Annotated in this window: 51 protein-coding genes and 6 pseudogenes; 29 read left to right on the forward strand and 28 right to left on the reverse strand. The window is 71.2% G+C overall.

The window, feature by feature from the left end; translation table 11 throughout:
- Positions 1 to 56 precede the first annotated feature (56 nt).
- A pseudogene (locus ACWC0C_RS42470) lies at positions 57 to 872 on the forward strand (IS5 family transposase).
- A gap of 25 nt (positions 873 to 897) precedes the next feature.
- Here the strand turns inward: ACWC0C_RS42470 and ACWC0C_RS42475 are convergent.
- The 4 genes from ACWC0C_RS42475 to ACWC0C_RS42490 all read right to left on the reverse strand — a co-directional run bounded on the left by ACWC0C_RS42475 (position 898) and on the right by ACWC0C_RS42490 (position 3,813).
- Positions 898 to 1,398, reverse strand: a complete 501-nt coding sequence (locus ACWC0C_RS42475) for a hypothetical protein (protein WP_450870082.1) — start codon at positions 1,396 to 1,398, stop codon at positions 898 to 900.
- A 157-nt stretch (positions 1,399 to 1,555) separates the two neighbouring features.
- On the reverse strand, positions 1,556 to 1,969 hold the full coding sequence (locus ACWC0C_RS42480) for a hypothetical protein (RefSeq protein WP_450870084.1): 414 nt from the start codon (positions 1,967 to 1,969) through the stop codon (positions 1,556 to 1,558).
- A gap of 114 nt (positions 1,970 to 2,083) precedes the next feature.
- Positions 2,084 to 2,242 (reverse strand): hypothetical protein, encoded by a 159-nt coding sequence (locus ACWC0C_RS42485; protein WP_450870085.1) that lies wholly within the window; start codon positions 2,240 to 2,242, stop codon positions 2,084 to 2,086.
- A 92-nt stretch (positions 2,243 to 2,334) separates the two neighbouring features.
- Positions 2,335 to 3,813 carry an MFS transporter gene (locus ACWC0C_RS42490; protein WP_450870086.1) on the reverse strand — a complete coding sequence of 493 codons (1,479 nt, stop codon included), beginning with the start codon at positions 3,811 to 3,813 and terminating at the stop codon, positions 2,335 to 2,337.
- A 110-nt stretch (positions 3,814 to 3,923) separates the two neighbouring features.
- Between ACWC0C_RS42490 and ACWC0C_RS42495 the strand changes: the two genes are divergently transcribed.
- Positions 3,924 to 4,895 (forward strand): Lrp/AsnC family transcriptional regulator, encoded by a 972-nt coding sequence (locus tag ACWC0C_RS42495; protein WP_450870088.1) that lies wholly within the window; start codon positions 3,924 to 3,926, stop codon positions 4,893 to 4,895.
- 10 nt (positions 4,896 to 4,905) lie between these two features.
- Here ACWC0C_RS42495 and ACWC0C_RS42500 read toward each other — a convergent pair.
- A pseudogene (locus ACWC0C_RS42500) lies at positions 4,906 to 5,094 on the reverse strand (transposase); the annotation flags it as partial.
- 421 nt (positions 5,095 to 5,515) lie between these two features.
- Positions 5,516 to 5,815: a hypothetical protein gene (locus ACWC0C_RS42505; protein ID WP_449202107.1), complete on the reverse strand. Its 300-nt coding sequence runs from the start codon at positions 5,813 to 5,815 to the stop codon at positions 5,516 to 5,518.
- Between the two features lie 1,518 nt (positions 5,816 to 7,333).
- Here ACWC0C_RS42505 and ACWC0C_RS42510 point away from each other — a divergent pair.
- Both ACWC0C_RS42510 and ACWC0C_RS42515 read left to right on the forward strand, forming a co-directional pair.
- Positions 7,334 to 7,567 (forward strand): hypothetical protein, encoded by a 234-nt coding sequence (locus ACWC0C_RS42510; protein ID WP_450870090.1) that lies wholly within the window; start codon positions 7,334 to 7,336, stop codon positions 7,565 to 7,567.
- Between the two features lie 134 nt (positions 7,568 to 7,701).
- Positions 7,702 to 7,905: a hypothetical protein gene (locus ACWC0C_RS42515; RefSeq protein ID WP_450870091.1), complete on the forward strand. Its 204-nt coding sequence runs from the start codon at positions 7,702 to 7,704 to the stop codon at positions 7,903 to 7,905.
- A gap of 15 nt (positions 7,906 to 7,920) precedes the next feature.
- Here ACWC0C_RS42515 and ACWC0C_RS42520 read toward each other — a convergent pair whose 3' ends face one another.
- Positions 7,921 to 8,577, reverse strand: a complete 657-nt coding sequence (locus ACWC0C_RS42520; RefSeq protein ID WP_450870092.1) for an HD domain-containing protein — start codon at positions 8,575 to 8,577, stop codon at positions 7,921 to 7,923.
- A gap of 69 nt (positions 8,578 to 8,646) precedes the next feature.
- Positions 8,647 to 8,745: pseudogene (locus tag ACWC0C_RS42525) on the reverse strand (restriction endonuclease); the annotation flags it as partial.
- A 274-nt stretch (positions 8,746 to 9,019) separates the two neighbouring features.
- On the opposite strand from ACWC0C_RS42525, the gene ACWC0C_RS42530 reads away from it, so the two are divergent.
- Together ACWC0C_RS42530 and ACWC0C_RS42535 are read left to right on the forward strand one after the other, a co-directional pair.
- Positions 9,020 to 12,076: an AfsR/SARP family transcriptional regulator gene (locus ACWC0C_RS42530; protein ID WP_450870093.1), complete on the forward strand. Its 3,057-nt coding sequence runs from the start codon at positions 9,020 to 9,022 to the stop codon at positions 12,074 to 12,076.
- Between the two features lie 44 nt (positions 12,077 to 12,120).
- Entirely contained in the window at positions 12,121 to 12,246 is a 126-nt protein-coding gene (locus ACWC0C_RS42535; protein WP_450870095.1) for a hypothetical protein, read from the forward strand.
- 88 nt (positions 12,247 to 12,334) lie between these two features.
- Here the strand turns inward: ACWC0C_RS42535 and ACWC0C_RS42540 are convergent, their stop codons facing one another.
- The 13 genes from ACWC0C_RS42540 to ACWC0C_RS42600 form a co-directional block, all read right to left on the reverse strand.
- Positions 12,335 to 12,535, reverse strand: a complete 201-nt coding sequence (locus ACWC0C_RS42540) for a hypothetical protein (RefSeq protein WP_450870097.1) — start codon at positions 12,533 to 12,535, stop codon at positions 12,335 to 12,337.
- An 80-nt stretch (positions 12,536 to 12,615) separates the two neighbouring features.
- Positions 12,616 to 12,798 (reverse strand): hypothetical protein, encoded by a 183-nt coding sequence (locus ACWC0C_RS42545; RefSeq protein ID WP_450870098.1) that lies wholly within the window; start codon positions 12,796 to 12,798, stop codon positions 12,616 to 12,618.
- A gap of 121 nt (positions 12,799 to 12,919) precedes the next feature.
- A complete protein-coding gene (locus ACWC0C_RS42550) occupies positions 12,920 to 14,320 on the reverse strand; it encodes a helix-turn-helix domain-containing protein (protein ID WP_449201248.1) in 1,401 nt (466 codons plus the stop codon).
- Positions 14,321 to 14,453: 133 nt separating this feature from the next.
- On the reverse strand, positions 14,454 to 15,143 hold the full coding sequence (locus ACWC0C_RS42555; protein ID WP_450870100.1) for a PIG-L deacetylase family protein: 690 nt from the start codon (positions 15,141 to 15,143) through the stop codon (positions 14,454 to 14,456).
- Positions 15,140 to 16,057, reverse strand: a complete 918-nt coding sequence (locus tag ACWC0C_RS42560) for an NAD-dependent epimerase/dehydratase family protein (RefSeq protein ID WP_450870101.1) — start codon at positions 16,055 to 16,057, stop codon at positions 15,140 to 15,142. The genes ACWC0C_RS42555 and ACWC0C_RS42560 overlap by 4 nt, the downstream gene beginning before the upstream one ends.
- 77 nt (positions 16,058 to 16,134) lie before the next feature.
- Positions 16,135 to 17,484 carry a UDP binding domain-containing protein gene (locus ACWC0C_RS42565; protein WP_450870102.1) on the reverse strand — a complete coding sequence of 450 codons (1,350 nt, stop codon included), beginning with the start codon at positions 17,482 to 17,484 and terminating at the stop codon, positions 16,135 to 16,137.
- A gap of 96 nt (positions 17,485 to 17,580) precedes the next feature.
- Positions 17,581 to 18,840, reverse strand: coding sequence for an ATP phosphoribosyltransferase regulatory subunit (locus tag ACWC0C_RS42570; RefSeq protein WP_450870104.1), 1,260 nt, complete (start codon positions 18,838 to 18,840; stop codon positions 17,581 to 17,583).
- 23 nt (positions 18,841 to 18,863) lie between these two features.
- Positions 18,864 to 19,736 carry a hypothetical protein gene (locus ACWC0C_RS42575; RefSeq protein WP_450870105.1) on the reverse strand — a complete coding sequence of 291 codons (873 nt, stop codon included), beginning with the start codon at positions 19,734 to 19,736 and terminating at the stop codon, positions 18,864 to 18,866.
- Positions 19,729 to 20,484 carry an ABC transporter permease gene (locus tag ACWC0C_RS42580; protein WP_449201254.1) on the reverse strand — a complete coding sequence of 252 codons (756 nt, stop codon included), beginning with the start codon at positions 20,482 to 20,484 and terminating at the stop codon, positions 19,729 to 19,731. The genes ACWC0C_RS42575 and ACWC0C_RS42580 overlap by 8 nt, the downstream gene beginning before the upstream one ends.
- On the reverse strand, positions 20,484 to 21,422 hold the full coding sequence (locus ACWC0C_RS42585; protein WP_450870107.1) for an ABC transporter ATP-binding protein: 939 nt from the start codon (positions 21,420 to 21,422) through the stop codon (positions 20,484 to 20,486). The genes ACWC0C_RS42580 and ACWC0C_RS42585 overlap by 1 nt, the downstream gene beginning before the upstream one ends.
- A gap of 3 nt (positions 21,423 to 21,425) precedes the next feature.
- Positions 21,426 to 22,553 (reverse strand): hypothetical protein, encoded by a 1,128-nt coding sequence (locus tag ACWC0C_RS42590; RefSeq protein WP_450870109.1) that lies wholly within the window; start codon positions 22,551 to 22,553, stop codon positions 21,426 to 21,428.
- A complete protein-coding gene (locus tag ACWC0C_RS42595) occupies positions 22,550 to 23,695 on the reverse strand; it encodes a hypothetical protein (protein WP_450870110.1) in 1,146 nt (381 codons plus the stop codon). The genes ACWC0C_RS42590 and ACWC0C_RS42595 overlap by 4 nt, the downstream gene beginning before the upstream one ends.
- A complete protein-coding gene (locus tag ACWC0C_RS42600) occupies positions 23,692 to 24,921 on the reverse strand; it encodes a M16 family metallopeptidase (RefSeq protein ID WP_450870112.1) in 1,230 nt (409 codons plus the stop codon). The genes ACWC0C_RS42595 and ACWC0C_RS42600 overlap by 4 nt, the downstream gene beginning before the upstream one ends.
- A gap of 515 nt (positions 24,922 to 25,436) precedes the next feature.
- On the opposite strand from ACWC0C_RS42600, the gene ACWC0C_RS42605 reads away from it, so the two are divergent.
- The 11 genes from ACWC0C_RS42605 (at position 25,437) to ACWC0C_RS42655 (ending at position 37,687) form a co-directional block, all read left to right on the forward strand.
- Complete coding sequence (locus tag ACWC0C_RS42605; protein ID WP_450870113.1) at positions 25,437 to 26,417, forward strand: hypothetical protein; 981 nt, start codon at positions 25,437 to 25,439, stop codon at positions 26,415 to 26,417.
- Positions 26,414 to 28,105, forward strand: a complete 1,692-nt coding sequence (locus tag ACWC0C_RS42610; protein ID WP_450870114.1) for a class I adenylate-forming enzyme family protein — start codon at positions 26,414 to 26,416, stop codon at positions 28,103 to 28,105. Before ACWC0C_RS42605 ends, ACWC0C_RS42610 begins: the two co-directional genes overlap by 4 nt.
- Positions 28,102 to 29,043, forward strand: coding sequence for a sugar phosphate isomerase/epimerase family protein (locus ACWC0C_RS42615; protein ID WP_450870116.1), 942 nt, complete (start codon positions 28,102 to 28,104; stop codon positions 29,041 to 29,043). The genes ACWC0C_RS42610 and ACWC0C_RS42615 overlap by 4 nt, the downstream gene beginning before the upstream one ends.
- Positions 29,044 to 29,052: 9 nt before the next feature.
- Positions 29,053 to 30,480, forward strand: coding sequence for a pentapeptide repeat-containing protein (locus ACWC0C_RS42620; protein ID WP_450870117.1), 1,428 nt, complete (start codon positions 29,053 to 29,055; stop codon positions 30,478 to 30,480).
- Entirely contained in the window at positions 30,477 to 31,679 is a 1,203-nt protein-coding gene (locus ACWC0C_RS42625; RefSeq protein WP_449201263.1) for a DapH/DapD/GlmU-related protein, read from the forward strand. Before ACWC0C_RS42620 ends, ACWC0C_RS42625 begins: the two co-directional genes overlap by 4 nt.
- Positions 31,676 to 32,485 carry a class I SAM-dependent methyltransferase gene (locus ACWC0C_RS42630; protein WP_450870118.1) on the forward strand — a complete coding sequence of 270 codons (810 nt, stop codon included), beginning with the start codon at positions 31,676 to 31,678 and terminating at the stop codon, positions 32,483 to 32,485. The genes ACWC0C_RS42625 and ACWC0C_RS42630 overlap by 4 nt, the downstream gene beginning before the upstream one ends.
- The gene (locus tag ACWC0C_RS42635; RefSeq protein ID WP_450870119.1) at positions 32,482 to 33,693 is read left to right on the forward strand and encodes a pyridoxal phosphate-dependent aminotransferase; all 1,212 of its coding nucleotides are present in this window, start codon (positions 32,482 to 32,484) and stop codon (positions 33,691 to 33,693) included. Before ACWC0C_RS42630 ends, ACWC0C_RS42635 begins: the two co-directional genes overlap by 4 nt.
- Positions 33,690 to 34,802, forward strand: coding sequence for a DegT/DnrJ/EryC1/StrS family aminotransferase (locus tag ACWC0C_RS42640; RefSeq protein WP_450870121.1), 1,113 nt, complete (start codon positions 33,690 to 33,692; stop codon positions 34,800 to 34,802). Before ACWC0C_RS42635 ends, ACWC0C_RS42640 begins: the two co-directional genes overlap by 4 nt.
- A gap of 16 nt (positions 34,803 to 34,818) precedes the next feature.
- Complete coding sequence (locus ACWC0C_RS42645; RefSeq protein WP_450870122.1) at positions 34,819 to 35,589, forward strand: YggS family pyridoxal phosphate-dependent enzyme; 771 nt, start codon at positions 34,819 to 34,821, stop codon at positions 35,587 to 35,589.
- A 63-nt stretch (positions 35,590 to 35,652) separates the two neighbouring features.
- Positions 35,653 to 36,954: a histidine--tRNA ligase gene (hisS, locus tag ACWC0C_RS42650; RefSeq protein ID WP_449201268.1), complete on the forward strand. Its 1,302-nt coding sequence runs from the start codon at positions 35,653 to 35,655 to the stop codon at positions 36,952 to 36,954.
- Positions 36,955 to 37,363: 409 nt separating this feature from the next.
- Entirely contained in the window at positions 37,364 to 37,687 is a 324-nt protein-coding gene (locus ACWC0C_RS42655) for a hypothetical protein (protein ID WP_450870124.1), read from the forward strand.
- Positions 37,688 to 38,155: 468 nt separating this feature from the next.
- On the opposite strand, the gene ACWC0C_RS42660 is transcribed toward ACWC0C_RS42655, so the two are convergent.
- Both ACWC0C_RS42660 and ACWC0C_RS42665 read right to left on the reverse strand, forming a co-directional pair.
- Complete coding sequence (locus ACWC0C_RS42660) at positions 38,156 to 38,581, reverse strand: peptidoglycan-binding domain-containing protein (RefSeq protein WP_450870126.1); 426 nt, start codon at positions 38,579 to 38,581, stop codon at positions 38,156 to 38,158.
- Positions 38,582 to 39,151: 570 nt separating this feature from the next.
- Positions 39,152 to 39,979 carry a helix-turn-helix domain-containing protein gene (locus ACWC0C_RS42665; RefSeq protein WP_450870145.1) on the reverse strand — a complete coding sequence of 276 codons (828 nt, stop codon included), beginning with the start codon at positions 39,977 to 39,979 and terminating at the stop codon, positions 39,152 to 39,154.
- 111 nt (positions 39,980 to 40,090) lie between these two features.
- Between ACWC0C_RS42665 and ACWC0C_RS42670 the strand changes: the two genes are divergently transcribed.
- Together ACWC0C_RS42670 and ACWC0C_RS42675 are read left to right on the forward strand one after the other, a co-directional pair.
- Positions 40,091 to 40,804, forward strand: a complete 714-nt coding sequence (locus ACWC0C_RS42670; protein ID WP_450870128.1) for an SDR family oxidoreductase — start codon at positions 40,091 to 40,093, stop codon at positions 40,802 to 40,804.
- 260 nt (positions 40,805 to 41,064) lie between these two features.
- A pseudogene (locus ACWC0C_RS42675) lies at positions 41,065 to 41,763 on the forward strand (transposase); the annotation flags it as partial.
- 101 nt (positions 41,764 to 41,864) lie between these two features.
- Here the strand turns inward: ACWC0C_RS42675 and ACWC0C_RS42680 are convergent.
- Positions 41,865 to 42,509, reverse strand: a complete 645-nt coding sequence (locus ACWC0C_RS42680) for a type III effector protein (RefSeq protein ID WP_450870129.1) — start codon at positions 42,507 to 42,509, stop codon at positions 41,865 to 41,867.
- Positions 42,510 to 42,636: 127 nt separating this feature from the next.
- Here ACWC0C_RS42680 and ACWC0C_RS42685 point away from each other — a divergent pair, with 127 nt between their 5' ends.
- From ACWC0C_RS42685 to ACWC0C_RS42700, 4 genes and pseudogenes are all read left to right on the forward strand, one after another.
- On the forward strand, positions 42,637 to 43,068 hold the full coding sequence (locus tag ACWC0C_RS42685) for an Hsp20/alpha crystallin family protein (protein ID WP_389170305.1): 432 nt from the start codon (positions 42,637 to 42,639) through the stop codon (positions 43,066 to 43,068).
- Positions 43,069 to 43,170: 102 nt separating this feature from the next.
- On the forward strand, positions 43,171 to 43,566 hold the full coding sequence (locus tag ACWC0C_RS42690; RefSeq protein ID WP_450870130.1) for a DUF2267 domain-containing protein: 396 nt from the start codon (positions 43,171 to 43,173) through the stop codon (positions 43,564 to 43,566).
- Positions 43,567 to 43,632: 66 nt separating this feature from the next.
- Positions 43,633 to 44,070: a DUF2267 domain-containing protein gene (locus ACWC0C_RS42695; RefSeq protein WP_449201276.1), complete on the forward strand. Its 438-nt coding sequence runs from the start codon at positions 43,633 to 43,635 to the stop codon at positions 44,068 to 44,070.
- Between the two features lie 161 nt (positions 44,071 to 44,231).
- A pseudogene (locus ACWC0C_RS42700) lies at positions 44,232 to 44,342 on the forward strand (MerR family transcriptional regulator); the annotation flags it as partial.
- A gap of 264 nt (positions 44,343 to 44,606) precedes the next feature.
- Here the strand turns inward: ACWC0C_RS42700 and ACWC0C_RS42705 are convergent.
- Positions 44,607 to 45,629, reverse strand: coding sequence for a hypothetical protein (locus ACWC0C_RS42705; RefSeq protein ID WP_450870132.1), 1,023 nt, complete (start codon positions 45,627 to 45,629; stop codon positions 44,607 to 44,609).
- 363 nt (positions 45,630 to 45,992) lie between these two features.
- Here ACWC0C_RS42705 and ACWC0C_RS42710 point away from each other — a divergent pair, with 363 nt between their 5' ends.
- The gene (locus ACWC0C_RS42710; RefSeq protein ID WP_450870133.1) at positions 45,993 to 46,307 is read left to right on the forward strand and encodes a hypothetical protein; all 315 of its coding nucleotides are present in this window, start codon (positions 45,993 to 45,995) and stop codon (positions 46,305 to 46,307) included.
- A 125-nt stretch (positions 46,308 to 46,432) separates the two neighbouring features.
- Positions 46,433 to 48,076: a hypothetical protein gene (locus tag ACWC0C_RS42715; RefSeq protein WP_450870135.1), complete on the forward strand. Its 1,644-nt coding sequence runs from the start codon at positions 46,433 to 46,435 to the stop codon at positions 48,074 to 48,076.
- Between the two features lie 39 nt (positions 48,077 to 48,115).
- On the opposite strand, the gene ACWC0C_RS42720 is transcribed toward ACWC0C_RS42715, so the two are convergent.
- Entirely contained in the window at positions 48,116 to 48,247 is a 132-nt protein-coding gene (locus ACWC0C_RS42720; protein ID WP_450870136.1) for a hypothetical protein, read from the reverse strand.
- A 10-nt stretch (positions 48,248 to 48,257) separates the two neighbouring features.
- Here ACWC0C_RS42720 and ACWC0C_RS42725 point away from each other — a divergent pair, with 10 nt between their 5' ends.
- Entirely contained in the window at positions 48,258 to 48,713 is a 456-nt protein-coding gene (locus ACWC0C_RS42725) for a DUF3592 domain-containing protein (RefSeq protein WP_450870146.1), read from the forward strand.
- A gap of 35 nt (positions 48,714 to 48,748) precedes the next feature.
- Here the strand turns inward: ACWC0C_RS42725 and ACWC0C_RS42730 are convergent.
- Positions 48,749 to 48,970: pseudogene (locus ACWC0C_RS42730) on the reverse strand (transposase); the annotation flags it as partial.
- Between the two features lie 221 nt (positions 48,971 to 49,191).
- On the opposite strand from ACWC0C_RS42730, the gene ACWC0C_RS42735 reads away from it, so the two are divergent.
- Complete coding sequence (locus tag ACWC0C_RS42735; RefSeq protein WP_450870138.1) at positions 49,192 to 49,701, forward strand: F0F1 ATP synthase subunit B; 510 nt, start codon at positions 49,192 to 49,194, stop codon at positions 49,699 to 49,701.
- A gap of 422 nt (positions 49,702 to 50,123) precedes the next feature.
- On the opposite strand, the gene ACWC0C_RS42740 is transcribed toward ACWC0C_RS42735, so the two are convergent.
- Positions 50,124 to 51,071, reverse strand: coding sequence for a LysR family transcriptional regulator (locus ACWC0C_RS42740; RefSeq protein ID WP_450870139.1), 948 nt, complete (start codon positions 51,069 to 51,071; stop codon positions 50,124 to 50,126).
- Positions 51,072 to 51,134: 63 nt separating this feature from the next.
- On the opposite strand from ACWC0C_RS42740, the gene ACWC0C_RS42745 reads away from it, so the two are divergent.
- Positions 51,135 to 52,094, forward strand: coding sequence for a DMT family transporter (locus tag ACWC0C_RS42745; protein WP_450870141.1), 960 nt, complete (start codon positions 51,135 to 51,137; stop codon positions 52,092 to 52,094).
- Positions 52,095 to 52,236: 142 nt separating this feature from the next.
- Positions 52,237 to 53,610 (forward strand): MATE family efflux transporter, encoded by a 1,374-nt coding sequence (locus tag ACWC0C_RS42750; protein ID WP_450870143.1) that lies wholly within the window; start codon positions 52,237 to 52,239, stop codon positions 53,608 to 53,610.
- Positions 53,611 to 53,804 lie beyond the last annotated feature (194 nt).

Raw genomic sequence — 53,804 nt, forward strand, 5'->3', positions numbered from 1 at the left:
TCCGAGTAGTCCTTCATCGCCATCGGCGGTCTTCTCGCTTCCTCCGGACCAAGCAGATCCAGTATCAGCGTGTCCACCACTCAGGGGGAGGCCCCGACCGTTTGTGGGAGTTGTTCCAGCGGGTTGCGCCGCCGGCTCCGACCCGCCCGCAGGGTGGTGGTCGGCGTCGAAGCCATGGAGATCGCGAAGTTTTGGCCGCCATCGTGTTCGTGGCCACGTCAGGCTGCACGTGGAACCAGCTCCCTCCCGGGTTCGGCCCGTCTGGGGTGACCGCGTTCAGGCGGTTCACCGAGTGGTCCCAGGCTCGTGTGTGGGCCAAGCTCCATCGCCTGGTGCTCGACGAACCGGGTACTCAGGGCGAGTTGGACTGGTCGCGGTGCGCGATCGACTCCGTCAGTGTCCGCGCGGTCAAAGGGGGACACTGACGGGACCGAATCCGACCGACCGCGGTAAGAGCGGATCGAAAATCCACCTCATCGTCGACCGGAACGGGCTACCCCGCTCAATCGGCATCTCCGCTGCCAACCTGCACGAAAGCCAGGCCCTCGAGCCCCTCGTCCGCGGGATACCGCCCATCCGCTCCCGATGCGGACCCCGCAGACGACGCCCGACCAAACTCCACGGCGACAAGGGATACGACTACTCTCACCTGCGGCGATGGTTACGCGCGGGGCATCATCCCTCGCATCGCCCGACGCGGAGTCGAGAGCTCCCAACATCTGGGCCGACACCGGTGGGTCGTCGAACGCTCCCTCGCCTGGCTCAGCGGATGCCGACGGCTGCACCGCCCCTACGAACGCAAGGCCAGCCACTTCCTGGCCTTCACCGCCCTCGCAGCCACACTCATCTGCTACCGCAGACTGCCCAAATGAAATGGCCTGCAAGGAACAGTTCGTTTCAACGTGGTATCCGGTAGTAGTCGTCTGCGGGCAGGATCAGGCGGTAAATGATGCCGTGTTGGTGTCGGATCGCGGTGACCGTGGCGTGAGGCGGCTCGTACACCCGCCGGTACAGGCCGGGATTCTCCTCTGGGCCGGGCAGGGTGTGGCGGGAGTTGTCCCAGTCGAGGATGTGCCCTGCGCGGACCCTGTCTCCGGGCGGGCCGGGGATCAGGTCGGTGCCGGTGCCATCATGCTCGTGGGTGAAGGGGATCGGGGACAGGGGCTGGTCGCCCGCAGTAAGAATCGCGTCGATGGTGTCCGAGACGGGCAGTGGGCTCGTGTAGTAGGCGGTCAGCCGCATCCAGCAGCGCACCTTGCAGGTGGGCCATCGTGGACTGAACAGGTCCCAGTCGAGCGTTCCCGGCACGCAGTGGTCGTCGATGGCCAGGAGACGCAGCGTGAGCGGTGTCTCCTCCTCGTACCTGTCGGCGATGGTGCGGAGCCGGACCTCGGACACATGGCGGCCCTGCCGCGCTGCTTCGCCGGAGGCGAGGCGATGTGCCTTCCTCGGCTGGTCGAGACGATAAGAGACAGTGCTCTCTCGAAAAGGACGTAGGCGAGCAGCAGTAGCTTGCCGACGCCACGCAGGAGGACGATCCTCGCTGGCCGACGCGTCAAGGCAGCGGGGCTTTCGGCTGTGTGCTGGCGGGCGTCAGCATCGCTTGCAGCAGGGACGCGACAGCTGTCAGCAGGACGTGGACCGTGAGTCGGAGAGCGTTCCCAGTCGTGCTGATGTCCAGATGCTTCAGCATGAGCGCGAACCAGGTGAAGACGCCGGCGACGACCGCGAGGTGGTTTCCGCGGACCCTGACCAGCCTGAGGCCCGCCCACAAGCCGAGCGGGTAGAGGACGATGACCGCTGCGTCGACGGCCCAGTAGTAGGGGACCCCGGCGAGCGGGTTGCGGTCGCTGTCCGCCGTGGTCAGGTGATCGAGCAGCGCACCCAGAGCATCGAGGAGCTTCCAGGAGCCGAACGTGACGACCGCGACCACAATGGTGGTTTTCGCGGCGCGTATCAGGTAGGCCATGCCGTCGATCGTCCTCTGCTCGTGGAGTGGTCTGGTATCCGTACGCCTACTCAAAGCCCCGGTGGGGAAGGGCCACGTCGGTTCTCCCCCAGCGGGCCGAGGCGTATGGGCTGCTTAGCGGAGGGCGGCTTCGAACGCCTTCGCGTAGATGGCCGTTTCGGAAATCTTTGGATGGAACGACTTCATCGAGGCGGGTTTGGTGTCTGCTTTGGCGTGCCCGGTCAGGACGATGCCGTGGATCGTCTCCGGGTCACCGCTGCGCGAGACGGCCATGGAGGCCTTCGCACCGGTCGTGGAGTCACTGCGGGGCGTGTGACGGGCGCTCAGGTGACTGGTCGGGTGGCGCTGCGCCACCCGACCAGTTGTCATCCCCGGACAGCGGGCTCCGGCTCGGGAGCCGCCGCGGGCTCGGGTGCCGGCCCGGAACCGCGGACGAAGAGCAGCGCCAGCAGGCCCGCGACCACCCCTAGCGCCGCCGCGACGCAATAGACTTCGACCAGGGCGTGCGCGGCCGCGGCGCGGAATACCCGCAGGTGGGGCGCGTTGCCGTCGCTCATCGCGGTGGCGGCCGTGTGCGCGTCGGCCGTACGGCCGCGCAGCTTCGCCTCGGCGCCGCTGCGGAACACCACGCCCAGGACGGCCGCTCCCAGCGCGTAGCCGAGCTGGCGGAAGGTGTTGAGCGCGCCGGCCGCCATGCCCGCCTGCCGCGCGGACACCGCGCCGAGCGCGGCAGCGCTCAGGGACATCCCGGTGATGCCCACGCCCACGCCGGTGACGATCAGGCCGGGAATGAGCGCCGTGGAGGTGGAGTGTGCGCCGAGGACGGACTGCAGAGCGCAGCCCAATCCGATGAGCAGCAGCCCGATGCCGATCGTCAGCCGGGGCGTGACGTCATGCAGCAGCCGGCCGGCCAGCGTGGAGGCCACGAACGCCGTTGCGGCCAGGGGGGCCAGTGCCAGACCGGCCCGCACCGGGCTCAGCCCGAGCACTCCCTGGAGCCATACCGAGGTGTAGACGAGGCAGGAGAAGGCGGCGGACATGGCGACGGCGCCGAGCATGACGCTGACGAACGACACATTGCGGAACAGCTTCAGATCGATCAGCGCGTTCGTACGTCCCCGCTCGGTGGCGACGAACGCGACAAGGGCCGCCGCAGCCAGGGCGAACAGGCCGAGCGCCGGGGAGGACGTCCAGCCGTCGGCGTCGGCCCGGTTCAGGCCGAACGTGAGCGCGCCCGCACACACGCCGAAGGTGGCTGTGCCCATGACATCGAGGCGCTTGGACCCCGGGCGCTCGGGCTCGCCGACCACCAGCAGGGTCAGCGCGATGCCCACGGCGCTGACCGGCAGGTTCACAAAGAAGATCGCCCGCCAGTCGAGGTACTCGGTCAGCAGCCCGCCGAGCATCGGGCCGACCGCCGCGGCGGCACCGCCGACCGCGGCCCAGATGCCGATCGCCAGGCCCCGGGCGCGGCCCTCGTACGCCGTTGCGATCAGCGCCAGCGTCGTCACGAACATCGCCGCGCCGCCCACCCCCTGCACGCCGCGCGCGACGATGAGAAAGCCCGCGTCGGGCGCAAGGCCGCAGGCGAGCGAGGCGAGCGCGAACAAGGCCAGCCCGGCCACGTACAGCTTCCGGTGCCCGACGCGGTCGGCGAGTGATCCCGCGCCGATCAGAAGCATGGCCAGGGCCAGGGCGTAGATGTTGAGCGCCCACTGCATGCCGGCGAACGACGCCTTCAGGCTGTGCGCCATGTCGGGCAGCGCGACCGTCACGATCGTGACGTCGACCAGCAGCATGAACGATCCAAGGCAGACCGCCACCAGCGGCCACCACTTACGCATGGAGGGGTTCCCCCTTCTTCGGTAACCCCCGCACCGTCGCTCTCGATGCCGGATACTGGCCAGCAATAGGGGCGCTATTAATAGAATCCGCCACTGAATGAGGTGCAGAGATGGAATCCGTCGCCATGGACGAGGTTGACCGAGGCCTCCTGCACGCCTTTCAGCTCGACGGACGGGCCCCCTTCAGCAAGATCGCCGAAGTGCTCGGCGTGTCCGAGCGCACCATCGCCCGCCGCTACCAGAGGCTGCGCACGAGCGGTGTGCTGCGCGTCGTCGGCACGGTCGACGGGGCCCGGCTCGGCTACCACTCGTGGACGATCCGGTTGAAGTGCACCCCCGACGCCGCCGGCTCCGTCGCCGCGGCCCTCGCCCGCCGGGCCGACACCTTCTGGGTACATCTGCTGTCCGGAGGCACCGAGATCTCCTGCACCACCCAGACACCGACACCCGAGGAACGCGACGCCCTGCTCCTGCAGAAGCTGCCGCGCACCCATCGCGTCGTCTCCGTCACAGCCCATTCCATGCTGCACGTGTTCGCCAAACCGATCGGCTGGGCCGCCCTCAACAGCCTCTCGCCCGAACAGGCCGAGAGACTACGACCCCCCACCCCCGCGCCGGCCGACGACGAGCCGCCCATCCTCACCGAGTCCGACGAGGCCCTGCTCGACGTCCTCTCCCGGGACGGCCGGGCCACGTACGCGGAGCTGTCGGCCGTCACCCGCTGGTCGGAGTCGACGGTGAAGCGCCGCATGGACCAGCTGCGCCACTCAGGGGTGCTCTCGTACATGATCGACATCCCGCCGGAGGTGCTCGGCTACCGTGCCGAGGCCCGGCTGTGGATGTCCGTAGCGCCGTCCGACCTCGTCTCGGTCGCGAACACCCTCGCCCAGCACCCCGAAGTGTCGTTCGCGGCCGTCACCACCGGAAGTACCAATCTCATGGCCGCGGTCATCTGCCGGGACACCCGCGACCTCTACCGCTACCTGACCGAACGCATCCCGGTCCTGGACGCCATCCGCCATCTCGAAACCGCCCCGGTCATCCGCACCGTGAAACGAGCCGGAGCGGTGCTACCAATCTGACACTTCGTCAGCCGACTGTGCCGGTGTACTCGCGCTGGACGCCGACGATCTCTGTGCCCTTCTTCAGATCGCCCGTCTCCTCGACCACCAGGACGGCGTCCTCGTCGCCGAGGTGCTCGACCACGAAGTCGCGTATGTCGTCGTGGACTTTGTCGGCGTCCCAAGACGCACGGCTGAGCAGGTGCTGTATACCGGCTGGGTGAATCGCGTCGCGAACCGGCCTTTGGGGGGCGGGACGCCCCTGCTCGGCCGCTCGGTGGGCACCCTGCCTCGCGCAGGGAACAAAGGCAGGTGCAGAACTCGCCCGGCGCAGCATCCGTGTTTGCGATCGCCGAGTACCTGGGGCGCGGACCGGCCCCTTGCCTGTCCGGTCCGTCGCAGCCTATGTGGGTGTGCAGGCTCATTCGCCGAGCCTGCACACCAAGGCCAGCGCGGAGGAGGAACCGCGCTGCCACAGCCAGGGACACCAAGCAATCCCGCGAATCCCCGGCCTGTGCACCTCACCCGCGCCTGTCCCAGAACGCAAGCGGGGCAGCTGTTACCGACCCCGCAGGCAGGTCAGTTCCTGATGTCGGGCACATCGCACCGAGTCAGGCGGACGGAGCGGCCTGAGTCACGGGCTACACCGCGGTGGTGGGCGCCAGGACCGGCTGGATCGCCCCCGTGCCAACGGCGGAATTGCCCACTCCGCTGACGGTCGGGTTGACCTGCGTCACGGGGTGCACAGCGGTGTTGGGCGCCATGCCCGACTGGATCGCTCCCGTGCTAGCCGTGGGGTTGGCCACGCCGCTGACGGACGGGCCGCCATGGCTGACGGACGTGCCGTCGTGGCCGTGTGCCGAGGCCGAACCAGCGGCGGCCAGCGCGGCGACGGAAGCGCCACAGACGGCGACGGCGAGCCGGGAAATCGCGAGAGACACGCATACTCCTGATCTAGTTATCCAGGGCAAATTGCTTTTTACATATCTCTCAACGGGCTACCAAAGTCTGAGGTTACTAACGTTACGTCATATGGCTTCCTCCTGCGGCGCGGGTTGACTCGCTGCCAGGAGTGCCGATGCGGACACCTTCCACGCTGCGCGAGGTGACCCGTCCCGTACAGAGCCAGCGCGAGGGTGCCGGCCGCGCCATGGGGCCGCCTGCCTGTGCGAGCGCGGTGATGACGGTGGGGCCGTATCCAACGTACTGACATTCTCGCGTCCATCGACACTATTTGCAGCTTATGTTCTTTGTGCTGATGGCACTTCAACCGCCGGTTCAGTTTCGGCATTCAGGGTCGTCCGGTGGCGGCAGGATGGGCGTTCATGACCGCCGCGCCACCCGGGTGCAGCGGTCCCGCAACGCGTCGAGGGTCTACCCGGAAAGCCACATCCGGAGTGCACTGGGGCGCGCAGTCGACGAGCGCCGCCCGTACCTTGTCCTCCAGGAAGCGTGCCTCTTCGATGTCGGCGACGACCGAGTCGAGGCAGGCCAGGCCGTCCTCCGTGTCCGCGCCCGTGAGCGGGCGGACGTCGGCATTCGTGGACAGCCGTGCGGCACACAGGTCGACGACCGTCCTCGTCCACTGCGCTCCGCCCGCGATTCGCTAGAAGCTCGGCAGGCAATTGGAGAATCACGCGTTCAACAGCTTCAGTTGAGCCTGTGGTTCAGTGTCGGCGGCGGGTTTGCGGGCCGCGTGGAGCAGATCCCGCGCCCGCGTCTCGTCCTTGCGGATGTCCACCGCCCACTGCGTGGGCCAGCGTCTGCCCTGACTGCGGTCCGGGAAGCAGTAGGCCACCACCCCGCCACGGGCCGCGAAAGGTCCTTCCTTCGCCTGGATCTCAGTGTCACAGTGGGGCTGCGGGCGGGGAGGCATGAATGAACGCAGGGGGCCATGGGGGCGGAGGCCACGGGGGCGGGCACGGTGGGCATACCGGCGGCCACCACGGGGGGCACCACGGGCACGAGGACGGGGGCGAACGCCCCGACGCCCCCCTCCCGCCTGAAAGCGGGCACAGCAACCTACCCGCGGAGCCAGGCGGTTGCCTTAGCTGTCTCTCAGTCGCGTTTTGGGGAACCGGATTCTTGTCCGGCTGCCTCGGCGCCCTCTATATCTTCCGCAACAACGTGTGGCTCACAGTCCCCGCCGTATTCTTCTGGTGGGTCTTAATGATCGTCCTGCTCGTAGGCGCGCTGAACCTCAAGGAACGTCGCTAATGCTCTGACCGGGAAGGTTCGCCGGGTTGCGGCAGGTGGTGCAGGCTTCGCGGAAATCCTGGATCGTTCGGTGTCTACAGGGGAGCTCCTATGGGCGTGGTCAACGAGGCGGCCGATGTGGTGGGGTCTAAGACGTGTCTCTTTGATGGGCTTAGCAGTTGATCGGATGTGTCTGTCCGGTTTGGCGATCAGCGATGCGATGTGGGACCGGATCGAGCCGTTGATGCCGGCCGATCCGGTTGTTGCGCTGGTCGGTCGACGTCACGTGGCAGCGGATCTTCGCCGCCCTTCTGGCCGCAGTCAAGAAGGCCGCGCAGTGGCAGGACACCCTCCGGGAAAACCGGCCCCGGCCCACCAGGCTGGATCTCTACAAGCCTTATCTGAAGCGGCGGTTCGCTGCGGGATGCACGAGTGTCACCTGCCTGCACCGCGAACTGCTTGCCGAGAAAGCCCGTTGGAGGCGCAGGCGGCGCTGAGCAAGTCGCCGGCTGGCTCACCCGTCACCCCGCAACCTTGCGCGAGCAAGAACGAGTCGCGCTGAAGGCCGTCCTCGCCCGTTGCCCCGAACTGGATGCCGCTGCCGCACACGTTCGCGGCTTCGGCGAGATCGATGCTGTCGACGCGGCAACTGCCCGGCCTCACCGACTTCGCACTCCACCTGCTCAGGGACCTCGACGCTGTGACCGCCGGTCTCACCCTGCACTGGATCTCCGGCGGCACCGAACGCGCCGTGAACCGCATCAAGAAGATCAAAAGGCAGCTCTATGGACGAGCCGGATTCGAACTACTCCGCAAGATGGTTCTGCTCCAGTGACCGACGTGGCACCCGTCACCTCCGGGGCGTGCTGCGTCTCGACCAGCCGCGTGTCTCGCCCTCGTCGATGAGGCGTCGTCCAGCCTTCCACAGGGAGGCGGATGCCTCCCCGATCACTGCCTTGCGGGCCCGGACATCGTCAGCGGTGACGCCCGGAGTACGCCACGTACCGCCGCGCGCCATCCAGTTGAGAAGCAGTGGCTGCAGCCGGTCCATCGCCTTGGCGAATTTGGCTTCGGGAGTGCTACGTTCCTCGAATTCGTCCCACAGAAGCCGCATGCGCTGAGCCTGATCCGCCGGAAGCAGGCTGAAGAGCTCGTCGGCAGCGGCAACTTCCCGTTCGTGCTGATCGCTCCCCGCGGCACTGTCGTACAGGGGGGTGTCGCCGGCGTAGATCTCCACCAGATCGTGCAGGAGGACGAGCTGAACGGTGTGACCCACGTCGATAGGCTGGTCGGAGTGTTCAGCGAGGATCACAACCATCATCGCCAGGTGCCACGAGTGCTCCGCGTCGTTCTCCCGGCGGTCCGTCGCAGCGAGGGGAGACTGACGGAGGATGGTCTTGAGCTGATCGATCTCGACGAGAAAGGTGAGTTGGGCATGCAGTCGATCACCGAGTTCGTCGGGGAAGGGCGTCTTCTCGGCAAGTAGGCCACGGCGCTCATCACTCATGGGCTCATCGTGGCATGCACTGTCCGGCTCGCAGAGCGACCGCTCCCCAAGATCTATGCCAGAGCCCGCAGGGACGGCGCGCAGCAGCTCCCACAGAGGGCGTGAGCCGGATGCCCAGACTCCGAGGGTGTGGCGGTCAACCACATGGAGGCGCTGCTGCTTGGCGAAGTTCAGGCCGAGGATCGCAACTTCGTAGCCAGTGGCTCCACCGCGTCCTGCATAGGTGAGCCGTAAATTCGCGCGCAGCAGCTCGGTGGCACGGGTGCCCGGGGCTCCGCGGGACCGCGTATCGGCCCTCGTTCCCGGGCTCTCGGCACTCGGTGCGGTGGCCTCGACAAAAGGTCAAAAAGTTGGATCCCCGGCCCGGCAGATGGCGTCTTAAGGGTATCCGCGAGCGATCATGTCTGCTCGCCTTGCCGGCCGTTGCGAGGGGAGACACCGGGTGGCTGAAGCATTCCATTTCGAAATACTCGGCGCGGTTCGCGCGTACCGGGGGGACGTCGAGCTGCGCGTGGGACCACCGCAGCAGCAGGCGTTGTTGTCGCTTCTGTTGCTGCGCGCCAACCAGCCCGTGTCCATGGCCCAGATCGTCGGCGCGCTCTGGGCGGACGCGCCGCCGACCCGGGCGGTGACCACCATCCGCACCTACGTCTGGCGGCTGCGCAAGCTGCTGGAGACGGAGGGCACCGCGCCGACCGTCCTGGAACTGGCCGGTGACGGCTACCGGCTGGCCGTGCCGGACGGAGCACTGGATCTGAACCGTGCCGAGGAACTGGCCGCCGGGGCCACCCGCGCCGCGGCCGGCAACCAAGTGCCGGAAGCCGCACGGATGCTGGCGCGAGCCCTGGACCTCTGGCAGGGGGAGCCGCTGGCCGGGGTGCCCGGGCCGTTCGCCGAGCGGCAGCGCGTCCGGCTGGAGGAGTTGCGGCTGACGCTGTGCGAAGAGCGCTTCGAGCTCGCCCTGGCCTTGGGCCATCATCGCTCGGCCGTCCCGGACCTGGTCGAGCTGACCGACGCCCACCCGCTGCGGGAACGTCCTTACGGCCTGCTGATGCGCGCGCTCTACGGGGCGGGCCGTCAGGCCGACGCGCTCGCGGTGTTCAGCCGGGTGCGGGACCTGCTGATCGAGGAGCAGGGCATCGAGCCCGGTCCGGAACTGGCCGCGGTGCACCGGCGGATCCTGGTCGGCGACCCCGCGCTGGCCGGACCCGACGGGGCCCGGCCGAAGTCGACGCAGCCCCGGCCTCAACCGCGGCCGCCGGAGCAGGGCACCGAGGGCTACTGCGTGCCGCCGCACGACGACGACGGCGACAGCGGCGAGGCCGGCCGGCCGGCGGCATCGGCCCCGGCGGCCGTGCCCTCCGCGTGGCAGCCGGTGCCCGCCCAGCTCCCCTACGACGCACCGGACTTCGTCGGCCGGGCCGATCAGGTGGGCGCCTGGCTCGCGCTGCTCACCGAACCGGTGCGCCGTACGCCGGTCGTGCTGGCCGCCGCCGGGATGGGGGGCGTCGGCAAGACCTGCCTCACCCTGCACATCGCCCACCGGGCCCGGGCCCACTACCCCGACGGACAGCTCCACGCCGACCTGCGGGGCAGCGGAGCCGACCCGGCGAAACCGGGCTTCGTCCTGGCCGGGTTCCTGGCCGCGCTGGGTGTGCCGGAGGACGAGGTGCCCGACAGCGTCGAAGACCGCTGCCGGCTGTTCCGGTCGCTGGTCGACGGGCGGCGGGTGCTGATCGTCCTGGACAACGCCCGGGACGCCGCCCAGGTCCGCGAGCTGATCCCGGGATCGTCCAGCTGCGCCGTGATCCTCACCAGCAGATCGCCCATGTTCGACCTTCCGTTGACGGCCCAGCTCCTGCTGGAGCCGTTCCGCTCCGACGAGGCGCTGGACCTGCTCGGCTCGATCATCGGCCGGGAGCGGCTGGCGGCGCAGCGGGAGGACGCACTGAAACTGGTCGAGGCCTGCGGCCAGCTGCCGCTCGCGGTGCGCATCGTGGCCACCCGGCTGGCGGCGCGACCCGCCTGGACGGCGGCGACGCTGACCGCGCGCCTGGCGGACGAGCAGCGGCGTATCGCCGAGCTGAGGATCGGCGCGCTGGCCATCGACGCGGTCTTCGAACTGGGCTACCAGCAGCTCACCGTCGCCCAGGCGCGGGCGTTCCGGCTGGTTGCCTTGGCCGGTGCGGCGGACATCGGGGTGCCGGCGGCGGCTGCCGCGATGGGTGTCGACGAGGCCACCGCCGAGGTCCTGCTGGAGTCGCTGACCGACGCGGCGATGCTGAAGTCCGCCAAGCCCGGTCGTTACGCGTACCACGATCTGGTACGGGTCTTCGCCCGGCAGCGTGCGGAGTCCCACGACGCCGGGGAGGCGGCGGCGGCCCTCGGCAGGCTGCTGGACTTCCTGCTGGCGACGGCCGCCAGCGCGTTCCCGCACGCGATTCCCGGAGATGCGGTGGCGGACGCGTTCGGCCCGCTGAGATCGGCCGGGCTGGAGTTCCACGACGTGCACGCCGCGCGTGCCTGGGTGGTGGCCGAGATCGACGGCCTGGTCGCGGCGGCGTTGAGCGCCGTCACGCTGCGTCTGCCGGATGCGGCGCAGGACCGGCTCGGCAGTGCGGTGGACCTGCTGCTCGCGGTCAGCCCGTTCGCCCACGCCGTGTGGTACGAGCGGATGACCCCGGTGGCGCTGGCGCTGACCGAGACCGCGGAACTCGCCGGCTGCCAGAGGATCATCGGGCGGGCACGGATGCTCTGCGGGGGCATCGCGCTGCGCGCGGACCGGATCGAGGACGCGGGGCGGCACGCCGGGCTGGCCGTCGAGGCGGCCCGTGCCGCGGGAGACGTGTACGCGCTGCGCCAGGCCCTCAACGACCTCGGTCTCGTGGCGCAGTTCCTGCGCCGCTTCGAGGAAGCGGCGGCCTGCTTCGACGAGGCGATCGTTCTGGCGCACGACCTGGGCCACCACTCCGGTGCGGCCGTGACGACCGTCAACGCGGCGCTGGCCCGGGTACGCAGCGGGCGGCCCGAGGAGGCCATTCCGTCCTCCGAGTCCGCGTTGTCGCTGATGCGGGAACTGGGTGACAACGTCGGGACGGCCTATGCCCTTTATGTGCTGGCCCTGGCGCTGCACGACCTGGGCCGCTACGAGGAGGCGGTGGCCCGCTACGGCGAGGCTCTGACGGTGTGCCGGGCGGCGGGGCTGCGGCAGCGGGAGGCACAGGTGCTCTACCGATTGGCGGAGACCTTGCGCAGCACCGGGCGGCGGCAGGAGGCCGTGGAGCACGCGGCCGCGGCGGTCGCCCGCTGCGAGGAGGCGTGCTCCGAACGGGACCGGGCGCAGGCCCTGGTCGTCATGGGGCGGGCGCTGGCCGATCTGGGGGAGACGGGCCGGGCCAGGGAGCATCTGGAGCGGGCTCGCGGTGTCTTCACCCGCTTGGGGCTGCCCGACGCGGCCGACGTGTCGAAGCTGCTGGCCGGGCTGGCCGGGCCGGGCTGACGGGGCGGTACGGGAACGGGGGCGGGGCCCGTACGGCGGCGGCTGTGTCGGTCGCCGTGGCGGCCGGACCCCGCACGGCCGACGAACTGCGCGCCGCCGGGGCGGACGGCGTTCTCGACGACCTGTCCGCCTTCCCCAACTGGCTGACCGCCTACCGCCCGACGGCGTGACCCGCTAACGGGGGGCCGGGCGGCGTACGGGAACGGCCGCCCGGGCGGGGGGGCCCGCGCCGCCGGACGGCCGTTCGTCAGCTGTGGATCACATCTTCGCGCCCGGCGGGTCGTAGCTCGATCCGGTGTTGTTGACCTCGGGCCGCCCGTCGGCCTGGACGACGCTGTGCCCGCCCGCCGGTGTGCGGGTGTGCGCCGGGCCGGCGGGGGCGGATCCGACGGCGCCCAGGGCGGTCGCGACGAGCAGCGTCAGGCCGAGTGCCGTACAGGCGCGGCGCAGCTGAGACATGGGAGGTCCTCCTTGAGGTCACCACCGGTGGTCTGCCGGTGGTTGATTGAGGGGTGGTGCGCTGCTGCGGACGGGTCGGGTCAGCAGCAGAGGGGGATGTCGCTGGTGGGCGAGGTGCTTTCGATCGCGGTCAGCGCGTCGCGGAACTCCGGTGCCGGCGCCGTGGCGAGCGAGGCGGGGAGCACCGCCAGCAGCAGGGCCAGGACCACCGTCCGGGCGGCTCGGCGGTGGGCACCGGTGGGGCGGCTGGAGGCGTACGGCATGCGAAGCATCTGCTTTCGTCGGGGGAACCGATGAACGGTGCCGGGACGGGGCGGCCGCCCCGTCCTGCGCGGTCTCCTCCGACGTTAGGCGCCGGCGATCAACACGGATTCAGCAACCGATCTACGACCGGGTCGATCGCTGGTGATCGGCGGGGCCCGCGGCGGGTGTTCGCGCGCCGGACGCCCCCGTGACGGCCGCTGGGCCCGTGGCCGGGAGCAGGCTGCTGCGCTGGCCGAGGCAGCGCAGGCTCTGCCGGTACGCCCCCAGGGCACGGTCGGTGTGTCCGGAGCGCTCCAGCAGGTCCCCGAGGTCGTTCCAGGCGGCGGCCGCCTGCCGGTCCGCCTCGGAGGCCTCCAGCAGCAGCGCGGCCCGCTCGCAGCCGGCTTCGGCCGCCGCCGTGTCTCCGAGCTGCAGTTGGGCGCCCGCCAGGACCAGGAGGGTGCGCGCGGTCTCCAGCCGGTGTCCGCCGCCCAGCAGTTCCAGTGCCCGCCGGGCGTGCCGCTCGGCCTGGCCGGCGTCGGACTCCAGCAGGCATGCGCGGGCCAGCGCGGTCTCGCAGTACGCCATGTCGACGGTGCTGCCGTGGTCTGCCAGGCTCTCGGCGCTGCGCGTCAGCTGCGCCTTGGCCTCCGCGATGTCGCCGTCCTGCGACTGCATCAGCACGGACGCGTAGGCGTTGCGCAGCCGGGACAGCGCCCGGGCGTCGTCGCCTTCGGAGTAGATGGCCAGGGCGCGTTCCAGCAGCAGCAGGGCGTCGGCGGAGGCGCCGCCCCGGTGCGCCACCACCCCGGCGTTCCAGTACGCGGCGCCCAGGGCCTTGCGGTCGCTGATGCCCTCCGCTTCCTCGATGGCGGTCCGGGCCAGAGCGGCCGCGCGGTGCAGGTCGCCGCGCTCGCAGTGCAGGCCGACGAGCGTGGCCAGCAGTTCGACGCCCAGCACGGTCGGGGTGAGCTGGAGCTCGCGGGCCTCCTCCAGGGTGGCGGTGGCCAGGTCGATCGCGTGGGCCAGATCGCCCATCTCCCGGTAGCAGCGGCACAGTGCCACCGCCACCGCGAGCCGCGGGACCAGGGACTGCCCGTAGTCGGCGTGGTCCAGCAGCTTCTGGTAGCGGTCGGTGGCCTCCTCCAGCCTGCCGTCGTGCTCCAGGGCCTGGGCCACGCCGTACTCGGCGGACAGCCGGATGGCGTCCTTCCCCGCCGCGGCGGCCTCGTCGCGGACCGCGGCATAGGTGTCCAGGGCCGTCTTCGAGTCGCCGTTGCGCAGGCTGATCTCCGCGTAGCGCAGATCGGTCTGGAGGGTGTCGTGCCGTTCGGTCGCGAGTAGTTCCAGCAGTTCCCCGGGGGCGCAGCCGAGCCGGGCGGCGATCTGTTTCAGGACCTGCGGGGAGGGGGTCCGCTTGCCCGCCTCCAGCAACGAGATGTAGCTCGGGGAGAGTTTCTCGCCGGCCAGGTCCATCTGCGACAGGCCGGCGGCGCGGCGCAGCTGGCGGATCCGTGAACCCAGAGCCTGCGATTCCGCCATGATGGCTTCCCCTTATTGTGACTGACGGCTGGACATAACGAGTGAATATACTCGGTCAAGGCCAGATGGTGCCAGGCCTGTGTGTCTGCCGACGAGTGGGGACGAGAAAGCGCCGTTACGGGGGCCCGGCGGTTCAGCCGGCGGGGAGCAGCCCCCCGAGACCGTGGGCGCGCTCCACGACGAAGCCCTCCGCACGGCCGGTTCCGCTCAGACTTCCGTGGAAGCGGTCCGCGGCCTCCACCGCCGCGAGGTCGACGGGGCGGAAGCCGGGCCGGGCGGTACCGAAGGGCTCCAGGGCGCTCCGCTTGGCCGCGGCGTACGCGGTGATGTCGACGAACACCTGCGGGGCGAAGCGGGAGAACGCCGGGGTGCGCATCTCGCCCGGCCGCATCCCGTAGAGGTCGACGCGGCATGTGCGGGTGGCGGCGGCGGCCGCCCGGGCGGTGAGGCGGTGATCCGCGTGGCCGTCGCCGCTCCAGTGGGTGAGCACCGCCCGGGGGGCGACTTCGGCGATCAGCCGGTCCACCGCGGCCACCAGGGGGATCTCCCCGATGTCGGCGACCTGCCGGTGCTCGCCGCCGGTCGGCCAGCGCAGCTCGTAGCCGAGGGTCGCGGCCGCCTGCTCGGTGTGGCGGGTGCGCCGCTCGGCCCCGGCACCGGACTCCGGCAGCGAGAGGACGGCGGTGACCACCCGGACCCCGTGCGCGCGCAGGTGGGCGATGGTGCCGCCGGCGGCGATCTCCGCGTCGTCGGGGTGGGCGACCACCACCAGCACGGAGGCCGGCCGGTGCCCGGCGCCCGGTGCGGTCCCGTTTGCGCTCACACCTGCCACCCGTAGAAGGCCACGGTCTTGTCGATCTGCTCGGCGGGCAGCCGGGCGTACCACTCCAGGGTCTCGGCCAGGGAGGTGGTGTAGTCGCTCAGCCGGAGGTCGCCGAGGACCTCGCGCAGCTCGGTCATGTCGGCGGTGAGGACGGTGCGGGGCACCTCGCCGGGGCGCATCGGCAGGTGCTGGATGCCGGCGGCGTTGCCGAAGTGCTCGTTGACCGCGGTGGCCACCTCGTTGACGCTGACGCTGATGCCGCTGCCGCAGTCCGGGATCACGTCGGTGCGCTCGGCGCGGGTGAAGCGGATGGTCATGTCGGCGAGGTCGTGGGAGAAGACCATGTCCACGATCTGCTCGCCGTCGCCGTACACCTGGATGGGCAGGCCCCGCATCGCCTGGGCGGCGAAGGCGGGGACGATCTTGCGGATGGGGAGCAGTGACTGGCCGGGGCCGTAGGCGTTGTAGTAGCGCAGGGAGCAGATGCGGCTGGGGCCGGAGTCGTTGGCCATCTGGGCGAAGGACTCCGCCGCCGCCTTGGTGATGGTGTAGGTGTTCAGCCAGACGTTGGGCTTGCCGGGGTAGAAGACCCGGGGCACTCCGCAGGTGCCGGCCGCTTCGAAGACCTTGACCGTGCCGCCTATGTTGACGTCGATGGCTTCTTGCGGGGTCTCCTGGAGTTCGGAGGTGCCGAGTACGCCGGCCAGGTGGTAGACCTCCTCGGCGCCCTGGAAGGTCTTCATCAGCAGGTCGCTGTCGCGCACGTCGCCCTGCACGAAGCGGGCGTCGGGGCGCAGGGCCTTGGTGCCGATGGGCACCAGGTCCAGGACCGTGACGTCGTGGCCCTCCTCGATCAGGCGGCAGGCGATGGTGCTGCCGAGAAATCCGCTTCCGCCTGTGACGACGGCTTTCATGGGGTCTCCTTGGGTGGTGTACGAAGCGAGGGACGGGGGCCGGACGGGCGGATGGGTGGGCGGGTGCCGCCCGGGGCTCAGGGCCGGGGTGCGGCGGAGGGCCGCGCGGCGGGGGTGCCCCATTCCGCGTAGGGGACGGCGGTGCCGCGCAGCGCGGCGCCGTAGCCGCCGAGGTTGTCCACCAGGGCCGGCGGGTCCTGCAGGGCGGAGAGGCGGTCGGGCAGGTCGGCGTAGAGGTCGTGCGGGGTGGCGGCGATCAGGGTGCCGAGGCCGCCCAGGTCGTCCGGCCAGCGCAGCGGCCGGGCGCCGGTGAGGGCGGTGATCTCCTCGGGGGTGAAGTAGGGGTCGTGCAGCAGCACGTCGGCGCCGCGGGCGAGCAGGTGCTCGGCGACTCGCCTGGCGGGCGAGCCCTCGACGATCCTGGCGTTGGGCGCGTAGCTGAGGCCGAGGATGCCGATGGGGCCGTCGGTGATCCGGAGGATCGATTCCGCGACCCGGGCCGGGTGGTCGTCGTCCCAGGCCATCGCGGCGGCGACCAGGGGCAGCGGGGCGTCCTGGCCCGGGTCGCCGGTGCCGTCGACGGCGAACCGGGGGCTGAGCGGGATGCAGTAGCCGCCGATGCCGATGGAGGGGTGGAAGGTGGGGACGTTCCACTTCGTGCCGGCCAGCCGCAGCACTTCGGGCACGTCCAGGCCCGGGTAGGCCTCGGCGAGCTGGTTGGTGAGCACCAGGTCCAGGTAGCGGTAGAGGTTCTCCACGGGCTTGGTCAGCCCGGCGTGCCGCCAGTCCGGCGCGGGGTGGACGACCTCGCTGACCGCCCCGTACAGCTCCCGGGCCAGCGGCAGGGATTCCGGCCGGGCGGTGCCCACGACCCGGGGCAGGGTCCGCAGGTTCATGTCGGGCGAGAGCATCCAGTCCCGGCGTGGCGCGGTCACCAGGTGCAGTGACGCGTCGACGGTGGGGACGGCGCCGAGCGCGGCGGGCACCAGGTCGTCGAGCCAGCGCAGGCTGACCGTGCTCTCCAGGGCGATGAGGGTTTCGCCGTCGGCGCGGGCCCGGCCGATGGCGGTCAGCACCGTGGTCAGCGGCCCGGTCACCGGCCGACCGTCGCGGTCGGTGTTGACGCAGACCAGGTGCACCCGGGCGGCGACCGCCGCGGTGTCGTCGGGGGACGCGGCGCGCAGCCGTCCGCCGGAGCGGGCGGCGGCGAGGGGGATGACGTCCTCGAAGCCCGGCAGCGGGACCGCTCCGGCGTTGATCTCGCGCACCCGGTGCCCGTCGGTGTCGAGGACCGTGCAGGGGAATCCCGCCTCGGCCAGCGCGCACGCGGCGGACAGACCGATGAAGCCCGCCCCCCACACCGTGACGGGCTCCGTCCGGTCCTGCAGCGCCGCCAGCAGCGGGCGGGGGGACGTCGAGGGCTCCATCGGCCTACTCCCTTGGTCGAATCTAATTGACGGGATGATATTGACACCTTTACAAGGCAGTCAATATTGGAGTCATAAACACAGTCACAAATATGGTCAGCGGTATGCGTGGGCAGTCTGTGCTTCGGCCAGGTCGAGGTTCCTCGTGAGCCCGGTGGTGGCCGCGTTCTGCAAGGTGAGCCGCCCCGTGGCGGCCTCCTTCTCCCCCACCAGCGCGAACCAGTGGCTGGGCCGGGCCGGGACACGGCGGAGCTGGCGGCCCAGCCTCCGGGGCCGCCAGTGCTCCAGCACGTCGTACCCGGCCCCGCGCAGCCGCCGGGCGGCGTCCATGAAGGTGCGCAGGTCGGCGGAGGGCATACGCATCAGGTGCACGCACTCCGCCTCGGGCACCGGTCCCAGCTCGGCCAGCAGGCTGACCGAGGCACTGGTGCTCCAGCAGCTGCTCAGCCCGATGTCCAGGGTGCGCACCATGTGGTGGTAGCCACCGCCGTCCCCCAGCGTCCGGCCGTCGCCGGTACGGGCCAGGAAGCACAACCCCGCCTGGTACTCCGGCGCGTGCTCCCAGTCCAGGCCGAACTCCACCCGGACCCCCAGCTCGTGGGCGATCGTCAGGACGGTCCGCAGGTGGGCCGCCCGCTCCACGGCCACCGGCTCTGCCGCCGCCACCCGCTGCGGGGCCTGGTCCGGCGGCAGCCCGCGGCAGAGCGCGGAGAGGCGGTCCAGGCGCCAAAGGAAGCGTTCGCGGGACGGCGGGGCCGGCTCCGCGTCCCGCGGCTCCCCGGTGCCACGGCGCCGGTGGTGCAGTGCGGTGCGGGCGTCGGCCGGGCTCAGGCCCTCGTCGGCGGCGATCGCGTCGAGCACCCCGTAGTCGCAGTACTCCAGCCGGCCCCCGGCGGCGGGGCCCAGGATCTGGAAGATCTCGGCCCACAGCCGCAACAGGGTCAGGTCGGCGGCGAGTTCGTCGGACTCGTTGCAGATGACCGCCACCGCCTGGCTCCAGCCCCGGTGCCGCTTGCGCCGGTAGCGCGCGATGGGCACGCAGGCCGCGCCGAGGGCGCTGGCGCCGCCGGTCAGCCGCCCCGACCCGGCCAGTGCCCGCAACACGGCCACCAGGGAGTCCGCGGTCAGAGCGAGCCGCCGGCCGGAGAGGTCCTCGAAGGCGAAGATGCGTCCGGTGGCCGCGGAACCGAACTGCTCGAAGGTCTCCGCGTACCCGACCGGGGCCACCGTGACGGGCGCGAAGCCGAAACTGCGCGTCACCGAACGGAACGTCGCCTCGGCCCATACCCCCTGGGCGGCCTCCTCGCCCACCAGGTCGCTGAACCCGCGGGGCAGGGCCTCGAACGCGTAACTCATGTGTACCTCCCCTGGGAGCGCGCTCAGCGCAGCGACAGTGATCCGGTGCGGACGGTGTGCCGCAGCGCCCTGGTCAGCAGCAGCCAGGCCAGCAGGCCCCAGCCGGTCGCGACGGCGGCCTCACCGCCCACCGCGCCCAGGTCGAGCGGACCGCCCGCGGCCAGCGTCCGGGCCGCCGACAGGCCGTGGGTGAGCGGCAGGATCCGGGCCAGCAGACCGGCGGCCCCGGACCCGGGCACCGCCGTGGTGACCCCGGCGAGCAGCATCAGCACGATGGTGGTGCCGGCGGTCAGATACATCCGGCAGCCCGGCCTGCGGACGCTGATGCTGGTCATGCACAGGGCCAGGCAGTAGCAGGACACCGTGCTGAGGCAGAGCACGGCGAGGATCACCGGCAACGCCGCCCAGCGCAGCGGCACCGCCAGCAGCGGGGAGACCACGCACAGCGCAATGGTCGACGTCAGCAGGCCGTCCGCCATCCAGTGCAGGCCCCGCGAGGCCAGCACCAGGACGGTGCTGCCCCGGCTGAGCAGCAGGAACTGCAGGGTGCCGGAGACCCGTTCGCCGACGGTGGAGGAGACCACGCCCAGCGCGCCCAGCGGCCCGAGGACCGCGGCGTTGCCGAACGCGAGGTAGGCCTCGGCGGAGGGGGAGCCCACGAGCCGGCCCAGGCCGGCGAAGAACAGCACCTGGCAGATCAGGCGCACGGTCCAGCCGAAGAGCCAGGTCCGCAGCGTGAACATCGCGCGGTAGTCCTGGTAGCTCGCCAGCGCGCCGTAGGCGACCTGACGTCCGGCGGCGCGCAGCCGGGCGGACGGCGCCGGGCGCCGGGCGGGGAGCGGATCCGGGGCGAGGCCGCCGGGAGCGGGGCCGGTTCCGGGAGCGAGGTCAGTCATGGAGAACCACCCGTCCACTGCGTACGAGGGACAGCACCCGGCGTACGGCCCACAGCCCGGCGGCGGCCTGGAGGGCGACCAGGGCGCACAGCACGGCCAGCCGGGCGCAAAGATCGGGCACCGGGCCGGCGGCGGCGTCCCGCAGCAGTTGCGCTCCCCAGGAGAGGAAGAAGCCGCGGGCGATCCAGCGCAGCGGCTCGGGGAGCGTCGCGACCGGCAGGATCAGCCCGCCCAGCAGGTAGAAGGGGTAGGTCAGGGCGTTCTGCAGGCTGCGGGCGGCGCGGACCAGGATCATCAGACCGCTCATCAGCAGCGCGGTGGCCGCCACCCCGGCCGTCACCAGCGCCGCGACCACCAGGGTGAGCCCTGGCCGGTCCACCCGGATCGGCAGCCCGAAAACCCAGCGGCCGACGAGGAACATCTCCCCGAGCACGGGCAGTGCGAGCGAGGTGGTCAGCAGGGTCCGCAGGGCCAGCGCCAGCAGGTAGCGGGAAGGCGTCAGCAGAGAGAGGCTCAGGGTGCCCTGGGCCCGGTCGTCGTCCACCGCCTGCGAGGCCACGAACACCGCGTGGGACCAGGCTCCCATCAGGAAGGCGGTCAGGGCCGTGGTGGTGGCCAGCCCGCCCTGGTGGTGGCCTTTCAGGAAGTGGAAGAAGACCAGCGAGTAGCACGGGATCACCACCAGGGTGGCGAAGAGCTGGGGCGAACGGATCAGCATCTGCGCCTGGGCGCGCACGAAGTGGAGCATCAGAGCGCGAACTCCCGGTCGGTGATGACCGTGCGGTACAACTCGGTGAGCCCCGGCGGCGCCACCGCGATCTCGGTGGCCCCCGCCTCCAGCAGGACGGCCAGCGCCGCGGACTGGGCCTGCGCGCCGTCGAGCCGGGCGGTGAGGCCGCCCTGCTCGGTGACCTCGACGGTGCCGGGCAGTTCCGCGATCCGGGCGGCGACCTCCGCGCGAACGCCCTCGGCACGGATGGTGCGCGGTGCGCCGATCCGGGCCAGCAGCTCGCCGGCTGCGCCGATGTGCAGGATGCGGCCGTGGTCGATGAGGGCGATGCGGGTGCAGACGTCCTGGGCCTCGTGCATGTCGTGCGTGGTCAGGACGACCGTGCAGCCCGCGTCCTTCAGTTCGTGGACGAGCCGGCGGAAGCCGGCCGCGGCGTGCGGGTCCATGCCGTTGGTCGGCTCGTCCATGATCAGCAGCGGGGGGCGGCTCAGCAGGGCCCGGGCGAGGTGGACGCGCTGGACCATGCCGCGCGAGAAGAGCTCGACGCGGTCGTCGGCGCGGGCGCCGAGCCCGAAGCGCTCCAGCATCTCGTCGGTCCGCTGCCGGGCGGTCTTGCCGCCGATTCCCTGCAGGGCGCCCCAGTACAGCAGGTTCTGACGTGCCGTCAGGCGGCCGTACAGGCCCCGGTCGCCGCCCAGGACCAGGCCGATCAGGCGGCGGACCTCCTTGGACTGGCGCACGACGTCGTGGCCGCCGATCCGGGCGGTGCCGGAGGTGGGCAGCAGCAGCGTGGTCAGGATGCGGGAGAGGGTGGTCTTGCCCGCGCCGTTCGGGCCGAGCAGACCGAGCACCTCCCCCTCCCCGATGCTGAAGGTCACCCCGTCCAGCGCGGTGACCTCGGCGCCGCGGCGGGGGGTGAACACCCGGCCGAGCTCTTGTACGTCGACGATCGCCACGGCTCAGCTCCCGCTTCCGGCGGGGACGGGGGCCGGGGCCGTGCCCGGGGCCGGGCGCTCGGGCCACGGGGCGAGCGCGGACAGCGCGGACAGCGCGGCCTCGTGGTCGGCGGGGTCGACGAGTTCACCGGTCACCAGCAGGAGGTCGGCCACCGGGGTGCGGCGCAGCAGCACCCCGCCGACGTCGTGGTCCTCCACCGCGTCACCGGCTCCGCGCCGCAGCGGTTCGGTGAGTTGGAAGCCGTAGCGGCGCGGTGCGCCGGCGAGGGGCCCGAGGGCGGCCCGGCGGGCGCGTTCGAGGCGGGCGGGCTCACGCAGGCCGGCCGGCAGCTCCGCCGGGACGACGGGGGCCAGCAGCGGGTGGCCGGTGGCCTTGAGGCAGAGTTCCTCCAGCTCCGGCGCCAGCGCGTAGTCGGTGGCGACCCGGGCCAGCGCGGCCGGGTCGGGGGCCGCGGGTGAGGTGAGGACGCAGACCAGGTCCAGTACGTCCTTCAGGGTGAAGTCGCGCTGGAAGCGTTCCTCCGCCACCGCCAGCACATCGGCGTGCACCTGCTCGGCGGGCAGCTCGGGTCGCGGCGGTACGCCCCGCTCGGGCAGTCCGCCGTAGGCGAAGGTGGTCACCTCCACCCCGCGGTCGAGGTCGAGCATCGGGTCCTCGCCGAGCCACCACACCGAGACCAGCAGGTCCCGCCGGCCGCCCTCGTCCAGCTGCGTCATCAGGACCTCGACCGCCTCTTGGCGGTCGAGCACCTCGGCCAGCACCCGCCACAGCGTCCTCTCGTCGGGGACGACGACGTCGAGGTCGCCGACCGACCGCAGCAGACCTTCCGGGTAGTAGCGGTTCAGGGAGGGGCCCTTGACGGTGCGCGCGCCGGGTACCGCGCGGACCGCCGCGTCCAGTTCCCGGTACAACTCGCACCGGCGGGTCATCCGGGCCAGTTCGCCCCGGGATCCCTCGCCCAGGGCCACCCCCTCGCGCTCGGCCAGGGAGAGCACCAGGGTCGACACGACGGCGCCCTCCTGCCGCGCCCGCCGCAGCAGGTGGCGGGGAGCGAGGTCGCGGTCGACGTCCAGCAGCTCGTACAGCAGGTCGAGGCTGAAGGGGAAGGCGGAACGAGTCGGTGGGTTCACTGGGCCTCTTCCTGGTCCTGGGGTGCGGCCGCGCCCTTCGCGCTCGGGCGGGATGCGTGGCGGTACTGATGGGTGCGGCGCCAGCCGCGGGCCTCCAGGGCCGTGGCAACGGCTCCGCTGCGGCCCGCTTCGTCGAGGCCGTGGCAGACGTTGCCCAGCAGGGGCAGCCCGACGCCCTCCGCCAGGAGGGCACAGGCCCGCACCAGGGCCGCGATCGCGGCGGGGTGCCGGACGGGGTCGTCGATCAGGATGTCGACGAGGTCCACGAAGTCCGTTCCGCTGGGGTCGTCGTGGGCGTCGACGCAGAGCGTGGCGTGGCCGACCGGGTGGTCGCCGCCGTCGGCGTACACGACGAAGGTGCGCCGGCCGGGAGAGTCCAGCAGGGCGTCCGCGGCGGCCCGCACCTCCTGCGGCCGGGTGGTCAGGCCGCGGCCCGCGGCACCGGTGACCATGGCCCGGCACAACCAGTCGTGGACGGCGCGGTCGTGCTCGCGGGCCTCGTCCGCGACGACCCTCAGCCCGGGGGTTCGCGCGTCCTGCGGGGCATGTGCGGCCCCTGCGGGCAGCGACAGGTAGCTCAGATGGGGGGTGAGCGCAGGGTGCGGGTCGTCGGCGCCGGGCACCCGGACGATCGCCTCGGTGCACTGCGGGAAGCGGGCGAAGAGCTCTTCGAGGAAGGCCGGCGCCGCGCGCAGCAGGCGCGGGTCGGCATGCTCCACCAGGCACTGGTCGAGTCCGGTGAGCGGCTCGTGGTAGGGGCCGGCCACGTACACCAGGCCGTCGGTCCGGTGGAGGAGGCCCGCCTCGTCGGCGGCGGCCAGATAGTCGGCGCAGGCGGTCAGGGGCGCGGTGGGCACCGGAGCGGGGGCGGGCGGCGGGGCGGCAGCGGCAGGCGGCGGGGCGGCGGCGGGCGCCGGGGCGGCGGTGGGGTCGGTGGTCACGCAGGCGGTCAGGGACGCGGTGGGCGCCGGAGCGGCGGCGGGCGGCGCCGGAGCGGCGGCGGGCGGCACCGCAGCAGCAGGCGGCGGGGCGGCGGCGGGGTCGGTGGTCACGCAGGCGGTCAGGGCCGCGGTAGGCGCCGGAGCGGCGGCGGGCGGCACCGCAGCGGCAGGCGGCGGGGCGGTGGTGGGGTCGGTGGTCACGGGGCTTGGTCCGCCTCGGGACGGACCACGGCGACCAGCTCGCGCGCCACCGCGGCCGCCGCGGCGGCGACCTCGTCCTGCGCGACCCGCCCGAGGGCCTCGATCTCCTGCTCGGGCAGGGTGACCTCGGCCGCCAGCACCCGGTCGGCGGCCAGCGCGATGGCGGCCTCCTGCTGGGACTCGGCGCGCAGCACAACCTCCACCACGGCCTGCCGGACGGCTGCCGAGAAGGCCTCCTCGCCCGGCCCGTCCGAGGCGATCTCGGCGAGCAGCGCGCGGAAGGAGTCCAGGAGCCGGGGGCCGTTGGCGGGATCGACGCCGGCCAGCATCCGCCAGGCGCCGGTGTCGCTGTAGCTACGGGACCAGGACTGGAAGGAGTAGGCGAGCGCCTCGTCGTTGCGGATGCGCGCATAGAGCAGGGAGGCGGGGCTGGCTCCCATCAGATGGCCCAGCACGGTGTAGGCGTGCCGGCGCGGATCGCCGAGGCGGGGCGCCCGGCTGCCCGCTTGCAGCCAGCAGAACTCCTCGGGCCAGCGCTCCGGGAGTCCGGTGCGGACCGGGGGCGGGTCCTGCGACGGACGGGCGCCGAGCGGCGTCGCGGCCGGGAGGGTGCCGAGGGCCGCCTTGTCGAGGGCGGCGAGCAGTTCGCCGGTGGGCAGTCCACCGACGGCGCTCACCGCGACGGGTGCGCTGGACAGGGCCTGGCGGTGGGCGTCGTGCATGACGTCCACCGTGATGCGCGCGATGCTCTCGGGGTCACCGCCGACCGGGGATCCGAGCGGGTGGCCGGCGAACAGCCGGGCCAGGAAGGCGTCCTGGACCGCATCAGAGGGGTCGGAGGCCGCAGCGGCCAGTTCCTGGAGGACGACCTGGCGCTCCTTGTCCAAGTGGGCGGCGGTCAGTTCGGGACGGAGCAGGGCCGCGCCGATCCAGTCGATGGCCTGCGGCGCGTCCTCGTTGAGCACCTGGGCGTGGACCACCAGGAGTTCGGGGCTCGTGAGGGCGTTGGAGTTGCCGCCGAGCCGCTCGATGCGCTCGCTCAGCGAGGGGCCGCCGTCCAGCGGGACCGACATGACGAGGTGTTCGAGCATGTGCGTGGCACCGGCGACCCCCTCGGGGTCGTGCCGTGCACCCGATCCGAGGGCGACGCACACGGTGGTGGTGCGGCTGCCGGGGGTGTGGTCCACCAGTACGGGGACGTTCTGCGTCAGGAGCTGTTCGGTCACGGGGGAGGTCTCCGTCGCTGCGCGGTGCGGGCGGGGTGGGGCTGCGTGCGGTCCCGTCCGGGAGGCCGCCGGGAGCACCGCCGGGAACCGGACCCGCGGACACGGCCGGGAATGCGGCGGCCGGGCCGCCGCCCGAACTGGGTCCGGCGGCAGCCCGGCACTGGGCCTGCTTACTTGCCCGTGCGGACCTTGATCTTGTCGAGACGGGGACGCAGGCCGACAGCGTGGTTACGGGTCATGATGACTCCTTCATTGTGTGAGAAATCGGCAAGGCATTCGATCTCCTTGCCGGTGAAGCGATATGACCATGACCGAGACAGCTCAGTCAAGTAACTCTGTCAATAACTTTCGAAGGGGCCGTAGGCGGTGGCGCGCTGCACGATGGACATGCTGGTCGATGGCTCCGCTCCCCGCCACCACTCCCCGACTCAGGAACTTGACTAGGTTTATTGACTTGCTGTGGGGCCATGTGTCAATCTCGCGATGTCAAGCCCGCGAACGTAAAGGGGAATCCGTTGGGAAGCGAGACGGAGAGCCAGCACTCCCTGCTCCTGATCAAGCCGGACGCGGTCTCGCGCCGCCTCCAGCCGTTCATCCTCGACACGGTGCGCGACGCCGGGCTGACCGTCCTGTGCCACCACCGGATCCTGCTGGACGAGGACGACATCCGCCGGGCCTTCGCCGACATGCGGCGCAGCGAGAACCCGCTGGAGCACCTCACCCTCGACCTCTGGTACGCGCACCGGCCCATGGAGGTGATCGTCGTCCGAGGCGGCAGCGACACCATGGAGACGGCCGCCGCCGTCAAGCGCAAGGCACGCGCCGCCTACCGCCTCGGCGTGTGGGCCAACGTGGTCCACACCCCGGACCACTGGGAGGAGTTCGCGCTCCAGCTCTCCGTCTTCGGGCAGGACTGCGCGGACTGCCGGGCCCTGCTGGGTGGCACCGACTTCGGGCACTACCAGGACGTTCCGCAGGCCTACCCGCCCGGGATCCTGCTCTCCCCACGCTGGCGCGATCCCGAGGCACTGCGCGCGGTCGTCGAGCCGATGTGGCGCGACCCGGCCTCCTGCGTCTGGCGCCCCACCTACCCCCGTCTGTACGAGGCGCCGCACCGCGCGGACGGGCCGCGCGACCACGTCGTGTGCGTCACCCGCTCGCCCAACCAGCTCTCCTTCGACAACCTGGTCGCCGCCGTGATGGCCGCCCTGCCCGGCATGGACTTCCCGCAGGCCTTCGAAGTGATCTTCACCTCCCTGCACCACGCCGAGTTCCCGCTGGCCGCCGGCACGCTCGCGGAGTGCGAGGGCTATGCGGCGTCGCTCTGGGACACCGGCCTGCGCACCGTCGTCCGCGCTCTGGACGACGACTTCACCTATCCCGCCGAGGACGGGCTCGGGTTCACCCATCCCGCCGAGGACGGGCCCGGGTTCACCCATCCCGCCGAGGACGGGCCCGGGCACCGGATCGCGGCTGCCCGAAAGGTTCCGGCATGAGCACCGCCTCCGCCGTCCCCACGCTCCTGGCCGCCGCCCCCCAGCGGCTCGACGCGCTCCTCGGGCGCGCCTGCGCCCGCTTCGCGGACCGCGTCGCCCTGGACGACGGTGCGGACGTCCTGGACTACCGCGCCCTCGGCGAACAGGGCCACGCCCTCGCCACCGCACTGCCGGCGGCCGGACACCTGCGCGGGGAGCCCGTTCTCGTCGCCGTGGACAACCGGTGCGGCGACCTCGTGTGCGAACTCGGCGCCTGGTCCGCCGGGGCCGTCGTGGTCCCTGTGCACCGCGACTCCCCCGCCCTGGTGCTGCGTTCCACCGCCGAACGCGTCGGCGCCCGCCTGCTGCTAGGCGACCCGCAGCACCGCCCCGCGGCGTGGGAGTGCGCCACCGGCCCGGCCGGCCACCCCTGGATCAGCCGGATCGTCCCCGACACCAGGGCCGGCACCCCCGGCGGCGCCCTGCCGCGGGTGCCGGCCGAACTGGACGCCGACCAGGCGCTGGTGGTCTTCACCTCCGGCTCGACCGGCCGCCCCAAGGGCGTGGTCCTCTCCCACCGCGCCCTGCACACCAAGCTCCGGGCGATCGCCTCGACGCTGCCGTTCGGGGAGGGACAGAGCGCCCTGCACCTGCTGCACCTCAACTTCAGTTTCGGGCAGTGGACCTCCCTGCTCACCCTGGCCACCGGCGGCACCCTGCTGCTCACCCCGCGCTTCCGGGCCCGCGAGGTGCTGGACCGCCTCGCGGAACGGCCCGTCGACCGGACCGCCGTCGTCCCCAGCATGCTGCGGCTGATCCGCCGCGAACTGGACGGGTCCCCGGACGGAGCCGCCCTGCTGCGCCGGCTTGCCGGGGCGGGCTCCCCCGGCACCTGGATCTGCGGCGGCGAACCCCTGCCCGCCGGACTGGGCCGCGGGATCAGGACGCTGCTGCCGCACGCCGGGATCGCCGACGTCTTCGGGCTGAGCGAGAGCGCCACCTCCGACTTCATACTCACGCCCGACCGCTATGACGACGAGGCCGGCACCATCGGGCGCCCCTCCCCCGGCGTGGAGTACCGCATCGTGCCCCTGGACGGCGCCACCGGCACCGGCCCGGACGCCGCGACCGCGACCGGTGGCGACACCGACACCGACACCGGTGCAGGCATGACGGCACCGGCCCGCGGCGTGGCCGGTGAACTCTGGCTCCGCACACCCCATCTGATGACCGGATACCTCGCCGATCCCGCCGCCACCGCCGCCACCATGGCCGGATCCTGGCTGCGCACCGGCGACCTCGCCCGGCACCGGCCGCAGGACGGACTGGTGGAACTCGTCGGCCGCGCCAAGCAACTCATCGTGCGCGGCGGCGCCAAGATCTCCCCTCTGGAGGTGGAGGAGGCCTACGCCGACCACCCCGACTGCGCCGCCAGCGTGGCCGTCGGCGTCCCCGACGCCCTGCTGGGCGAACGCCTCCACCTGCTGTTCGTGCCCCGGGCGGGCCGGATGCCCGCCGAGGACGAGCTGCGAGCCCACGGGCTCGGCCGGCTGGAGGCCCACAAGGTGCCCGAGCGGGTGCACCTCGTCGAGGAACCACCGCTGGGGCGCACCGGCAAGACCGACCGGGCCGCGGCCGCGCGCATCGCCGTAGCACGCGCCTCCGCGGCGCCCCTCGCCCCCGATGCCGCCCCGCGGGGTGCGGCATGACCCTGCTGGGCGTCTCCACCGGTGTGCTGGCCGACCGCACCGATCTGACGGGGCTGCTCGCGTACGAGCCCGAAGTCGTCGAGTTCTACAACTACCCCCGGTCCATGCTCGGCGCGATCGGCCGGTTCTGCGTCCGCCACGGCATCCGGCCCGCGCTGCACACGCCCGTCCCCTACGACGAGCCGCGCCCGCTGCGACGGTTCGCCCCGACCGGTCCGGACCCGGACGAGGCGGCTGCCGCACTGCGGATGACCGCGGCCACGGTCCGCTGCGCGGCCGACCTCGGCGCGCTCCACGTGGTGGTGCACTTCCCGAGCCCGTATCCGCCCTACCCGGCCGCGGGGTTCGACAGCTGGTGCCATGACTTCCTCGACGCCGCCTGCGGGCTGGCCCGCGAGCACGGGGTCCCGGTACTGGTGGAGAACCTCTCCGCCCATCCGCTGCTGCACACCGCGACGCACTACCGCGACGCCCTCGCCGACCGCCCGGAGCTGGGGTTCTGCCTGGACCTCGGCCACGCCCACCTGCTCGGCCCGGAGCAGGGGCCGCTCGCCTACGCCCGGGCCCTGGGCCCCGCGGTGCGCAGCATGCACCTCTACAACACCACCGGCGCGCGGTACCGCGAACACGGCCACGAACCCGCCCACGCCGGGCAGTCAGCCGCCGACGGCTATCTCCCGATCGCCGAGGTACTGCCCGCGCTGCTCGCCCTCACCGGCGCCCCCGCCGTCGTCCTGGAGCACCGGCCCCCGGTACCCGGCGACCCGGGCCCCGAGGCGATCGGCCGGTGGATCCGATCGGTGATCGGCCGCCGCCGGCCGGGCCCCCCGGCGGGGGACGGCCCGCCCGTACACGCACCGGACAGCCCTCCCCCGCGCGCGCCGGACGATCCCGCCCGCCCCGCGTCCGCCGGACCTCTCTGCCCCGCCCACCCCTGAGGAACCCCGATGCCCGACACCCCTTCGCTGGAACTGCTGCGGCGCCTGGCCGCCGCCGACGACGACCTGCGCCCCGCGCTCCTCAAACACGTCTCCGAAGCCACCCAGCACCTGATCGACACCACCGGCCGCGGCATGGACCTCACCGAGGCCGACCTGACCGGTTTCGACCTGCGCCGGGCCGACCTGCGCCGCGCCACCCTCAACCGGGCTCTGCTGCACGGCACCCGCCTGCAGGAGGCGGACCTCTCCGAGGTCACCATGGTCTGCCCCGGGATGGAACGCACCAACCTCGCCGGAGCCAGCCTGCGCTCCGCCTACGTCCACGCCCTCGCCGCGCAGACCTGCGTGTTCGACGGCGCCGACCTGACCGGGCTGCGGGACGCCACCGGCACCCTCTTCCACGGGTGCAGCATGCGCGGCACCCATCTGGACGACGGCCATCTGTCCGGCTCCTCGTTCTACCAATGCGACCTGTCCGACGCCTCGATGCGCAACATGAACCTCCAGGGCGCGCTGATCAGCGAATGCCTGCTGGACTCCGCCGCCCTGGACGGCTCCTGCGTCGACCAGCTCTCGATCACCAAGTCCAGCCTGCGCGACACCTCGCTGCGTTCGGTGGCCGGCCACGGTCTGGCCCTGCAGCGGCTCACCGCCGCCGACGGCCTGGTGCTCGCCGACGCGGGGCTGCCACAGCTCCGGCTCACCGGCATCCAGGCGCACGACTGGAGCGCGGCCGGGCTCAAGGCACCCGACGCCGACTTCACCGACCTCGTCGTGACCGCCGCCGACCTCAGCGGCGCCCAGCTCACCGGCGCCCGCTGGGTGCGCTGCACCCTGCCGCAGGTCCGCCTCGGCGGAGCGTCGCTGAACAACGGCAGCATCGTGGAGAGCAGCCTGCGCGGGGCGGTCCTCACCGCCGCCCGCGGCGAGAACCTCCACATCGTGGAGAGCGACCTGTCCGACGCCGACATGAGCACCTTCCTGGGCCGCTGCCTCACCGTGCGCGACTCCAGCCTCGCCGGGGCCAACCTGCGTCACGCCAACCTCTACCGCGCGATGATCACCGGTGATCCGCCTCGCGGCATGAGCCTGCGCCGCGCCGTCCTGGACGGCGCCACCCTCGTCCAGGCCTACGTCGCCGCCGACCTGCGCGGAGCCGGCCTGGTCGGCGCGAACTGCGCTTACAGCCGTTTCAGCCAGTCCGACCTGTCCGGTGCCCGGCTCGACGGTGCCGGGATGTACCAGTCCACCTGGGTGAAGACCGTCGTCACCGGCGCCTGTCTGACGGGGGTCAAGGCACCGGTGTTCACCGACCGCTGCCCGGGCCTCGCCGAAGCCCTGGAGCGCGACGGCGGACCGGCCGCGCGCGAGTTCGGCGCCTTCGTCGACAGCCTGGGCGCCGCGTTGGCGAAGGGCCGCAAGGGTTCGACGTGACCATCGACCAGACTCCCGACGACGGATCGGCCGGCCGGCGCCGGCTGATCGAGGCCGGAGTGACGGTGGGGCCGGGCGTGCGCGCCTGGCTCGGCGCCAACGTCCTCATCGGCCGTGACGTGACCATCGGCGCCGGCACGGTCCTGGCCGCGGACACCCTCACGCTGCGCGACGGCGTCACCATCGGGGAGAACTGCGACCTGCGCGCCGGAACCCTCTTCCTGGGCGATGCCAGCGAGCTGCAGCACTCGGTCACCGTGCTCGTCGCCGACGCCTTCGAGATCGAGGGCGGCGGGCGCATCGAGTCCGGAACCCACATCACCTGCCGGTCCTTCCAGGCCGACCGGCTGCTCTACCTCGGCCAGGGCACCAGCGTCGGCTACGGCGGCACCACCGCCTCCACCTCGCACGTCGTCCTCGGCTCCCGGGTGGCGATCGGACCGCACAGCATCCTCAACGCCAACCACCCCATCATCCTGGGCGACCAGGTCGGATCCGGCTCGCACCTCACCGTCTGGACCCATGGGTTCCACTTCGGTCACCGGCTCCTGGACGGCTACCCCGCGACCTTCGCACCCGTGCGCATCGAGCGGAACGTCTGGCTCGCCTACCACGCCACGGTGCTCCCCGGGGTGACCATCGGTGCCGACACCATCGTCGCCTCCGGCAGCGTCGTCAGCCGCAGCCTGCCCGCCGGAGTGCTGGCGGGCGGCGTGCCCGCCGCCGTCAAGCGCACCCTGGACCCCCGGCCCCCGCAGGGCGCCGAGGCTCGCCTGCGCGTCGACGCCCTGCTCGACGACTGGATCGCCGAACTCCATTGGAAGGGCCTGACCGCCGAACGCACCCCCGACGGCGGGATCGACGTGGGCAACCGCCACCGCGTGCTGCTGGTCACCGAGGACACCTGCCTCGACACCGTCAACGCCCACGCGGCCGACCGGCAGGGCTTCCACCTGCTCACCGTGGACGACCGCCCCGACCTGCGCCCCTGGACGGGCCGCAGCCGCGCCCTGTTCGAACTGCGCTCCGGCCGGCTCACCGGCGGCCTCGACGAGATCGGCCACGACCTGCGGGACTTCCTGCGCCGCAACGCCCTGCCCTGCGGCGACCAACTGCCCTTCCGCAGCCTGCCCGTCGAAGGATTCGCCCGGCTGGCCGCGCTCACCCCCAAGCCCACGACCACCGGGAACGGCCGATGACCAGCACACCCCGACCCGCGCGGCACACGGCCCTGACCTGGCCCGCCGGCGGCCCCCGCAACCTGGACCTGCGCTACGCCGACCGCCCCGTGGACAAGGACCACCCGCACTACTTCCCCTTCGTCGTCGACCACGCCGCGCCCTGGCTGAGCGACGGCCCCGGCGGAGCGGTGTGCGAAGTGGGCTGCGCGGCCGGAGCCTTCGCCCACTACCTCCTCGGACGGCACCCCGGAATCGACCTGACCTGCGTGGACATCCAGCCCGCACTGGTCGAGCAGGCCCGGCTCCGGGTGCCCGGCGCCCGCTTCCTGACCGGCGACGTGCTGCGGCCCGACACCCTGCCCGCCGGGCCGTTCACCACCGTCTTCATGGTCGCCCTGCACAGCCACTTCGACGACCCCCAGCAGTGGATCGACGCGCTGATGCGCCTGACCGCGCTCGGCGGGCGCGCCTACGTCTTCGGCCTGTTCAATCCCGAGCCGGTGGACGTCGTCGTCCGGCTGCGCCACCCGGACGGTGACCCCGAGTGGCTGCCCGGATGGAACCAGTTCTCCGTGCGGACCGTCGGCCGACTGCTGGAGGGGGCCGGACTGCACCATGCCTTCCACCGCTACCTGCCCACCGCGGCCCGCGCACGACGGCCGGAGGATCCGCTGCGCTCGCACACCGTGCCCGACCCCGAGGCCGACGCCGCCGCGGACCCGGCGCTGGTCTACCTGAACGGCAGCCAGATGCTCCACCGTTTCGCGCTGCTGGAGATCCATCGGCCGAAAACCGCGGCGGCCGGCAGCGGTGACCGACCGTGACCGGCCACCGGCACCACCCGTCCGGCGGCGGCCGCGGGCCCGGCACGCCCCCCGGCCGCACGCGCCGCGGCCGCCTCGCCGCGCACGGGCACAACGTCTTCGCCGAGATGTCGGCCCTGGCCGCAGAGCACGACGCCGTCAATCTCGGCCAGGGCTTCCCCGACACCGCGGGCCCCGACGCCGTCGTCGAATCCGCCGTGCGGGCCCTGCGCGCCGGCCACCACCAGTACCCGCCGGTCCCCGGCCTGCCCGGACTGCGCCGCGCCATCGTCGACCACCAACTGCGCCACTACGGACTGGACATCGATCCCGACCGGGAGGTCGTCGTCACCACCGGCGCCTCCGAAGCCCTGGCCGCGGCGCTGCTCGCGCTGGCCTCGCCCGGTGACGAGGTCGTGGCCCTGGAGCCCTTCTACGACTCCTACGCCGCCTGCGCCTTCCTGGCCGGAGCCACCCTGGTGCCGGTCCGACTGCACGCACCGGACTTCACGTTCGACACCCGGGACCTGGCCGCGGCGATCACCGGGCGCACCCGGATCCTGCTGCTCAACTCGCCCCACAACCCGACCGGCTCGGTCCTTTCCGCCGAGCAGCTGCACGAGGTGGCCGCGCTGGCCCGCGCCCACAATCTGCTGGTGATCTCCGACGAGGTCTACGAGCACCTGGTGTTCGACGGGGTCCACCAGCCCGTGGCGACCCTGCCCGGCATGTTCGAGCGCACCCTCACCGTCTCCTCGGCCGGCAAGTCCTTCTCCTTCACCGGCTGGAAGGTCGGCTGGGCGACCGGCCCCGCCGACCTGGTCACCGCCGTCCGCGAGGTCAAGCAGCACCTCTCCTTCGCCGGCGGCACCCCCTTCCAGCACGCCGTGGCCGATGCCCTGCGCCTCCCCGGGGAGTACTTCGCGGCCGCCACCGACTCCCTGCGGCGGCGTCGGGACCTGATGACCGACGGGCTGCGCGCACTCGGCTTCGACGTCCGGCCGCCGCGGGGCACGTACTTCGTCACCGCCGACATCACGCCCCTCGGCGAGCGGGACGGGCTGGAGTTCTGCCGCGCGCTGCCCCTGCGCTGCGGCGTCGCCGCCATCCCCCACCAGGTCTTCTACGCCGACCCGGACGCCGGGCGCCGCCACGTCCGCTTCGCCTTCTGCAAGCGCGAGAGCGTGCTGCACCAGGCACTGGACAGGCTGAAGGAGGGCTTGAGGTGATCCCGCCGCAAGCCCGGCCGCCCCGGCACCTGGACGGCGCAGGGCACACCAGGCCCGCCATCCCGCACAACGGGCCGCTGGTCACCGAGGACGACATCGCGGCCGTGGCCGAATCCCTCCGCTCCGGATGGCTCGCCTCCGGCCCCCGGACCGCGGCCCTGGAGGAGGCGTTCGCCGAGCGCTTCCACCCCCGCCACGCCAGCGCCGTCTCGTCCGGCACCGCGGGACTGAGGCTGGCGCTGCACGGCGCCGGGCTGGACGGCACCGGCGCCGCGGTCGCCGTCCCCACCTATGGCTGCTCGGCCCTGCTCGACGCCGTGCTGGCTGCCCGCTGCACCCCGGTGGTCGTGGACGTCACCGAGCGGACGCTCACCCTCGATCCCGCACGGCTCGACCCAGCGGGCCGGCTCGACGCCGTCATCGCCCTGCACACCCACGGCCACCCCGCGGACCTGGACGCCCTGCGCCCCATGGCCGCACTGCTGGTGGAGGACTGCTGCCAGAGCCTGGGCGGCCTGGACGAGCGGGGGCGTGCCCTCGGCGGCATCGGGGACGCCGCGGTGTTCTCCTTCTACGCCACCAAGACGCTCGCCGCGGGTGAGGGCGGGATGCTGCTGCAGGCCGACCGCGCAGCCTGGGAGCGCGTCCGCGTCCACCAGGACCCGGCGGCCCGTGAGGTCTACGTCCCACGGTTCAACCACCGCCTCTCCGACCCCGCAGCCGCCCTGGCGCTCAGTCAGTTCCGGCGCCTTGACCGCATCACCGCGCACCGCCGCGCCCTCGCCGCCCGCTACACCGCGGCCCTGCCGCCGCACGTCGCACCCCCGCCCGGCCTGGCTCCCGGCCAGGTGCCCTACCGCTACTGCCTGCGGGCCACCGACCGCGCCCAGCAGCAGCGGTGGATCAGCCACCTGCGCGCCGCGGGCGTCCGCGCCGACCCCCTGATCCCCGCCCGGCACCTGCTGCACCGGCAGCTGGGCCTGGAACCGCGGGACTACCCGGTGGCCGAACGCGTCGTGGACAGCACCGTCTCGGTGCCGCTGTTCGCCGCGCTGACCGAGGAACAGGCCCACCGGGTGGCCGAGGCCCTGACCGGCCTGCCGGACTGACCGAGGAGGAACCACCGTGACGACACCCCCGCGCCTCGCCCCCGAAGGACACCTGGAACCCGACGCCCGAGAGGCCCGACGAGCCTTCCTGGCCCAGCGGCTGGCCACCGTCCGCGCCCGGATCGCAGACGCCGCCCAGGCGGCCGGACGCGACCACACCGGGATCACCCTCATCACCGTCACCAAGACCTGGCCCGCCGAGGACGTCCGCCTGCTGGCCGGGCTGGGTGTGCGCGACGTGGGGGAGAACCAGGACCAGCAGGCGTCCGCGAAGGCTGTGGCCTGCGCCGGCCTCTCACCGGCCCTGTCCTGGCACTTCATCGGCCGGCTCCAGACCAACAAGGCGACTTCGGTGGCCCGTTACGCCGACATGGTGCACTCCGTGGACCGCTCCTCCCTGGTGTCCGCGCTCGGCAAGGCCGCCCGCCGCGCCGACCGGGAGCTGCGCTGCCTGATCCAGGTGAGCCTGGACGGAGCCCCCGGACGCGGCGGGGCCCACCCCGACGAGGTGCCCCGGCTCGGCGCGCTCATCGCCGACCAACCCCTGCTCACCGTGGCCGGGGTGATGGCGGTGGCCCCGCCCCTGGAGCCGGCCGACCGGGCGTTCGCCCGGTTGCACCGGGTCCGGGAGCGGCTGCTCGCCGACCATCCGGATGCCGGGGTGATGTCGGCCGGCATGAGCGGGGACCTGGAGACCGCGATCGCCGCGGGTGCGACGCACGTCAGAGTGGGTTCGGCCGTGCTGGGGCCCCGGACGCCCGAGGCGGCGCCGACACCGCACATCTGACAGCACGTCAAAATCCCTTGTTACACTGCCCTTCACCACGCGTGACCCCATAGGAGCCCCTCCGTGAGTCGTCTGCTGCCCACCGCTCCCTACCGCGGCACCAGGGATTTCCTCCCCGCCGACATGTCCGTCCGACAGCAGGTGTTCAGCCATCTGTACGACACAGTGGAGCGCTACGGCTACGGACGCTACGACGGACCGATCCTGGAGTCCGCGGAGATCTACGAGGCGAAGTCCGGCCAGGAGATCGCGAACCAGCAGCTTTACTCCCTCACCGACCGCGGCGGCCGCCGGATCGCACTGCGCCCGGAGATGACCCCCTCGGTGGCCCGGATGATCGCCGGCAACGCCAGCAGCCTCCAGTTCCCGGTGCGCTGGTACAGCCACGTCAACTGCCACCGCTACGAGCGGCCGCAGCGCGGCCGCACCCGTGAGCACTGGCAGCTCAACGTCGACATCTTCGGGTCCGACAGCCCGAACTGCGAGATCGAGATCTTCGAACTCATCCACGACGTGATGGGCTCGCTCGGCGCGACCCGCGACATGTGGCTGCTGCGGGTGGGCGACCGCGCCGTCCTCAACAGCATCCTGCGCGACGTGGTGAAGGTGCCCGAGAGCGCGCACCAGCAGACGATGGCCCTCATCGACCGCTGGGAGAAGGTACCCACCGAGAAGCTGCGCGAGGAGGCCGCCGAGTTCGGCCTCGACACCCGGATGTTCGACCTCCTGGAATCCACGCTGCGCTCCGGGGCCGAGGTGCTGCCCGACCTCCCGGACGAGGTCCGCGAGACCTCCGCGCTGGCGCAGGTGATGAAGAGCGAGGCCAAGGACCTCTTCGTCTTCGACCCCTTCATCGTGCGCGGCCTGCAGTACTACACCTCCACCGTCTTCGAGGTGTTCGACCGCTCCCCGGAGAACAACCGCTCGCTCTTCGGCGGCGGCCGCTACGGCGACCTGGCCGGCCTCTTCACCACCCAGCGCATCCCCGGCATCGGCTTCGGGATGGGCGACGTCACCCTGCACGACTTCCTCGGCACCCACGGCCTGCTCCCCGAGGCCCGAAGCGAGGTGGACGTCAGCGTGATCCCCGTCGACGACGACCTGATCCCTGCCTCCCGCGAGGTCGCCCGGCAGCTCCGGCAGGCCGGAATCCGCACCTCGACCACGCTGGAGCCGCGCAAGCTGGGCAAGGAACTCTCGCGCGCCGACCGCAGCGGCTCCCGCTTCGCGGTCATCGTCGGGCGCGACGAGTGGCAGCGCAAGGCCGTGGTCCTGAAGGACCTCAAGGGCAGCGCGCAGCACGAGATCGAGGTGGCCGACGTGGTCGCCCACCTCACAGAGCGCTTGGCGGCTCCGGGGGCGTGAGCCCCCCGGGGGCCCGGCTCCCAGGGGCCGGGCCCCCCGCCCGCGGTGCCCGCCACGAACGGGTTCGGGCACGGCCGCCCCGGCCGACGTCGCCGAGCTGATGGACGCCGACGGCAAGGCTGCCGTGCGCACCCGCGAGATTCGGCGGCGACCGCCGCCCGGCCCAGCTCGCCACCACGTACATCCGGGTCGACGCGGCTGAGGCCGCCGCGGTTCGAGCAGGCGGACACGGCGTCCGCGGGATCACCAGCCGCATCAACGAGGCCTGCTTCTGCCAGGGCGAGGCCGCCACCGAGGACATCACACTGCGTCCGGCCACGGCGGACGAGAGTGGTCGAGGTGCCCCAGCACGTGCCGAAGACGGGCCCGACGCTCCCTTCCCTCCGAACTCCTGGAGAGTGATCCCCACATGAACGACGACAAGCACCCGACCAGCGAAGAGCTGGTGGAAAAGCTCTGCGACGCGCTCGATGCCGACACCGGATGGATACCCGCCCTCGCGGGCTCCGAGGGGCCTGCCGGCGTGACCACTGGAACGGCATTGAAAGTGATCGCGGCGCAGCTGCGGGAGTTCGCACAGACACCGACCACCCCTGAACACGTCGCCCGCCGGCTCGCGCGCGCAGCCGAAGCAGCCGACACCGCCCTCGTCACGGAAGGCACCGCGCAGAACGGGGCCCTGCGCGCGGCATACGCGAACATCCTCCAGGCCTGGCAAGCAGCGAGCCGCTGAAGCCGGCCATCAGGCGTTTCTGCAGCTTGACATCGGTGATGCGGCCTTCGTTGACGCCGGAGTTGTAAGGGGTTGTGATTCCCTGGGCGACGGCGTGCCGGGCTTCGCGCAGAGCTCCGGCGAGGCCGGCGAGAGGGGCCAGTCCGCTGTGTGCGAGATCGTCCAGCCAGTCCGGCAAGGATGTCACGTCGCAGACTCGGTCACCGTCCCAAGACGCACGGCTGAGCAGGTGCTGCATACCGGCTGGGCTGGCGTCGCCGGCATGCTCGGCGATCGTCCGGCAGTACGGGCCCTCTTCCTGCTCACCGATGGCACGAGCCAGGCCGGCCACGCTGCAACTCCCTCGTATGGCGGGGGTTTTAGCGACCCGAGCAACGGCAGCCGGAAGGGGGGCGGCGGGCACAGGCCCGCCGCCCCCCTTCCCAATCGGGGCCTGCGGAGTGTTGCGGAACAGGCGCCTGTTGCCGACTACCAGGTGGTGGGCAGGTAGTTGTAGCAGTAGGCGGACTTGGTCCCCTGGTGCCAGACGTCGTTGGGCATGTTGGAGCCGGTGTAGTACGGGTCGCCGTGCGACATGATCGCGTTGCCGGTGCTCCGGCCGACGACGCCGTCCTGCGTCAGCCCCATCTCACCCTGGAACTCCTTGATGGCCGCCTTGGTGGCGGGCCCGAAGCTGGAGTCCTCGGCGATCCCCGGCGCGTCGGAACCGGACGTGGTGATCCAGTAGTTGATGTTGTGCTGGACGCACCACACCGCGGCGCCGGTGTTCGGGTAGCCGGAGCCGATGTAGGAGGCACCCGTGCTGGCGCTGGCCGAGGTGGCGACGCCGATCAGTGCGGCGCCGGTCATGGCGGCGGCCATACCACCCTTGACGATCTCGGACTTGAAACCCATGAAACTTCCCCCGTCTGCGAGTTGAGACGCCCGAGAACCCCTCGGGCGGTCACGAGACTCGCACGGAATGATCACCGGATCAACGCGCGTAGTTTCGGGCGTGTCGAAGCCGGGCCCTGATGTGCCGAAGGGCCGTTTCCAGGGACAACCGCTCAGCCCGCCAACTGCGCCGGCAGCACGCCGTTGATGACGACCGCGGCCACCGCGCCACCGCCGACGCCGCCACCGTGGCGGCCCGGCGATCGACGGCCGGGCCCACGACAGCACACCCCGGCACCCTGAGACACCACGGTCTGCCCGCCCGCGCAGCTCGGAACACCGCCATGACGGACGCCCTGGCAGACCTACCGCCCATGGTCATCGCCGACCTGCCCGGCATCCACCCCAAGACCGGGCCGGGCTATAGGGCTGCTCACCCCGCGGGCGAATACGAGCACCCACGAAAAGTCGCCCAGTCGCATCGACGAAAGCCTCGGTAGTCCCCGGGCTTTTCGTAGCGCGGCGCCACACGGCCGGTCAGCCGCGGTGCCGGCGGCTGCTGCTCGTCAGATCACGTCTTCGACTGCCAGCTCACGGGGTTCCCACGTCCTCGGTGGTCATTGCCAGCAGGACCAGGCAGTCGTGCTCGGCCGTGCCGGGCGGGGCCTGGTAGATCAGCATGCGCTGGCCCTCGCCAGCAGGGCTGAGCACCTCGTTGGCGAGGGTGACCGAGCCGATCACCGGGTGCCGGAACGCGGTCTGGCCGGCGCGCTTGACCCATACCTCGTGCCGGCGCCACAGAGCGGCGAACTCGCCGCTGGCCGCTGCCAGTTCGGCGACCAGCGCGGCGGTCCGCTCCGGGGCGGTCAGTTCGGCGGTGTGCAGGTGCGCGACGCTGTTGCGTGCCACCCGGTCCCAGTCGGCGAAAAGGGTACGCGCGGCCGCATGCAGGAAGGTGTACCGGATCGTGTTGCGCTGTGCGGGCGGCCAGTCGCTGAGCCCGGGCATCAGCGCAAGGCCCTCCGGGTTCGCGGCCAGTACGTCGTTGACGTCGTCGAGTACGTACGCCGGGCTGGGCCGGACCGACTCCAACAGCAGCCGCAGGCCAGGGCCGACCGGCCGCGGGTCGGCGGGCCCGCGGCGCGGTGTCCGCCCGGCGACCTGGTCGGCGAGGCCGAGGAGGTGGGCGTGCTCGTCGGCGGTGAGCCGCAGGGCCCGGGCCAACGCGCCCAGTACCGCGTCGCTGGGCGCGGTCTCCCGCCCCTGCTCGATCCGGACGTAGTAGTCCACGCTCACCCCGGCCAGCGCCGCCAACTCCTCGCGGCGCAGCCCGGGTGTGCGCCGGGCGCCCGGCCCGGTGGGCAGCCCGACGTCGGCCGGGCCGATCCGCCCGCGCCGGATCCGAAGGAACTCGGCCATCGCGTTCACGGCGTCGAGTCTGCCACCGGCCGATGCGCTTCTGGGTGGCCGTGTCACACCCAGGAATCACACGGCCTTCCCGGAACCGGCCCGGCGGCGCAGCCTCGCATCATGACTGACGCGATCATCATCGGTGGCGGCTCCGGCATGGGCCTTGCCCTGGCCCGGACCCTGCTCGCCGAGAACATGAATGTGACGATCGTCGGCCGATCCGCGGACCGGCTCGCGACGGCCCGCTCGGAACTGGAACGTCCCGGCCACGGGAAGATCAGCACGATCGCGGCCGACATGGGGCGCGAGGAGGACGTCGCCGAACTGTTCGCCCAGGTGGAACGCGTGGAGCACGTGGCGGTCACCGCTGCGGACGCGACCGGCGTGTACGGCCGGACCACCGACGTCGCCACCGCGACCGCACGGGCCATCGTGGAAACCAAGCTGCTCGGTGCCTGGCTGGTCGGCAAGCACGCGGCCGGACGAGTCACCGGCTCGATCACCTATACCTCGGGCATCAACGCGTACCGGCCGAACGGGTCGAACACCATCATGGCCGCGGCCAACGGCGCACTCGCGTCACTGGCCTACGGGCTGGCGATCGAACTGGCCCCCGTGCGAGTGAACGTCATCTCCCCCGGCTGGGTGGACACCCCCATCTGGGACCAACTCGGCATGGACAAACAGGCAGCCTTCGCCGAGCTGGCCGCGCGACTCCCGGCCCGCCGCGTCGGCACCCCCGACGACATCGCCCAGGCATTCTTGTCGGTGATACACAACGGATTCATCACCGGAACCGTCCTGCACGTCGATGGAGGACACCGCATCACCTGATCCGGTACCCAGACGCCCGGCACCAGCGGCGCTCACCCGCTCCTCGGGGAAAACGATCTCCAGCAACGTGGGAATCCCGCCCCCGCCAAAGACCAACACCCGCTGGTGAAGGCGTTTCTCCCCTCGCGCTGCGCGGGGAGCACGGACCCTTTGGGCGGAGGGCAGGCTGGCTCATGGCAGATGTTGTCCGCGGACGACAAACCCGGGGCAGACGTTGAAATGGCCGGTGGCCCTGCCGATCGCGATGGTGAGCGTGGCCCCGCGACATCGTGGACGCCATTCGCTACCTGGTCGATTCCGGCTGCAAGTACCCGGCCCTGCCCCGCGGCTTCCCGCCATGGCGCACGGTCTACGGTTTCCTGGCCAAGAGGTGGCGCAGATAGGCGTGCTGGGCGTCATCCGCGACCAGCTGCGCCGGAAGATCCGGCAGGGCATGGGACGCTCACCGCACGCGGTGGCGATCATCATCGATTCGAAGGGGCTGCCGCTGCTGGTCATGGTCGCCCCGGCCGGCGTCCAGGACCGGGATGCCGGCCGTGAGGTCCTCTTCCGGCTCCGTCTGACGCACCCGGAGATCACGGGTGGTCTGGGCGGACTCCGCCTGTGCCGGCCAACTCGTCGACCGGGCATGGGACTTCCTGCACCTCACCGTCCGCACCGTGTCCCGGCCGAAGGACGTGACCGGGTTCGTCGTCCTGTCCCGCCGTTGGGTGGCGGAACGGTCGCTGGAGTGGATCATGCACGCCCGCCGCTTGGTCCGGGACTACGAGCGGCTGCCGCAGCACAGCGAGGCTTTGACCACGTGGGCGGCGATCAGTCTGATGACCCGCCGTCCGACCCAGCCAGCCTGTTCGGCTCTCCAAGCCTCCAGTGCCGCAGTCGCTCCCGGAGCCGCGCCACCCTGGCGTCAGCCTGCGACGACGTCGGCCCTGTCTCCCGTTCCGGCTCCGGCCGGCTGAGTCTGCCCCGATGCGTCCACACCGCCCGCGCGACCTTGCCCCGCGAACAACTCCTTCGATCACGCGGGCCTCGGTCACGCCGATGACCAAGCGGCTTCCAGTCAGTCGGGGGCCGCCGGGTTCGTAAGCGCATCGAGCTGGGCGGCGAGGTCGGGGTGGGCGGGGGCCAGGTGGGGGCGGGTGGCGTTGAGGGGGTGGATGAGGACGGCGGGGTCGTCGTGGGCGAGGGCCGCGTGGAGCCGGCTGATCGGGTTGCGGGCCGCGGCGGGCAGGTCGGTGAGGGCGGTGATCTGGCCGGCGATGCGGCGCAGGTCGGCGGCGTTGCGGCGGGCCCAGGTGGCGGTGGTGCGTTCGGCGGCGCGGCGTTCGCGGGTGGCCTGGACGCGTTGTTCGCCGGTGGTTCCTGCGGGGCCGGGACGGCCGCGCAGGTAGCGGCGCTCGGCGGCCTGGCGGCTGGCGACGCCGAGGGGGCGGGCGAGGTCGGCCCAGCTGGCACCCGCCTGGCGGGCGGTTTCGATCAGGCCGGTTTCCCATCCGGCGAGCTGCTCGCGTACCTGCCGCAGCAGCAGAAGAGAGGCCAGGGCCTGTTCCGGGCCGACGTCATGGGGCTGGGCCGTGCCGGGGACCTCGTGCCGGGCGGCATGCAGGGCGTCGTCTATGGCCTGAAGGGCTGCCGCGGCGGCGAGGAACGACGCCGGGCCTTGCGTGTCGGCGCTGGACGATGCCGGCTGGTCGGCCGGGGTCATGGGCACCTCCCTCAGATAGTCATCCTTTGGACGACATCAAGTTTGTCATCCATTGGATGACATGTTACAACGGTTTCAGTGAGGCGCATTGGCAGCAACTGCCTGACCTTCCTGGAGGTGTTTTCCGATGTTGATGCGCACTGACCCCTTCCGTGAGCTGGATCGGCTGGCGCAGCAGCTGATCGGCCCGGGCACCTGGTCGCGGCCGTCCCCGATGCCGATGGACGCCTACCGCGAGGGCGACCAGTACGTGGTGGCCTTCGACATCCCCGGCGTCAGCGCGGACGCGATCGACATCGACGTCGAACGGAACATGTTGACCGTCAAGGCCGAACGCCGGCCCGTGACGAAGGCCGACGACGTGCAGATGGAGCTGTCGGAACGGCCGCTGGGCGTCTTCTCCCGCCAGATCGTGCTTGCCGACACGCTGGACACCGAGCACATCCAGGCCGACTACGACGCGGGCGTGCTCACCCTGCGCATCCCGATCACTGAGCGCGCCAAGCCCCGCAAGATCGCCATCGGCGTCGGATCCGGCCGCAAGGAGATCTCCGGCTGAGCCGGACCGACGAGGGCTGAACAGCGGCGGAGGACGGGTATCTGATCTCCCCCCTCTCCCGTCCTCCGCACCCCGCGGACCTGAGGAAGGGGGACGGCCGACATGACTGTGCGACGCGAAGCGTTCCTTGACCATGTCAAGGAACGCGGCGAGTACGACACCCCGCAGGAAGCCGAACGCGCGGCCCGCGTGGTGCTCGCCCTGCTGGGCGCACACCTGGTCGGCAAGGTACGCGCCCAGCTTGCGGCGCGCCTGCCGGAAGACTTCGCCCTGATCCTCCTCAACCCGCTGCAGAGCGCCGAGCCGCTGCCCCCGGAGCGGTTCGTGCGCGCGACCGCGGCCTGGATCGAAGGGGCCACCGAACACACCGCCGCCTGGGACGTCAGCGCCGTCCTGTCCACGGTCGCCGACGCCGTCGACGACGACCTCCTCAAAGAGATCCTGCTCCAGCTCCCCGCGGGCTACGACCTCCTCTTCGGCCACCCCCAGCCCACCTGACCACCCACCCCCCGGTGACCGCACACCGGCCACCACGACCCCGGCGACAGAAAGGCAACCACCACCGTGACGTCCGACCGGCGCGCGCCGCTCCAGCAGCCCTACGGGACGGCATACGAGCAGCTGCTGGAAACTGTCCGCTACGACGGCGCCTACCCCACCCGCGAGAAGGCAGACGAAGCCGTCCGCCTCGTCCTCGCCGGACTGGGACGCCAGCTGACCGGCGACGAACGCGTCGAACTGGCCGCCCGCCTCCCCCTCGAAGCCGCACGCATCCTCACCGCCCAGATCCCCGACACCCAGCCGCTGGGTGGCTGGGCCTTCGTCAAGGACCTCGCCGCCCGCACCGGTGCCTCCCTGGCCACCACCCGCTGGGACACCGGATCCGTCTTGTCCGCCGTCGCGACCTACGCCGGCCCCGACCTCATCACCCGCATCCTGCGCCAGCTCCCCTCCGGCTACGCGCTGCTGTTCGGCCGCGCCGAACTCACCCAAGCCGCATAGGCGCGCCGCGCCTTTTCGGGCGCCACAGCATGCCGGTGACCATGACGCGTGCACGGGCTGCAATGACCGCACAGCGCGTCACGGTCACCGGCATCATGCCGACGCGACCTCTCATACGCACTCCGAGGATCACAAACAGCCACTGAGCTTGTCCTACCGTCACCTCCTTCGATGTCGACTGGCTGCTGATCTGCGTCAAGCTCCGCGAATCCGGTATGCCGCTCGCCGGCCTCAAGCACTTCGCCGAACTGGTACGGCACGGACCGGGCAACGGTAGGCGTCTACGCCGAGCACCTCGCCCGGCGAAGCCGGCGGGCCCTGGGACGCGCGACGCTGCCTTCAACGAACATCCGGCATCCCGGGTACGCCGCTGTGCAGTGGCGTTGTACGGGGCGGGCCGGCGGTCTCGTCCCGGTGAGGAATCCGCCCCGGCCGCAAACCCGTCGGCCATATACGACCGGCAGGCGCACAGGGATTGGGGAGGCTCAGCCCCTGTGCGCCGGACGGGGACGCCGCACGGCGATAGCCGGTCTCGATCAGCGTGCAGTCCGTACCGGAAGACCGGACGTTCCCGCGATAGTGGAGGCACCGGTGCCCGTGCCGCCGCAGCCCTTCGGGACCGCCGGGAACGCTGTGACCGCCTCCGGGGCACCCTTGCCGCCCTCGACACGGGTGACCAGCTTGGGTGCCGCCGTGTTCGCACCCGTTATCCGCGCCACGATGCCGGCGTCAGCGGGCAGCGAGGGGCGGTTCTTGTCCAGCGGCATCAGCACCGGCCGTTCCTTGCCGTCGTCGTAGACCGACGTGAAGGAGACCCGGGGCCCGCTGGGGCGGTTGCTCATGTGCGCCAGGGTGCCCGCCCCGATGGACTGCACGCGGGTCGCGGTGCACTCGTCCGCCGGGGGCTCACCGCCCGTGGCGGTTTGCGGGTCGAAGGAGGTGATGGTGCCGTCCGCGCTCAGGACGACGTAGATCGCCTTGCCGCCCGGGTCGACGATCTCCTCCCCGGCGTAGGCGTGGGACAGCCCGCCGTGGCCGTCGTCGACCGCGTGCGTCTGAAGGGTCAGGAACGCACCGCCCGCAGGACGCTTCAGTTTCGCCCGCCACTGGTTCTTGCCGGTCTGCTCGACGATCGCGGTGTAGCCGCGGGCGATGGTGAACGTGCCGGGCCCGCGGAACTGGTTCTTGCCCGCCACGGCGATCCAGTCCCCGAAGTGCCCCTGCGGAGTGAGGAACGTGTACTCGCCGTTGTACTGGCGCGCCACCGTCTCACCGTTCGCGTCGATGACACTGGTGCCGTAGTAGGTGACGATCCGGCCCCAGTAGTGGGAGGCCGAGACACGGTAGATCTCCACGAATCCGCCGCCGGAGGCGAGTTGCTCGGTACGGACCATGGTGCCGCCCGGGTTCTGCCCGGCCACGACACCCTGCTGCGCCGCGGCGAACGCGGCGGGCGCGGCCATGGCGGCAGGCACGGCGCCCACGACCGGGACGAGGGCGGCGACCGTGGCGGCGCACAGCAGGCCGAGGCGCCGGGCTGTCGCACGGGTCAAGGACATGATTCCCCCTGGGAATGTGTGATGGTCGGTGGTTCATCCCCTCGCGCACTGTGCCTTCCGGCGCCGGAGCGGGCCATCCGGTCACGATGTCCCTCGGTCGCCGCAACACTGGTCAGGCGCGCGACGTGATCATCCTCACCTGCCATCTTGTGCCGGTCTGTGCCGGAATGGTCACTGCCGCGTAACAGGCGGGAAGGCACTCGACCGCCAGCCGCGGCTTCAGTGGTCTCGGGAAGCGCCTGGCATCGCGCGGCGTCGTGCTGCGCCGGGTTGAGTCCGCGCGCGTTCGGATGTGCCGTGACGTCCGATCCAGTGACGCGAACCGTACCTGGATGCCTGCGTGTGCCTGACATGATCGCCGACATGCTCGAAGAGAAGTTGGACGCGCTCTCACAGATGACGGCCGAGCACATGGCCATGTCGTTCCCGCCCGGCTTCCGCGGCCTGGACATCGAGGATGAGGACATGGTGATGCTCGACGCGGACGCCTACGGCTACGCGACGAGCGTTCTCAAAGGACCTCTGACCGAACAGCACCGCTCAGCCCTCACGCGGCTGGTGGCGGTGTTCGACAAGGTCCTCCCGATGATCGACGACGAGTACGCGAGCAGGTACTACACGCACGTGCACAGGACGGCCGTGTTGGCCGCCGAGGTCGAGAACCTGCGCGAGAAGTAGTTCTGACGGGAAACGGTCGGCGGGGCGGCTGCTCCGGAGTTCATACAACCTTCTGGTGGTGTTCGGGGTCATCGCGGGTGGCTTCGGGGATCTCCCGTTGCCCTGAACCACCAGAGGGAGCTCGCATGAGATCGATTCCGGCTCGCGCCGGAACCGCAGGCATGGGGTGGGCGCGGCCGGCCGCGTGCGTCCTCGTCGCGGTGACGGCCCTGACGGGAGCGTCGACCGGATCGGCGGCGGGGGCGCCGGCCCCGGCCGGCACCAACGTCGTGCTGGACAGCCCGACGACCGCGAGTGCCTATCCGTACCAGACCTTGGTCGACCCACTGACCGTCAGCGTGCTGAACAAGGGGACGACAACGGTCGACTCCTACACGCTCACCCTCGACATCACGTCGCTCAAAGGCATCGCCGACGTGACATCGTGCCCGGAGAAGACGGACCACATCCTGGTCTGTCAGAACAAGTGGCCGCTCAGGCCTCGCGGGTCCGACCCGATCCAGATCGGCCTGCGGCGCGCGAAGGGCGCGCTGGTCGGGGCCTCGGGCGAGATCCGCATGACCGTCGAGTCGCACGGGGTCCAGCTCGCCTCGCGGACGATCAAGGTGACGGTCCCCGACGTGGGCCTGGTGCCCGACCGGCTGGAGCGCACCCCTGGCACCGAGAAGGTGAAGCCGGGGACCTCCATGAAGGTGACGAGCGGCTTCACGAACTACGGGGCCACACCGCGGGACAACACCGTCGTCCTCATGAACTACGAGGGTCTGACGCCCGGCGAGGAGTTCAGCAACTGCGAGTACGGCACCTACGGCGATGACACACACGGCGGTGGCCTGGCCCGCTGCGAGGTCAAAGGCCAAGTCGACGTCAACGGTTCGTATGACCTGGACCTCGGTTCCGTGACCGTCGACACCGCCGTGCTCAGCGGTGGCCTCAGCGTGTCGTACGGACACGACTACCAGTGGGGAAACGACCGGCCCCACCACCGCGGCACCGGCGGTGAACTGAAGCTGACGCCCCGCCCGGCCTCCGCACCCCCGGCAAAGCCGCAGGACACCGAGGCCATCATCACGTTCGGCGTCGACAGCACCGCGGACATCCAGGCCGTGGGGACCACCGTGCAGCAGAGGCAGTCCGGGGACCGGGTGAAGGCCACAGTCGGTGTGCGAAACAACGGTCCCGCCGGGATGGGGGCGTGGACCGGCAGCGAGCCGGGCGAGGACCCGCCGTACGAAACCCGTGTCTACCTCCCCGCCGGAACAGAGGCGATCGCCACTCCCAAGAACTGCTCCAAATTCACGTCCAAGAACGGCGCCGTCGACTACCTCTGCTGGCAGGACACCCAGGACTTCTGGATCGACCCCGGCCAGTACACGACCTGGACCTTCGACCTGCGCGTCGTCGATCCGGCCGCGCTGAAACCGGGCAGAATCAAGGTGAGTTCCCTGAGCACCGACCCCGACGCCCACAACAACACCGCGGCAATCGTCGTCCGCGCCCTGGGCCACGACTCGGGCACCGGCGGCACGGGCAAGGGCTCTGGGTCTGGCTCTGGCTCTACGGCAGGTTCCAGCGGCACATCCGACGGCACCAGCACCACCAAAGATGCCGGCACCGGAACCGTCGCTGCGACGGGCGGCACCGGTCACGGGGCCATGGCCGACACCGGCGCGAGCCCCGTGGTGACGCTGGCAGCCGCGACGTCGGCACTGGCCGTGTTCCTCGGCGGGGCACTGTTCTTCGGCGTCCGCCGCCGCAGGCGGCATTGAGCTGCTCACCTGATGCTCGCAGAAGCGGCCTGACGGTCATCACTGCCGTGCCATCGCCGGTTCGCCTTCATCGGCGGCGATGCGGTCGGTGAGGACGAGGTTGTCGGTGGCGACATGGATGTCCCCGGAGGGGTTGGCTGCCTCCAACATGCAGGGGACTTCGGTGAGCACGTGGATCAGGATGTGCCGCACGTCAGGCAGCCGCCGGCTCACCTTTTCCGTCGTGGTGGGGGGATCATCCCTGCTCTTCTTCGCAGGAGCGTGGGACAAGTACCGCCTCACGTCGCGAGGACTTTGGATCGAGGCGGAAATAGTCCGCGTGGATGAGGACAAGGGCACCGACGGCGACCCTCGCTTCTACCCTGTGGTCGCCTTCACCCCTCCGGGCGGTGAGCAGGTCGAAGTCAAGTCCCTATCGGGCAAGCCCTATCCACCTGAGTTGGCCTCGGGTGCGGGCAGTAGGACAAGAGTTCGGTACGACCCGTCCAAGCCGACGAGGATCGAACTATGCGGATACGAGGGAGACAGCGTCCTCACAGAACTGCTGCTCGGCCTCGTGCTGGCCGCCTTCGGGGGGGGATCTTCGCCATCGGGATGCTCCTCTGACGCAGACACCTCACTCCTGCTTGCACGGTAAGTTGATCTGGCGCAGCACGATCAGAGAACAGCGGCGAGTAGGACCTTGTACGGTCGCTGCCACACTCCAGCCTCGTTCCAGTCCCGCAGACGGCGCCAGCAGGTCATGCCCGAGCCGAAACCCAGCCCCTGTGGCAGGTACTCCCCTTGGATGCCCGTGGTCAGAACGTAGAGGATCCCGCACAGCACGTCCCGGTCCGCCAGCAGCGGCTCCAGACGGTCCCACAGTTCATCCGACACGATCCACGGCGACGTCACCACACCGGCCTGAGCACTCAACTACCGCCCGGCCAACATTGAGATTCGCGCGGGCGAATTTCACCCACCCTTTCAGCTCGCTTTTGTATCGATTTGACACCCCATCCATTGTTTCGCCGAGAAACGACAAGCATGAGCATATTGCGAAAAGCAGCAAAGGCTGCAAATCGCCCTTAGCGACGGGGCTCATTCGGCGTTGTCCGCACTGTTAGGCTCTCCTCATGGGACCTTTGAAGCCAGAGGTAAACGAGCTCATCATTGCGGTGATCTGTTTCGCAGTAGTCTTCTTTACTTTCGCGAAATTCTTGGTACCGCGAATCACCAAGACGCTTGAGGCCCGGCGGGACGCTATCGAGGGCACCCTCGCGTGTTCCGAAGCCGTCCGTGTGGAGGCACGGCGGATTCACGCCGAATACCAGGCCGAACTCTCCGAGGCACGCCACGAGGCTGCCCGTATCCGACAGGCCGCAGCCGACAAGGGAAGCCTCCTCATTCAGGAGATCCGGGCCGAGGGGCAGCGGCAGCGCGATGAACTCGTGACATCGGCCAGGGCGCAGCTGGAAGCCGATCGGATCGTCGCCGAGGCGGCACTCCGGGAGGATGTGCTCAGGCTGGCCATCGATCTGGCCGGACGCATCCTCGGCGAGCCGATCACGGACGAGCACACCGCACGGGAAATCGCTGATGCGTTCTTCGCCGAGGTGGACACCGACTCCTCGGCGAACGCTTAAACAAGGCAAAGCCAAGGTTCGGTGTTTTATGATCGCAGTTTCCCAAGGGCTCAGGCACCATCGTCACGGGCCGGCCGCTGCGGCTTGCTCTGGCCGACGGAGCCGGCGGCGTGGTTGAGGCCGGCGGGGATGCAGCGAGACACACACACGCGCGCCTGATCGGTCGGCTGTCCCGCCATCGTGGCTGACGGTGGCATGCAGTCGAAGGCGACCTTCTCCGGGCTCCCCGGTCGTCGTAGAAGACCTGGCGGCCGCTCACCGTGCGCTGGGTCAGCGGGTGTTCCGGCTTGACGTCCGCCGGAGGCTTCATCCGGATGATCCTGCGGCCGCGGCAGACCGCTGTGCCCTCCCAGCATTCGATGGGCTGCAGACGGTCCGGGTCGCGAGGTCGGTGCCCGCCTCGTCGACGCCCGTGCGCAGGATCAATAGGTGCTCGATTCTCTCTCGTAGGTGCTCGTAGCTGCAGTCAGGCCGTCGAGGACGTGGCGGGTGTCGGGGTGCTGGCCGGTTCCTGCGCGGTAGAGGGCATGGATGCTGCGGTGCACCGGCGTTTTCAGCGGATGGATACTGACGTCCGGCGCGGGGATCGGCAGTGCGAGCCGGGGAATGAGGGTGACTCCCGCCCGGCGAGCTGCCAGGGCGGCCAGGACTGTGAAGTCGCTTGCGACGGCCACCGGACGAGGGACGAAACCGGCAGCTCCACAGGCACGTTGGGCCATCTCGTGGCAGGCGGTGTCAGGCCCGGGCAGCAGCCAGGGAGTGTCGGCGAAGCGGGCGAGGTCTGCGGCTGCTCCGGGATCCAGGCCGTGGTTGGCGGCGTCAGCCGGGTGAAGGACGAGGTAGACGGGTTCGTGACCGAGGCTGCGCTGCTCACAGCCAGCCGGGAGTGGGCGTGGCAGAAGGCTGTAGGAGTGCGTGACCGCGATGTCGATGTGGTGTTGGCGTAGCGCGAGTTCGGCGTTGTCCGGTTCGCATTCGATAACGTGCAGTGACGGGGTCCGAGGGTCCTGGGGCGCATGTGGCTCGGGCCACAGCTGCGGGATCAGGGTGCGAGCCGCCGAGGCGAAGGCGGCGATGCGTACCGTGCCGCGCTCGCCGCGCTGCAGGGCCGCAAGTTCGGACTCGGCCGCCGCGAGATTGCCCAGTACCACGTGGGCGTGATCGACCAGGCACTGCCCGGCGCTGGTCAGGCGCAGAGTCCGGCCGTGCTTCTGCAGCAGAGTCAGCCCGGTCTCCTTCTCCAGCGCCGCCAGTTGCTGGGATACCGCGGGTCCGGTGAGATGCAGGGCCTGCGCGGTAGCCGTCACCGTGCCCTGTGCTGCGAACTCGGCGAGCACCCGCAGCCTGCGGACCTCCAACAAGAAGCTCACCTACCGAATGGCGGAAGAAAAGATAACTGGACCTAATTGATACTAGGTTGCAGAGTCGGTGAGGTGAAGTCCTACAAGACCTTGCTCGCTCTGGCCGCAACCGTGATGCAGTGGGCCTCTGCGTTCCCCGCCATCCGCGTGGCGCTGGCCGGCCTGGGCCCGGCCGATCTGTCCTTCCTCCGCCTCGCCGTCGCTTCTGCCGTACTTGCGGTGGTGGCGCCGCTGATGAAGGTGCGCCGGCCCGCCCGCGAGGATCTGCCACACATCGTTCTCGTCGCCGCGGCAGGGATGAGTGCTTATCAGTTGCTATTGAACTGGGGCGAACTCCATGTGCCCGCAGGCACCGCGAGCCTGATCGTTGCCGTGGTCCCCGCTATCAGCGCCCTGCTCGCTGCCGCGTTTCTGGGAGAGCGCCTCACCTTCGGCCAGGCCATCGGCTCCTGTACCGCCCTCGCGGGGACGGGGCTCATCGCGGTGGCGGGTGGCGATACCCGGTACACGACTGCCGCCTGGACGGTCCTTGCCGCTGCCGTCGCCCAGGCCGTCTACCACCTGGCCATCAAGCCTCTGCTGCGTCGCTACACCGGGCTCGAAGTGGCCGCCTATGCGATGTGGGCCGGGACCGCGCTGCTCCTCCCGTTGGCCCCGGCAGCGCTGCACGCAGCTCTCGAGGCTCCGGCCGATATCTGCATGGCCATGCTCTACCTGGGTGCTCTGCCGTCCGCCGCTGGGTTCGTCGTCTGGGGCTACGCCGTTGCACGACTCACGGTCACCGCAGCCACGGCGGCCCTCTATCTGGTACCCGCTGTCACACTTGCCGTGTCGTACTTCTGGCTGGGTGAACGCCCCCGAGCCTTCGAACTCCTCGGCGGGCTCATCACCATCGGCGGTGTGGTGCTGCTCGGCCGCCGCCCCCGCCCGTCCCGCCGCAGCCCGCAGTCACGTGCTGTCCCGGCCGGCCGAGGAGCACGCGACGACGTCTCGTGGAATCGGATGGACACGGCTCGACAGGACGACTGGTGATCGCCGGCGTGATCGGGGCCGCCATCGTGAGTGACGTTGCGGAGATCCGTGCAGTGATCCGTGAATGTGCGACGTACGGGTTCGGGGTTGTCCGGGCAACTGGCGTGCGGAACGGCGTGGCTGAGGGGCAGGAGGTGCGTGTGTGAACGGCCGCAGCGCATCGATGAGCATTGTCATGGCGGCCGCGCCGCTCTACGTGTCCACCCTCGCTGCTTCGGCGGCCTCCCTCGTCGACACGGCACTCCTGGGCCGGCATGGCAGCGTTTCCCTCGCCGCATTCGCCGTGACGGTGGCGGTCTTCAGTCCGGCCACTGCCACAGTGGCGGGAGCGCTACGCGGGGTGATGCCGTTCATTGCGCCGCACCGCAGTTCTGCTGAAAAGCTGATACCGCTGGTGCGCAGCGGTATGTGGCTGGCGTTCCTTGTGGGCGCGGTGTGTGCGGCGGCGGTGGCGGCGGTGCCGCTGGCCGGCGGTATGTTCGGCATTCGGGCTGCTGTACTCGCCGAGCTGGGTGCGTTCCCCTGGATGCTGGCGGTCAGTGTGCTGCTGGTCGCGGTCAGTTCGTCGGCGACGTCCGTGCTGGTTGCTCTTGGCCACTCCGCTCAGGTGATGCGGTCCGGCCTGGTGGGCACCGCGGTGTCCGTGACGCTGTCGGTGCTGCTCGTCGGAGGCCCGGGATCGCTGCCCAGCTACGGTCTGACCGGCGCCGGGCTCGCCATGCTCGCCTCCAGCCTGGTCGGCACCGGCCTCAACCAGTACGCGCTGCGCCGCCGTACGGTGCTGGCCGGCCGGAGGATCCGCCCCGGTCGGCCGGATCCGCGCCAGGTGCTGCGGCTGGCCCGGGTGGGACTCCCGCTCGGTGGGACCGTGCTGGTGAAGTTCTCGGTGCTCGGGGTGCTGACCTTCGCTGCCGCCCGGATCAGCGCCGACAGCGCCGCCGTGCACAGTGTCTCCGAATCGCTGGTGAACGTGATCTTCACCGCGGCGGTGGCGGTCGGTCAGGCCATGGTCCCGCTGATCGCCGAATACGCCGAGGCACGGGACGCCGTGCGCATCCGGAGCAGTGTGTGGGCGGGAAGCCGGGTGGCGCTGTACGCAGTCGCCGTGCTGGGGACCGCCCTGCTCGTGCTGCAACGTCCGGTGGTGGACCTGTTCACCAAGACCCCAGCTCTGGAGGAGCAGGTGGTCCGGTTGTTGCCGCTGGTCCTGGCGGTCGTGGTCACCGATGCCCTGCAGGCGGTGGCGGGCTTCGGCCTCGTGGGGCTCAAGCGCACCGGGCCGAGTCTCGTGTCGACTGCGGTGTGGTTCGGGATCCTGGCCGCGCTGTCCGTCCCGGTCTCCGACGCGGCCGGTCTGCCCGGCCTGTGGACCGCCCTGGCATGTGCGAACCTGCTCCAGGCTGGCACCAAACTGGTTTCTTTCCTTCGGCACAGTGCCCGCATCGGGGCGTCCGTCCCATCGAATGCGCCGGGCGCGAACGTCGCCGCTGTACGAGGACCGGGTCCAGAACGCTGAACGCCTCCGGGATGACTTCGGGGCACCCCAGCCCGGCGGATGAAAGTGCATGAAAGCCCATAGACGTAGCAGATGCAGGCATCAGCCCAGCTGCTGAGCCGACGTGCCAAACGCCATAGTCGGCTGTGTGGTGGTCGTCAGCTAGCAGCCTTGGCGATGATGCGCTCCATCTCCTCTCGGCCGAAGGCCCGCAG

This window comes from Streptomyces sp. NPDC001709 (assembly GCF_053596375.1).

Excerpts from the sequence above, each read along its gene's own strand:
- ACWC0C_RS42480 (WP_450870084.1), bottom strand. The coding sequence starts at position 1,969 with ATGGCCTACCTGATACGCGCCGCGAAAACCACCATTGTGGTCGCGGTC.
- ACWC0C_RS42485 (WP_450870085.1), bottom strand. The coding sequence starts at position 2,242 with ATGGCCGTCTCGCGCAGCGGTGACCCGGAGACGATCCACGGCATCGTC.
- ACWC0C_RS42490 (WP_450870086.1), bottom strand. The coding sequence starts at position 3,813 with ATGCGTAAGTGGTGGCCGCTGGTGGCGGTCTGCCTTGGATCGTTCATG.
- ACWC0C_RS42495 (WP_450870088.1), top strand. The coding sequence starts at position 3,924 with ATGGAATCCGTCGCCATGGACGAGGTTGACCGAGGCCTCCTGCACGCC.
- ACWC0C_RS42515 (WP_450870091.1), top strand. The coding sequence starts at position 7,702 with ATGCTGTCGACGCGGCAACTGCCCGGCCTCACCGACTTCGCACTCCAC.
- ACWC0C_RS42520 (WP_450870092.1), bottom strand. The coding sequence starts at position 8,577 with ATGAGTGATGAGCGCCGTGGCCTACTTGCCGAGAAGACGCCCTTCCCC.
- ACWC0C_RS42540 (WP_450870097.1), bottom strand. The coding sequence starts at position 12,535 with ATGTCTCAGCTGCGCCGCGCCTGTACGGCACTCGGCCTGACGCTGCTC.
- ACWC0C_RS42545 (WP_450870098.1), bottom strand. The coding sequence starts at position 12,798 with ATGCCGTACGCCTCCAGCCGCCCCACCGGTGCCCACCGCCGAGCCGCC.
- ACWC0C_RS42550 (WP_449201248.1), bottom strand. The coding sequence starts at position 14,320 with ATGGCGGAATCGCAGGCTCTGGGTTCACGGATCCGCCAGCTGCGCCGC.
- ACWC0C_RS42560 (WP_450870101.1), bottom strand. The coding sequence starts at position 16,057 with ATGAAAGCCGTCGTCACAGGCGGAAGCGGATTTCTCGGCAGCACCATC.
- ACWC0C_RS42565 (WP_450870102.1), bottom strand. The coding sequence starts at position 17,484 with ATGGAGCCCTCGACGTCCCCCCGCCCGCTGCTGGCGGCGCTGCAGGAC.
- ACWC0C_RS42570 (WP_450870104.1), bottom strand. The coding sequence starts at position 18,840 with ATGAGTTACGCGTTCGAGGCCCTGCCCCGCGGGTTCAGCGACCTGGTG.
- ACWC0C_RS42575 (WP_450870105.1), bottom strand. The coding sequence starts at position 19,736 with ATGACTGACCTCGCTCCCGGAACCGGCCCCGCTCCCGGCGGCCTCGCC.
- ACWC0C_RS42580 (WP_449201254.1), bottom strand. The coding sequence starts at position 20,484 with ATGCTCCACTTCGTGCGCGCCCAGGCGCAGATGCTGATCCGTTCGCCC.
- ACWC0C_RS42610 (WP_450870114.1), top strand. The coding sequence starts at position 26,414 with ATGAGCACCGCCTCCGCCGTCCCCACGCTCCTGGCCGCCGCCCCCCAG.
- ACWC0C_RS42615 (WP_450870116.1), top strand. The coding sequence starts at position 28,102 with ATGACCCTGCTGGGCGTCTCCACCGGTGTGCTGGCCGACCGCACCGAT.
- ACWC0C_RS42620 (WP_450870117.1), top strand. The coding sequence starts at position 29,053 with ATGCCCGACACCCCTTCGCTGGAACTGCTGCGGCGCCTGGCCGCCGCC.
- ACWC0C_RS42630 (WP_450870118.1), top strand. The coding sequence starts at position 31,676 with ATGACCAGCACACCCCGACCCGCGCGGCACACGGCCCTGACCTGGCCC.
- ACWC0C_RS42655 (WP_450870124.1), top strand. The coding sequence starts at position 37,364 with ATGAACGACGACAAGCACCCGACCAGCGAAGAGCTGGTGGAAAAGCTC.
- ACWC0C_RS42660 (WP_450870126.1), bottom strand. The coding sequence starts at position 38,581 with ATGGGTTTCAAGTCCGAGATCGTCAAGGGTGGTATGGCCGCCGCCATG.
- ACWC0C_RS42665 (WP_450870145.1), bottom strand. The coding sequence starts at position 39,979 with ATGGCCGAGTTCCTTCGGATCCGGCGCGGGCGGATCGGCCCGGCCGAC.
- ACWC0C_RS42670 (WP_450870128.1), top strand. The coding sequence starts at position 40,091 with ATGACTGACGCGATCATCATCGGTGGCGGCTCCGGCATGGGCCTTGCC.
- ACWC0C_RS42680 (WP_450870129.1), bottom strand. The coding sequence starts at position 42,509 with ATGACCCCGGCCGACCAGCCGGCATCGTCCAGCGCCGACACGCAAGGC.
- ACWC0C_RS42685 (WP_389170305.1), top strand. The coding sequence starts at position 42,637 with ATGTTGATGCGCACTGACCCCTTCCGTGAGCTGGATCGGCTGGCGCAG.
- ACWC0C_RS42690 (WP_450870130.1), top strand. The coding sequence starts at position 43,171 with ATGACTGTGCGACGCGAAGCGTTCCTTGACCATGTCAAGGAACGCGGC.
- ACWC0C_RS42705 (WP_450870132.1), bottom strand. The coding sequence starts at position 45,629 with ATGTCCTTGACCCGTGCGACAGCCCGGCGCCTCGGCCTGCTGTGCGCC.
- ACWC0C_RS42710 (WP_450870133.1), top strand. The coding sequence starts at position 45,993 with ATGCTCGAAGAGAAGTTGGACGCGCTCTCACAGATGACGGCCGAGCAC.
- ACWC0C_RS42715 (WP_450870135.1), top strand. The coding sequence starts at position 46,433 with ATGAGATCGATTCCGGCTCGCGCCGGAACCGCAGGCATGGGGTGGGCG.
- ACWC0C_RS42725 (WP_450870146.1), top strand. The coding sequence starts at position 48,258 with ATGTGCCGCACGTCAGGCAGCCGCCGGCTCACCTTTTCCGTCGTGGTG.
- ACWC0C_RS42735 (WP_450870138.1), top strand. The coding sequence starts at position 49,192 with ATGGGACCTTTGAAGCCAGAGGTAAACGAGCTCATCATTGCGGTGATC.